The sequence below is a fragment of the Pseudomonas fluorescens genome (genome assembly GCF_002022275.1).
GTDB lineage: Bacteria > Pseudomonadota > Gammaproteobacteria > Pseudomonadales > Pseudomonadaceae > Aquipseudomonas > Aquipseudomonas fluorescens_AJ.
In genome coordinates, this window is sequence record NZ_MSDF01000007.1 from 257,493 (window position 1) to 308,393 (window position 50,901).

The following is a 50,901-nucleotide window of genomic DNA, read 5'->3' on the forward strand; positions in this document are numbered from 1 at the left end:
TTGTCGGGGTATATGGGCCAGAAAACCGGCGTGCCGTTTCCGGTCATCAGCCGTATCAGTTTCGGCATTCATGGCGCGCAGATTCCGGCGTTGATTCGCGCGGTGATTGCGATTGCCTGGTTCGGTATACAAACCTACCTGGCCTCGGTGGTTTTCCGTGTGTTGTTGTCGGCGATTCATCCGGGGTTTGCCGACTATGACCACAACTCGATCCTTGGCCTGTCCACCCTGGGCTGGGCGTGTTTTGTCGCGATCTGGTTCGTGCAACTGGCGATCCTGGCGTATGGCATGGAAATGGTGCGTCGCTATGAGGCGTTTGCCGGGCCGGTGATTCTGGTCACCGTCGCCTCGCTGGCCGGCTGGATGTACTTCCAGGTGGGCGGCAACATCGCCTGGTCGGTTCGCGAGCCCCTGAGCGGCGGTGAGATGTGGCGCAATATCTTTGCCGGCGGCGCGTTGTGGCTGAGCATTTATGGCACGCTGATTCTGAATTTCTGTGACTTCGCCCGTTCTTCGCCGTGCCGCAAGACCATCCAGGTCGGCAACTTCTGGGGCCTGCCGGTGAATATCCTGGTGTTTGCCGCGATCACCGTGCTGCTGTGCGGCGGGCAGTTCCAGCTCAATGGCCGGGTGATCGAAAGCCCGACTGAAATCATCGCGGCCATCCCCAACACCTTCTTCCTCGTATTGGGCTGCCTGGCGTTCCTGATTGTCACCGTGGCCGTGAACATCATGGCCAACTTTGTCGCACCGGCCTTTGTGCTGAGCAACCTGGCGCCCAAGTACCTGAACTTCCGCCGCGCCGGGTTGATCAGCGCAACGTTGGCGGTGCTGATCCTGCCGTGGAACCTCTACAACAGCCCGCTGGTGATCGTGTATTTCCTCTCCGGTCTGGGCGCGCTGCTGGGGCCGCTGTATGGCGTGATCATGGTCGACTACTGGCTGATCCGTAAAAGCCGGGTGGACGTGTTGCAGCTGTATAGCGAAGACCCAAGCGGGGTTTATTACTACAGCCGTGGCGTCAATTTGCGTGCGGTCGCGGCGTTTATTCCTGCGGCGCTGATCGCCATTCTGCTGGCGCTGTTGCCCGGCTTTGCCAGCGTCGCCCCGTTTTCCTGGATGTTTGGCGCCGGTATTGCAGGGCTGCTTTACCTGCTGATCGCCAAGCGCCAGCCGTTCTACGCCGATGTCAGCGGCGAAAGCATTGCAGTCGATAACGTCAGTCATTAATCAAGGACATTCCATGCGTATCCTCGTGGTCAACGTCAACACCACCGAATCCATCACTGAAACCATCGCCCAGCAGGCGCGGGCTGTGGCCGCACCGGGCACCGAGATCGTCGGGCTCACGCCGTACTTTGGCGCCGAATCCGTGGAAGGCAACTTTGAAAGCTACCTGGCGGCCATCGCCGTGATGGACCGGGTCATGGCTTACGACCAGCCCTTTGACGCGGTGATACAGGCCGGTTATGGCGAGCATGGCCGTGAAGGTTTGCAGGAATTGTTGAATGTGCCGGTGGTGGATATCACCGAAGCCGCGGCCAGCACGGCGATGTTTTTGGGGCATGCGTATTCGGTGGTCACCACACTTGACCGTACCGTGCCGCTGATCGAAGACCGCCTGAAACTCGCGGGCCTGTATCAGCGCTGCGCATCGGTGCGTGCCAGTGGCATGGCGGTGCTGGAGCTGGAAGAAGACCCGCTGGCGGCCATGGAGGCCATCGTGCGCCAGGCCGAACTGGCCATCCGCGAAGACAAAGCCGAAGTGATCTGCCTGGGCTGCGGCGGCATGGCCGGGCTGGATGAGCAGATTCGCCAGCGCACCGGTGTGCCGGTGGTGGATGGGGTGACGGCGGCGGTGACCATTGCTGAATCGCTGGTGCGGCTGGGGTTGTCGACGTCGAAAATCAGGACCTATGCGACGCCTCGGCCGAAGAAAGTGATTGGCTGGCCGGGGCAGTTCGGCCGGTAGACCGCGTCGCGGCCATCGCGGGCAAGCCCGGCTCCCACAGTTGATCGCGTTTCCAGCTTGAAATGCATCCCCCTGTGGGAGCTGGCTTGCCTGCGATAGCCACACCTCGGTCCACCGCCCTCATCAAACCGCACTGAACCTGCGGACCAACCCCTGCTCCGCAAACTGCTCAATGATGAAGTCCACAAACGCCCGGGTCTTGCCGGGCAGCAGTTTGTGTTCGGCGTAGTAGATGGAAATATTGCCGTCATCGACGTACCAGTCAGGCAGCACACGCACCACCGCGCCGCTGTCGAGAAACGGCACGGCCATCGGCATGCTCACCAACGCAATACCCAAACCTTGAGCGCTGGCGCAGCACGCGGCTTCGGAATCGCTCATGGTCATGCCGGGCTTGAGCACCAGCGGGCGATGTTCACGCTCCAGGCTGGTGAGGTGCCAGGAGCGCACGCGGCCGGTTTGCGGGGAGCGGATCAAAATGCCCAGGCAGCGCGACAGGTCTTCGGGGGTTTCGACTGTCGGGCGTTGCGCGAGATAGTCCGGCGACGCCACCAACACCCGGTGCGCGGGCGCAAGTTTGCGTGCGACCACACCCTGGGGCAGCTCAAAACCACCTCCGATCGCTGCATCGAAGCCTTGGCCGATCAGATCAACCTGACGGTTATCGAAATGCCAATCGGGGCTGATGTCCGGAAAGCGCCGCATAAACGCTCCCAGCAACGGCACCACATAGCGATTGCCGAATACCGTGCCCATGCTGACTTTAAGCGTGCCCACCGGGCGGCCTTCGGCGCTGGCCAGGTTAGCCACCGCATTCTGGATCGTGGTGAGGCTGGCGCTGACTTCTTCGAGAAACAGTTTGCCGGCTTCCGTCAGGGTCAGGCGACGTGTACTACGCTGGAACAGCCGAACGCCCAAGCGCGCTTCCAGCTTGGCGACGCTTTTACCGACGGCCGCCGGGGTCAGGCTCAAGTGCCGCGCCGCCTCGGCAAAGCTGCCACCTTCGGCGCTGCGCACAAAGCATTCGATACTGCCAAAGCTTTCCATACCACTGCACTCTAAACTTTTGGTTTACACAGACTATAGCAATCACGGTCTACCGGGCAGCGGCGCTCAAGTCGATACTCGGTTCCAACAACAAGGCACTCCCGCCTTGAACGACCAGGAGATCGACATGACCACACAAAACCTCAGCGGCAAAGTCGCCTTGATTCAAGGCGGTTCCCGCGGCATCGGCGCCGCCATCGTCAAGCGCCTCGCCGCGCAAGGTGCAGCGGTTGCCTTTACCTACGTCAGCTCGGCCGCCAAGGCTGAAGAACTGCAGAACAGCGTCATCAGCGAAGGCGGCAAAGCCCTGGCGATCCACGCCGACAGCGCCGACGCCGACGCGATCCGCAATGCCGTCAACGCCACCGTCGAAGCCTTTGGCCGCATCGATATCCTGGTGAACAACGCCGGTGTGCTGGCCATCGCGCCACTGGAAGACTTCAAACTGGAAGACTTCGACCAGACCCTGGCGATCAACGTGCGCAGCGTGTTTATTGCGACCCAGGAAGCAGCCAAGCACATGGGCGACGGCGGCCGGGTGATCAATATCGGCAGCACCAACGCCGAACGCATGCCGTTTGGCGGCGGCGGCCCTTATGCGATGAGCAAGGCGGCGCTGGTCGGTTTGACCAAAGGGTTGGCACGGGACCTGGGGCCGCGCGGCATCACGATCAACAACGTGCAGCCTGGGCCGGTAGACACTGATATGAACCCGGCGAACAGCGAGTTTGCGGAGAGTTTGATGGGGTTGATGGCCATTGGGCGGTACGGACATGTGGAAGAGATTGCCAGCTTTGTGGCGTATCTCGCAGGGCCGGAAGCCGGGTATATCACTGGTGCAAGCTTGACCATTGATGGTGGTTTCAGCGCCTGAGCCAACATGGGAACTGGCTTGTGTGGGAGCTGGCTTGCCTGCGATGGCGGTGTATCAGGGCCAGATGTGTGGCTGGCACACCGCAATCGCAGGCAAGCCAGCTCCCACATTTTTTTTGACTGCATTTCAGTCAACGCAATGGCGGCAAGCCATAAGCCGCAAGATCAAAGTCCGCAAGCTTGCGGATGATCTGGTCAGCATGGTGGTACTTGCTGTCAGCCATGGCCTCATCCGGCACGGCGATGGCGGTCATGTTGGCGGCTTTGGCGGCGGTCACGCCAAACGGCGAATCCTCGAACACCAGGCAATCCTCGGGCGCAACGCCCAGGCGGCGCGCGGCGGTGAGGAAGATGTCCGGCGCAGGTTTGGCCGCGCCGACTTCCGGGTCATCCGCCGTGACGATGGTGCCGAACAGGCTGAACCACTCGCGGTGCAAGGTCGTTTTATGACCAAACGAATTGCGCGACGAACTGGTGCCCACGGCAATCGGTATGTTGTGCGCGTGCAAATGCCGCACCAGCGCTTCGGCGCCGGGCATGCCCAGCGCTTTGGGGAAACGCTCGCTCATCAACGGTTCGCGAATCTTGAGAAACTCGGCCGAAGTGATCGGCAAGTCGAGCGCCTTGACCACGTAGTCAGCCAGGTCCTGCGCACCGCGCCCGATGATGTGCTGCTTGATGCCCCAGTCATAGGTGCGGCCGTAACGTTCGGCGATGATCTGCGTGACTTCGGTGTAGATGCCTTCAGTGTCCAGCAACAACCCGTCCATATCGAAAATCACGGCCTTGATCGGACCGACTGCGCTACGCGGTGCATTCATCACAACAAAACCCTGGGGAAGGACTAAAAGGATTCAGCACAATAGCGGCCCTGGTCTCCTGCAAGCAACCATTGCGACCACCTGTGTGCCGTCACCATCAGAACCTACTCAGGGAAGTCCGCGCCCTCAGTCACTTCAGCCCACGCGTTAAAATCAGTACTCAATGCGTCGACTTTGACGCGTGCAAACCCCAGTGCGGCCTTGCCCAACAGCAAGCGCAAAGGCGGTTGTTCGGCCTCCACCGCCTGAACAATGGCAAGCGCTGCGCGCACCGGGTCACCCGGCTGTTTGCCGCTGTAGCTGCGCACACGGCTGGTACGTGCCGCCGCTGTCTCGCGGTAGTCGTCGATAGCCTGTGGGGCTTCGTTGGCAGAACGGCCAGCCCAGTCAGTACGGAATGGGCCCGGTTCGACCAGCAACACGTTAATGCCCAGCGGAGTAACTTCCTGGGAGAGCGCTTCGGATAAACCTTCCACGGCGAACTTGGTGGCGTTGTAGAAGCTCAAGGATGGAAACGCAGCAATCCCGCCCACCGAAGAAATATTCACCACGGTGCCCGAGCGACGCGCACGCATACCCGGCAACACGGCGCGGGTCATGGCGCCAAGGCCCCAGAAGTTGATCTCGAACATGCGGCGCACTTCGTCCAGGTCGCTTTCTTCGAACGCGCCGAAGTAGCCGATACCGGCGTTGTTAACCAGCACATCGATGTGCCCGAAATGCGCTTGAGCCGCTTGCACCGCCGCCTCGACCTGGGTTGGGTCGGTCACGTCCAGCGCGAGTACCAGCGCGTTGTTTTCATGGCCGGCGACAATGTCCTCAACCTGCTGCGGATTGCGTGCAGTGACCACCGTCGGGTAACCGAGGCTCAGCGTGTGCAACGCCAATTGGCGCCCGAAGCCGGTGGAACAACCGGTGATAAACCAGACTGGCTTTGCAGTTGAATCAGTCATGAAAAGGCCTTCTTCGTGGGTGTGAAAAAAGTATGCGCGCAGGCGTTCTTGTGAAAAAGATGCATAATCCACAAGCCCCTTTCGGAAAAACCACACAATGGACACGCCTGATTTCCAGCAATTACGCCTGTTCCTGCAAGTCGCACGCGCCAAGAGCTTCACCCAGGCCGCCGATGCGGTGAGCCTGTCGGTTTCCACGGTGAGCCAGAGAGTGGGCGCCCTCGAGAAACAGTTGGGCGTGCGCCTGCTTAACCGCACCACCCGCAGCGTCAGCCTGACCGAGGCCGGTGCGCAACTGCTGGAAAAAATCACCCCGCTGCTGGAAGAGCTGGAGACCAGTTTGCACAGCGTCGCCGCCGCCACCGTCGAGGCCAGCGGCACGTTGCGCCTCAACGTGCCCTCCACCGCCAGCCGCATGGTGCTGCAACCCTTGCTCCAGGGGTTCTTGCGCAAGCACCCCGGGATCAATCTGGAAGTTGCGGTGGATAATGCGTTGGTGGACATCGTCGCGCAGGGCTTTGACGCGGGCATCCGCTACGACCACGTGCTGGCCGAGGACATGGTGGTGATTCCGGTGGCCAGGCAGCTGCGCTTCGTCATCGTTGCCACGCCGGGCTACCTGCTCGGGCGCACGCCGCCCACCCATCCCCACGATTTGCTCCAGCACGAGTGCGTCAACTACCGCAGCGCGCAAACCGGCCTGATGCACCGCTGGGATTTTGAAAAAGACGGCAAGCCGCTGCGGGTCACGGTCAAAGGGCGGCTGGCGACCAATGACATCGAATTGATGATCCGCGGTGCGCTGGACGGTTTTGGCTTCGCCTATGTGGCGCGCTCGAGCGTCGAGCCGCAGTTGCAATCCGGCCAATTGGTGGAAGTATTGGGTGACTGGATCACCCACAGCGCGTTGTATCTGTATTACTTCAACCGCAGCAACACGCCGAAAAAACTGCGTGTGTTTATCGACTACCTACAGGAACAGCTCGGTGCCTGACGCCGGCCAACTTTAAAAGCGAACCCCCACATGCTCTATCGCGTAGCCGCCGACGGCCTGGTGCTGTTCCACCTGTGCTTCATCCTGTTCGTGTTGTTCGGCGGGCTGCTGGCCCTTAAATGGCGGCGCGTGGTGTGGCTGCACTTGCCCGCCGTAGCCTGGGGTGTGGCCGTGGAAGTGTTCCACCTGCCCTGCCCGCTGACCCGTTGGGAAAACCTGATGCGCCACCTCGCCGGGCAGGACGGTTATGGCGGCGGTTTTATCGAGCATTACATCCTTACGCTGATCTACCCGGCCGGGCTGACCCCGAACATTCAACTGGTGCTCGGGGCCGTGGTGGTGCTGATCAACGTGGCGGTGTATGTGCACCTGATCAGGCGGGCTTAGGCAGGCAACCCAGACCGCTCAGCGTGGCCTCGACCGCTTGTTCCAGCGGCGTGTGGGGTTCTCTGCCGAGCACCTCGACCAAGCGCGTGTTATCCATGCGCAACGGCGTGTTCCACAGGTAACGCATCTCCTGCAGTTCGCGGAAGGTCACCACAAAAGGCGCTGCCAGTTTCAACAGCCACCAGGGGAAACGGCCTACGCCGGGTTGCTGGCCGGTCCTGCGCAACACTACCCGCTGGATCGCCCGGCTCATCTGAGTGCCATCGGTGTCTTCATGCCCCGCCATATGAAAGCACGCGAAGGCGTCGAGGCTGGCGCGGCGCGCCAATAGTTCGACCATCGTGCGTGCCACATCCGGCAGGTACGCCCATTGATGCGTCAGGCCCGGCGCGCCCGGATAACTGATGGTGTGCACCGGTTTGCCGGGTTTGACCAAACCCTGGGAGAACCAGCTGTTTGCAGCCTTGCCACCAAAAAAGTCGCCGGCGCGCACGATCAAAACCCGTGCGCCCTGGCGGGACGCCGCCTCCAGGCGCTGCTCCAGTTGCACCCGAATCGCGCCCTTACGCGTTTGCGGGTGCTGCGGCGAGTCTTCGTGCAACACAGGAAACGCATCCGGCCCAAAGTTGTAGACCGTGCCGGGCAGCACGATGGTCGCGCCCTCGGCGATGGCCGCCGCGATGGTGTTGTCGATCATCGGCAGCACCAACTCGGCCCAGTTGCGATAACCCGGCGGGTTGACGGCGTGGACGATCACCGTGCAGCCACGGGCGGCGGCGAGCACCGCTTCGCGGTCAAGCGCATCACCCTTGAGCCAGGTAAAAGCCGCATTCGCGCTGCGTGCCTTATCCACGTCCCGGGTCAACGCACACACCTCCCAGCCTGCCGCACTCAACTGCCGCGCCACTTCGCCACCAATCCCGCCCGTTGCCCCCAATACCAGTACTTTGCTCATCGCCGTCTCCCACACCTGTTTGTTGTTGAGGCCAGTGTGCGCGCGGCCCTGCTATAGATAAATTGCCGAAGAGCGCCCAGCCGCTATACATTTATGCATGGCATTGAATATTGGATGGGAGCTTTACCGGTCATTCCTCGGTGTACTCAAGGAAGGATCGCTGTCGGGGGCCGCACGGTTGCTCGGCATCACACAGCCCACGGTCGGTCGGCATATTGCTGCGCTGGAAGCCGCGCTGGGCGTGGTGCTGTTCACGCGTTCGCCGCAAGGGTTACTGCCCACTGCCGTCGCGCACACGTTGCGCGACCACGCCGAAACCATGGAACGTACCGCCGCCGCGCTGGAACGCGCCGCTTCATCCCAGGGCGACGACGTGCGCGGCGTGGTGCGCATCTCTGCCAGTGAGGTGGTCGGCGTTGAAGTGCTGCCGCCGATCCTCACCCAACTGCGCCGCCAGCACCCCCAACTGAAAGTCGAACTGACCCTCACCAACCGCCTCAGCGACCTGCTGCAACTGGAAGCCGACATCGCCGTGCGCATGGTCCGCCCCAGCCAGGAACAACTGCTGGCGCGGCGCATCGGCCTGATCGAGGTCGGCCTGCACGCCCGCGACGACTACCTGCAACAACACGGCATGCCCCTTCACATGCAGGACCTGGCGGGCCATTCGGTCATTGGTTTCGATCAGGAAAACGCCTTCATCCGCAGCCTGGCGATCAAGGGCTTTGAACGCAGCGCTTTCGCCCTCAGCAGCGACAGCGATCTCGCACAGTTGGCCTTGATCCGCGCCGGCGCGGGTATCGGCGGCTGCCAGGTGCAACTCGCCAAGCGCGACCCGCGTTTGCGGCGGGTGCTGCCGGAGGGTTTTGCATTGAAACTGGACACGTGGGTGACCATGCACGAAGACCTGCGCAACAGCCCGCGCTGCCGGGTGACCTTTGATGCGCTGGTCGACGGTTTGCTGCGTTACGTACAGGAACCGTCTTAGGGGAAACGAGCAAAGGCCAAATTAAACCGCTGAAAAGCGCTACCGGCCGCCGTCCACGCTCAGGATTTGCCCGGTCACCCAATTGCCCCAATCGGAGGCGAAGTACAGCACCGCGTGGGCAATGTCTTCGGCAGAACCCAACCGGCGCAACGCGATGTTTTGCAGCAAGCGCTGCTGCCCGTCCTCCTGCATCGCCTCCCACTGGCGCTCGGTCGCCGCGTTGCTGCGCACAAACCCCGGCGCGACGTTATTGACCGTGATATTCCACGGGCCCAGCTCATGGGCCAGTTGGCGCGTCAGGCCGATTTGCCCGGACTTGGCACTGGCGTAGGCCTGAATGCCCGTCAGGCTGACCTGCAAACCCGCGCGGCTGGAGATGTTGACGATGCGCCCGAAGCCTTGCTGCTTCATCGAGCTGACCGCCGCGCGCGACATCAGAAACGCGCCGGTCAGGTTGACGTCGACAATCGCCTGCCATTGTTTGAGCGTCACCGTTTCCAGGGGCTGGCCGGTTTGCCCGACCACACCACCGGCGTTGTTGACCAGCGTATCGACCTGCCACTGCTCGGCCTCAAGCCGGCTGAACAGCCGCGCGATCGCGTCCTCATCCGACACATCCAGCACTTCGGCACGGCAGTGCTCGCCGCACAATTGGGCAGTCTGTTCCACGCCTTCTTGCTGGATATCGCAGGCAATGACCCGCGCGCCGCGCTGGCTGAATGCCTGGCAAATCGCCCGGCCGAAACCATGGGCGGCACCGGTCACAAGGACCTGGCGCCGGGAGAAATCAAACGGTTCGGCGTTCATCGGCGGGCTCCTGCAACAGCGGCGGTGTCGGCCAACAAGGCCAGGGTGTCGAGTGATTGCGGGCGCAGGCCTTGCTCCACATCGTGGATCAGCTCGACCAGGCGGCGCGTCACCGGCAGGTCGAGGCCATGGGTGGCGCCGATGGTGATGGCCGGGGCGATTTGCGCGTCGATTTCCGTCTTGCGTTTGTGCACCGCGAGGTCGCGCCAGATACCCGAGTGGGATTTCAACGAACGCCGGTTGTGCGCAACCATGTCGTCGAAGGATTGGGCGGTGCGCTGGGCGCTGGCGTCGAGAGCAAAGGCCGACGGGTCAAAGCCGTCGAAGGTCTGCAAGGTAACCCCTTCAGCAGCGGCTACCGAGGCGATTTCGCGCGCCAGCGCAGTCAGCACCGGGCGAAAGGCGGGCATGGCCAACACATCGGCGATGCTGTCGTCGGTCAATGCCGTGGCAAACAGTTGCGCGCCGTAGATCAACTTCGCCCACAGGTAGCCCCAGATATTCGGGGTCAGCACCGCCGCGCTGTCGAAGCTCAGCAGCAAGCGATGCAACGCCTCGGTGCGCGCACGCGGCGCGCCGTCGAGTTCGCCGACCACCACCGCGCCACGCCCGCCGTAATGAATCACGCCGGGCTCAAGCAGGTCGGCGCCGAAATTCAGAAACGCACCGAGGGTGCGTTCAGCACCGATCTTCGCGGCAATCACATGTTCGTTGAGCCCGTTCTGCATCGACACCACGTAGCCGTCGTCGGCCAGGTGCGGCAGGATCTGCTCGATAGCGCCCGCAGTGTGGTGCGATTTGACCGCGAGGAAAATGCGTTCGAAGCGCCCTTGCAACTGTTCGGGCAACAGCGCCTGCACCTTGAAGGTACCCTCGATGAGCGGGCCGGTGATCGTCAGCCCATTGGCGTTGATCGCCGCCACATGGGCCACGGCGTTATCCACCAGAATCACCGGCTCATCGAGTTGCACCAGAGCGGCAGCAATCGCCGCGCCTATGGCGCCAGCGCCCCAGATAACGATGGGCGCGCGGTCTTGCGGTTGAGTGTGTGGCATGACGGAGCGGCCTCGCTTACAGGGCGTTGATGATCTGCTGCACTTCGTCCACCGCCACGTCCCACAGGGCGGACATGTCTTCCTCGCTGCGCTGGTAGTAGCCGCCGTAGTTGCCATCCCCCAGAAACGCGCGAGCCTTGTTCGGGTTCATCTTGCGCAGTTGCGCCAGGTCGATCATCGGCTTTGGCTCGGTGGGCTGGGTGACGCCCGCGAGCCGGGTCCAGGGAAAGTTTTCCATCCACGAGGCATGGGACGCGACCGGGTCGATGGCCATGACCTTGGCCCAGGTTTTGGGCGCCGCCCACCAGTTGTGCAGCTGCACGCTCATCTCGGGGTTGCCGAGCATCCATTCGCTGATGAAGTTCTGCGCCGGTGAGTTGCCGCCATGCCCATTCACCAGCAGCACGCGGCGAAAGCCCTGATGCTTGAGGTTGTTGAGGATGTCATTGAGCAGGCCAATGTAGGTCGACAGGCTCAGGCTGATGGTGCCGGGGAAGTCATAGAAGGTCGGCGTCATGCCGAACGGCACCACCGGAAACACCGGGATGCCGAGGCTTTGCGCCGCGTCCACCGAGACTTTTTCGGCGAGGATCGAATCCACCGACAGGCTCAGGAGCGCATGTTGTTCCGTACTGCCCAACGGCACGATCACCCGATCGTCGGTTTCCAGGTAGCGCTCCAGTTGCTGCCAGTTCATCTCACTTATCTTCATTTGGATCCTCAACACGGGACGATGGCGAAGCGGTTTATTCCAGAAGCGGAAGCACAACCCGTTGGATATCCCCGGCATCGGGAACATGCCGGTATTCAAACGCCTGCTGGCTGGCACCGAGCTGCTGGAGCAGGTCATCGGCGCCGGTGGCGTAGATCAGCACATCGGCCGCATGCAGTTGCGCACTCAGGTCTGCCTCGTCACGGTGGATAACCGTGACCGAGTCAACGTGGGAGGCGAAACGCTGCACGCCGCTTTTCATCAACGCGGTGAACTCCGGGAAGATCGACACCACCAGCACCTTAGCCAGGGGGTCGATGGAGGCCAGCGCGCGCCGGGTGTGTTCGGACGGGATAAAACTGATGTTGGTGATCGGCGTGCCGGGCAGCAATTGGCTGACTTCACGACGGCGGTGGGCGAAGGTCAGGATCAGGTCGGCGTCGGCGGCGCGTTGGCGCAACGCGGCGTCGTCCTGCAGCAATTGCACGGTGGTGGCTTCGATACCGGCGGCATCGCCCAGGGTGTCGGCGATGGCCAAGGCGTAGTCGCGCGAGGACTCGATAAAATTACCGACCAGCACCACGCGTTTATTGCGCTTGCTGCGCAGGCGCTCACTGAACCGCATGCTCACCAGCGCACCGAGTTCGCTGGCGGAAATACCCATTTTCACGCCGCAATCGATCAAGGCGTCGACGCGTTCGTGCAGCTCGGTCATGCGCGCGGCGCTCAGGGCCGGCGTCACGGTGTTCTCGGCGATAAACGTACCGGAACCCGGCTTGCTGTAGATCAGGTTGGCGTCTTTCAGCTCCCGGTACACCTGGGCCACGGTCATCGGCGCCACGCCGACCTGCTCGGCCATTTCCCGCGTCGACGGCAAACGATCGCCCGGCTTGAGGGCGCCAAACGTAATGGCGTACTCGACCAGCCCGCGAAGCTGTGTGCCTAAAGGGATCGACAGGGTGCGATCCAGCTGGAAATCCATAATGCATCTCGATGTGTACTTGTTGACTATTACACTAGAACGCATTTTTTTCGGCTTTGCAACTGACGTTTTTCAGCAGGCCCGAGGCGGAGGTTTTTTTGAGATTCACCGCACGGCCGTCATGGACGACGCGCTTTATCAGCGAACGGGCGATTGGCCAAGTGCTGTTCCATTAGCGTGCACAGCTGTCTGATTTGCTCGCTAACAGCGCATAAATCATGGCTAATGCCTTTAAAATCCAGGCTCATGGCCGAAGCAGAGGGGCTGCGCCTTTTCACCGTTCACGCGAAACCTGCGTCGCGTGCACACAAATGGCACCTCATCGACGCGCGATTGCCTGGCGCCACGTTTTTATTTGTTTCAGCGATTGACAGCCGCTGAAAACCCCTTCAATTATTGTACTAACTTACTGTTACGGATGGACGGTGAAACAGACCTGAACGGTCTTCCAGTCAATCGTCGAGGGGCTCGCTCATGAAGGTAACAAGCAAGGCAACGTTGGTCGCATCCCTGGCGCTGAGCCTGTTGACGGCGGCAGTGGCGCAGGCGGCGGACACGGTGCAGCGCGGTGGCACGATGGTGTACGGGCGTTATGCCGACAGCCCCTTCCTGGAGCCGGTGCTCAACGACAGCAACATTGATATCTGGATCCTCTCCAACCTCTACGACACCCTGCTGCTGCCGACGGCTGACGGCAAAGGTATCCAGCCCGGCCTGGCCAGCGCCTGGACCATCGCGCCGGACGGCAAAAGCGTGACCCTGACCCTGCGCCCCGACACGCATTTCTCCGACGGTTCGCCGATCACCGCCGAAGACGTGCAGTGGTCGCTGGAGCGTGCGAGCAAACCCGGCAACGGCGTGTGGCAGTTCATGGTCAGCGCGATCGCCGACGTCAAGGTGATCGACCCGCACACCGTAGTCATCCACCTGTCCCACGAAGACCCGACCGTGCTCAGCGCCCTGACCGTGTTCAACACCTCGATCATGCCCAAGCACTTGTTTGAAGCCGCCCCCGGCAAGACCGATCAGGAAAAGGCCGCCGCCTTTGCCGAACACCCGATCGGCTCCGGCCCGTTCATGCTGCAAAGCTGGCAGCACAACTCGACCATGACCCTGGTGCGCAACCCTTATTACTGGCGCCAGGGTTCGGACGGCAAGCCCCTGCCCTACCTCGACGGGGTGAAATTCGAGATCATCCCGGACGACGCCACGCGCATTCTCAAGCTGCAATCGGGCGAGCTGGACGGTGCAGAGTTCATCCCCTATTCGCGAGTGGACGAACTGAAGAAAAACCCGGCGCTGAACATGGTGCTGTTCCCGTCCACCCGGGTGGAATACGCCAACGCCAACGTCAACCCGCAACTGGACGGCAAGCCCAACCCGCTGGCCAACCCGAAAGTGCGTGAGGCGCTCAATTACGCCACGGACAAAGAGGCGCTCATCCAGCTGGTGACCTACGGCATCGGCAAGCCGATGACCTCGTTCATGTCCACCTCTACGCCGATGAATGCCGGTACCGGCCCGCTGTACCCCGTAGACGTAGCCAAGGCCAAAGCCCTGATGGCAGCCGCCGGCTACCCGCAGGGTTTCAGCACGCACATGATGATTTTGGCGGGCAACGAAGACGACATCAGCATCGCCACGTCGCTGCAACAGATGTGGTCGGAAATCGGCGTGCAACTGACCATCGATCAGGTTGACCAGGCCACCCGCACCGACCGCTACCGCAAAAGCGAATACGCCATGCGCCTGTCGCCGTGGACCGACGACATCGCCGACCCGAGCGAAATCACCTCGTACTTCGCCTACTCGAAAAACATCCAGGCCCTGCACTCCGGCTGGAAAAGCGAGGCTGTCGACCAAGCGTTCGAAAGCGCGCAGAAGGAAATGGACCCGGCCAAACGCGCGGTTTATTTCAAGACCATCCAGGACATCTACAACAGCAGCGGCCCGACGATTGGGTTGTACGAGAGTTCCTATCCAGTCGCGCTGAAAACCAGCGTCAAAGGCTTCGTGCAGATACCGCTGGGCAACAACCTGTTCAGCGAAGCGTACTTGCAGAAATAAACCGGCCGGGCTCGCGCGCAGTGCCGCCTCCACCGGGTGCTGCGCGATGACCCCGTACGCCAAGAGGTCGACCTGTGCCTGAATTTGCCTACATCCTGAAACGGCTACTGCTGATTATTCCGACGCTGCTGGTGATTCTGCTGGTGACGTTCATCATCGTCCGCCTGCTGCCCGGCGACCCGGCCAGCGCCATGATCGGCGACCGCAGCCAGGACGTTGACGTGCTGCGCATCAACCATGAACTGGGCCTAGATAAACCCTTGCCGGTGCAGTTTTTGTATTTCGTGCGGCAGGTGCTCACCGGCAACCTCGGTAACTCGTTCGCCTTGCACTCGCCGGTCAACAGCATCATTGCGCAACGCTTGCCAGTGACCCTGCTGCTGACCGCGATGGCGGGGTTCTTCGCCTTGCTGCTGGCGATCCCGCTGGCATTTGTTTCAGCATTGCGCCGCCACAGCACCACCGACATGACCATTCGCGGCACATTCCAGGTGGCGCTGTCGATGCCGCCTTTCTATATAGGCCTGGTGCTGCTCACGGTGTTTTCTGCGCACCTGCACTGGTTTCCGGTCGGGGGGTATGGCGACACGTTCGTCGACCATCTGTACCACCTGTTTTTGCCGGCGATGACCCTGGCCCTGAGCCTGGCTGCCGTGCTGATGAACAGCCTGCGCACCTCGATCATCGCCGTGCTCGACGCCGAATACGTGGCTTTCGCCCGCGCCAAAGGCTTGAGCCGCCGAGTGATTCTGCTGCGCCACGTGTTGCCCAACGCGTTGATCCCCACCCTGACCCTGTTCGCCCTCAACATCGGCACCATCATCGGCGGCGCGGTGATCACCGAAACCGTGTTTGCCATCCCCGGCATCTGCCGCTTGATGGTCGACAGCATTTTCACCCGCGATTACCCGATGGTGCAGGGGCTGGTGATCGTGCTGGCGGTGCTGGTGTCGGTGATGTTCCTGCTCACCGACCTGGTGCAAATGCTGCTCGACCCTCGGAGGGCTCGCTGATGATGACGCTACCGGCGCCGCGTTCGATGCTGAAGTTTCGGCGTAAATACCTGCCTTGGCCCTCGTTGCTCGGCTGCCTGATTCTGCTGCTGTCGGTGCTGGCGGCGGCCTTCCCGCAGCTGCTTGCGCCTTACAGCCCGGTGGCATTCGACTACCACGCGATCCTCAAGGCGCCGAGCGCCGCGCATTGGTTTGGCACCGATAACTTCGGGCGCGACATCTTCTCGCGGGTCATCCATGCCTACCGTGTCGACCTGCAGATTGCCCTGTTCAGCACACTGTTTCCGATGCTGTTCGGCACCTTCGTCGGCCTGCTGGTGGGGTTTTACGGCGGCACGGCCGAGGCGCTGTTTCATCGACTGGTCGATGCCTTGCTGACCTTTCCCCTGCTGGTGCTGGTGATCGCGATTGTGGCGATTCTCGGTCCGGGCCTGAGCAGCATGTACATCGCCGTCGGCACCATTTACTGGGTGTTCTATGCGCGCTTGATCGCCGGTGAAGTCGCGGTGCAAAAACGCCTCGACTACGTCGCCTCCGGCCAGGTCATGGGCTACAGCCACGCACGCATTCTGTTTCGCCATGTGCTGCCGAACGTCATCACCCTGGCGCTGGTGTACTGGATGACCGACATGGCGCTGTCGATCCTGCTGGGTTCCAGCCTTGGCTACCTGGGCCTTGGCGCCCAACCGCCGACCGCCGAATGGGGCGTGCTGATCGCCGCCGGCAAGAACTTCATGGAGACCGCTTGGTGGATCACGATTTTCCCTGGCTTGGCGATCGTGCTGACCGGGCTGGGTTTCAGCCTGCTGGGCGATGCGCTGGCCGACTGGCTGCGCCCGGCGAGCCACTAGATGATGAGGGCCCTGCACATGACTGATTCACCGACGGCGCCTGCACTGCAAGTCAGCCAATTGAACACACGGATCCGCACGCCACGCGGCGAGATCCGCGCGATTCAGGACGTCAGCTTTGACCTGCACGCCGGCGAAATCCTCGGCCTGGTTGGCGAGTCCGGCTCCGGCAAAAGCGTGACCCTGCGCTCGCTGCTCAAACTCATGCCAGGCTCGGCGCAGACCAGCGGCTCGGTGCGCTGGCAAGGCGAGGAACTCACGACCCTGGGCACGCGCGCCATGAGCAGGGTGCGCGGCGGGCAGATCGCAATGATCTTTCAGGAGCCGATGATCGCCCTGAACCCGGTGTTGAGCGTGCACCGGCAAATCGATGAAAGCCTGTGCGCCCACACCCGCCTGAACCGCAAACAGCGCAAGGCACGTACCCTCGAACTGCTGAACCTGGTGGGCATCCCGGATGCGCAAAACCGCCTGGAAGACTACCCGCACCAGTTCTCCGGCGGCATGCGCCAGCGAGTGATGATCGCCGTGGCCCTGGCCGGTGAACCCAGCTTGCTGCTCGCCGACGAGCCGACCACCGCACTCGATGTGACCATTCAGGAGCAGATCATCAAGCTGCTGCTCAACCTGCGCGACCACTTGGGCATGGCGATGATTTTCGTCACCCATGACCTCAGCGTCGTCGCGCAGTTGTGCGACCAAGTGGCGGTGATGTACGCCGGGCGTATCGTCGAAAGCGGCCCGGTGGTTGACCTCTTCAAACAACCGCGCCACCCCTACACGCAAGGCTTGATGGCCTCCGTGCCGCAAACCGGCGGCGAACGCCAGCCGTTGCGCTCCATCGACGGCACACCGCCGAGCCTGCTCGCACTGCCCAACGGGTGCAGCTTCAGCCCGCGCTGTGACTATCGCAGCGAGCGCTGCGAACGCGAGGTGCCGACCCTGCAATCCCTCACGCCGCAACACCGCGTGGCCTGCCACCATTGGGAAGCCCTGATTCCCCTGCGGGCGCTAGGAAGTGCGTCATGAATGACACCCGACAGCCGATCATCAGCGTCGAAGACGCGGTGGTGCATTTCCCGATCAAGCGCACGCTGCTCGACCGCCTGCGCGGGCACCCGCAACGGTTTGTGCAGGCACTCAATTGCGTGCGGCTGGACCTGGCCAAGGGCGAAACCCTGGGGATTGTCGGCGAATCGGGCTGCGGCAAATCCACCCTCGCGCGCACCCTGGTCGGCCTGCTGTCCGCCAGCGACGGGCGCGTGCGCTTCAACGGTAAAGACATCGCCAGCCTCAAAGGCCCGCAACGGCGCGAGTTCAACCGCCAGGTGCAGATGATTTTCCAGGACCCGTACGGCTCGCTGAACCCGCGCATGACCGTCGGCCAAATGCTGCATGAAGCCTTGGCGGTGCATAAGGTCTGCCCGCCTCAGGAGATTCCTGCGCGTATTCAGGCCTTGCTCGCCTTGGTGCGTTTGCCTGCCGATGCCGCCGAAAAACTGCCCCATGAGTTTTCCGGCGGGCAGCGACAACGCATCGGCATTGCCCGCGCGCTGGCGGTTGAGCCGCACGTGTTGGTGGCCGATGAACTGGTGTCGGCGCTGGATGTGTCGGTGCAGGCGCAAGTGGTCAACCTGCTGTTGGAACTGCAGGAAAAACTCTCGCTGACCGTGCTGTTCGTGGCCCATGACTTGCGTCTGGTGCGGCATATTTCCCACCGAGTGGCCGTGATGTACCTGGGCGAAGTGGTTGAAGTCAGCGACACAGAACAGCTCTACCAGACGCCGCTGCACCCCTATACCCAGGCCCTGCTGCGCGCCGCGCCGAGCATGGACCCCTCCGACCGGCAGCGCAGTGTCAGCCTCACCGGCGAATTGCCGAGCCCGCTTTCGCCACCGTCCGGTTGTCGCTTTCATACACGCTGCCCGATCGCCGTGGCACGCTGCAAGGAAGAGCGCCCGGTGCTGATCACCAAAGACTCAGGACAACGGGTCGCCTGCCATCTGGCATGACCTGTCGAACCTTCACCTTCGCCTAACGGAGCTTTCCCACATGCACAGCACCCCACAGCCCCTCACCTCCGGCCCCGTCGCCATCGGCCTGCATGGCGGTTGCGGGGTCATGGCCGAACACGAGATGAGCGCAGCGCAATGGCAGGAAGCGCGCGAGCACTTGAGGCTGGCCCTGGTTGCCGGCTGGAACGTCCTGCAACAACAGGGCTCGGCGCTGGATGCGGTGCAGGCAGCGGTGTTGGGGATGGAAGACTCGGTCTACTTCAACGCCGGTTACGGCGCCGCCTTGAATGCCGACGGCAAGCATGAACTGGACGCGGCGATCATGGACGGCGCCACACTCGCCGCCGGCGCCGTGTGCGGCGCGGCGCATATCCGCAACCCGATCCTCGCCGCGCGCCATTTGCTCGACGCCGGTGAAGCCGTGCTGATGACCGCCGCCGGTGCCGATGCTTACGCCCAAACGCACGGCCTGGACTGCGTCGCCAACAGCTACTTCACCACCGCGCAACGCGTCGAAGCGTTGCAGGCAATGCGCGAGCACCAACGCGCAGGCACCTTCAAGGCCGCGCGGGAATCAGAAAAACACGGCACCGTCGGCGCCGTCGCCCTCGACAGCAGCGGCCACTTGGCGGCCGCCACCTCCACCGGTGGCTACACCAACAAACCCGTCGGCCGCGTCGGCGACAGCCCGCTGATTGGCGCCGGCACCTACGCTTGCGACGGCGTGTGCGCGGTGTCGGGCACCGGCCAGGGCGAATATTTCATCCGGCATGTGTTCGCCCACGACATCGCCACGCGCATCAGCCTCGGCGGACTGGGCCTCGAACAAGCCTCGGGCCACCTGATCATGGGTGAATTCCGTGAACAGGGCGTGGGCGCCGGCGCCATCACCCTCGACGCCAGGGGCAACGTCAGCGCGCCCTACAACACCCTCGGCATGTTCCGCGCGTGGGTCAGCGTGGACGGGCACGCCGTGGTGGCCAGCCACGATCAGGAATTTGTGGTGGCGTTGACGTGAAAAGACGCGACTTTGCGGCGTTACGTACAGGATCGAGACAGCTGCGCTGGTGAAGAATCAGACTCCCTCATTCCGTTCGTAGACGCCCCCATGTCCGAAGCCTTCGAAGTCCCCAGCCCCCACGAAAAACACGTCGAACACACCACCGAACACGCCCACGGCCGTGGCGACAATTTCGCCAGCCGCATCGCCGTGATGACCGCGCTGATGGCCACCCTCGGCGCGATGCTCAGCTATCAGGCAGGCTCCACCGAAAGCGAAGCGGCGATGGACAAGAACAACGCCGCCATCATCAAGACCGAAGCAGCCAACCAGTGGAATTACTACCAGGCCAAATCCAGCCGCCAGAACCTCGCGGAACTGGCCACGCACATTCCCGGCGTGGACGCGGCGCATTACAAGGATGAGATCGAGCGCTACAAGGGCCAGAAGGAAGAGGTTCGCAAGCAGGCCGAGAAGCTTGAGGCCACGTCGAAGGCATGGGATGAGAAGTCTGAAGAGGCACTGCACCAGCATCACCGGTGGGCGCAGGCGATGACGGCGATTCAGATTGCGATTTCGTTGGCGGCGATTACGTTGTTGACGCGCAAGGAGTGGTTGAAGCGTATGTCGTATACGGCCGGCGGCGTGGCCATGGTATTGGGTGGTTTGGCTTGGCTGCACCTCTAACTGGCTGAACGCGGTCAAAAAATGTGGGAGCTGGCTTGCCTGCGATGGCGGTGGGTCAACTTGCACATTTGCTCCTGAACCACCGCTATCGCAGGCAAGCCAGCTCCCACATTGGCTTTGCGGTGTTCTGGGAGTTGGGCTCGGCCATCGCATCGCTATATAGTGAAACGCATAACGACCAGCACAACTTGAATACGAGGAAAGCCCGGTGAGTTCACAACCCAAAGAAGCCGTGGGCGCCGCCTACACCATCGATTCCATGCGCCACGCCCAGGCCATGACCTGGCGAGCCATCAACAGCCTCGCCCAGCGCATCCGCCCCGGCATGCTCGAATCCGAAGCCCGCGAGCTGGGCAAACAGCTACTCACCGAGCTCGACACGCAACGCATCTGGCATCCGCTGCTGGTGCGTTTCGGCGCCAACACCCTCAAGACCTTCAAGCAACGCTCCGACGGCGACCCGGTGCTGGGCGACAACGACATCTTCTTCATCGACATGGGCGCCGTGTGGCAAGGCCACGAAGGTGATGCCGGTGCGACCTTCAGCACCGGCACCGACCCGGACATGATCGCCTGCGCCAGCGCGGCCAAGGAACTGTTCGACCGCGTACAATCACGCTGGAAAAACGACAAGGTCGTCGGCCTCGACCTCTACCGCTACGCCGAAGAACAGGCGCACGCCATGGGCTGGCAACTGAACCTCGACATCAAGGGCCACCGCGTCAGCGACTTTCCCCACGCCATCCATCGCGGCGGCGACCTCGGCGACTTTGAGCACTACCCGAATGCCGGGCTGTGGATTCTGGAAATCCAGATCGCCCACCCGAGCAAGCCTTACGGCGCCTTTTACGAAGACTTACTCGCTTAAGGAACACCATGGAACTCTCCACCCAATTCCCCGTGCTGCTGTTTTCCTACGGAACCCTGCAGGACAAAGCCGTGCAACTCGCCAACTTCGGCCGCGAACTGGTCGGCCAGCACGACGCGATGCTCGGCTATGCGCAAAGCTGGGTTGAAATCACCGACCCCGAAGTGCTGGCCACCAGCGGCAAGACCCATCACCCAATCGTCGCGCCAACCGAAGAACAGGCCGCCAGCGTTGAAGGCATGGTTTTTCAGATTAATGAACAGGAACTGGCCGCGGCGGATGCCTACGAAGTGTCGGACTACAAGCGCGTATCCGTGGCGCTGGCTTCGGGCCTGACAGCCTGGGTGTACGTGCAGGCCTGAAGATGAAACTTTCACGGGGTTGATTTCAATCTGCCATCACCGGGATTAAAGTGGCGCGCCTTCGAGAAGTGGATCTCGATTTTTGCCCATGGAGTTACCCCGTGAAGTACATCAGTAAAGTTGCAGCAGCCGCCGTTCTTGGTTTTGCCCTCGCCGGCTGCACCGGCACCGCCATCAAATCCCCGCAGTACGACAGCAACCAGTACACCGTGCTGGGCCACAGTGAAGCCAGCGCCACCGGTATCATGCTGTTCGGCATCATCCCGATCGGCCAGAACAGCCGTTTCGTGCGCGCCCAGGATGCAGCTATCAAAGCCAAAGGCGGCGATGCGCTGATCAACACCCAAGTCCAGGAAAACTGGTTCTGGGCCTGGGTACTCAGCGGCTACACCACCAAGATTTCCGGTGACGTGATCAAGCTGAAATCTGCGCAATAAATGACTGTGAAGTTGTCAAAAACGCCAGGGCTTTAACTGACGCCTGCGACGTATCATGGGCCTGACCTACGAGGACGGCCCATGAACCTCAGTATTCTTTACGCACTCGCCGCCGCCGCCCTGTTCGGCGCCAGCACCCCGCTCGCCAAAAGCCTCGGCCTGGGCCTCTCGCCCGTGCTGCTCGCAGGCCTGCTCTACCTCGGCAGCGGCATCGGTCTCGCAGGCGTACGCCTGATCCGTGATCGCGGCTGGAAACCCACCGGGCTCCCCCCTTCCGAATGGCCCTGGCTGATCGGCGCCATCGCCTTCGGCGGCATCCTCGGGCCGGTTGCACTGATGTTCGGCCTGACCCGCACCGCCGGCGCGACCGCCTCATTGATGCTCAACCTTGAATCCGTACTGACCGCCGTCATCGCCTGGCTGGTCTTCAGGGAAAACGCCGACCGCCGCATCGTGTTCGGGATGATCGCGATTGTGCTGGGCGGCGTGGTGTTGTCCTGGTCCGACGGAGGCGGCGCGAGTCACGACTGGACCGGGCCGTTGGCGGTGGCGTTTGCCTGCTTGTGCTGGGGGATTGATAACAATTTGACGCGCAAGGTGTCGGCGTCGGACGCGCTGTTTATTGCCGGGGCGAAGGGGTTGATTGCGGGACTGGTGAACTGCGGATTGGCGCTTTACCTTGGCGCGCAGGTTCCGGGGATGGCGCAATTGGGGCCTATCCTGCTGGTTGGTTTTTTGGGGTATGGCGTGAGTCTGGTGATGTTTGTGCTGGCGTTGCGCGGCTTGGGCAGTGCGCGTACCGGCGCCTACTTCTCGACCGCGCCCTTCCTCGGTGCCGCGGTAGCGCTGCTGATGTTTGGGGAGTCGGTGTCAGTCGCGTTCTGGATTGCGTTGGCGCTGATGGCTGTGGGTGTGTGGTTGCACCTGACGGAGCGGCACGCGCATGAGCACCTGCATGAGGCGACGGAGCACGGGCATCGACATGTGCATGATGAGCATCATCAGCATGAGCATGGGTTTGAGTGGGAACCGGGGAAGCCGCACAGTCACGTGCATGTACATGGGGTGATGCGGCATAGCCATGCGCATTTTCCGGATGTGCATCATCGGCATAGGCATTGAGGGGGCCTTTTTGCGCAATGTCCTACAGCTCATTCGGAAGCAGTACGCTCCTGGTTTTCACCAACCAACCTTATAGTCGCTGGGTCGCTTTGTAAGCGGCCGGGTTTGGCGACTCGACTACAAGACGGAATGCAAACGACGTTATTTCAGGCTATTGGCGTTTTTAGCTGTGGCTCGTGAAAAAGCTTCGTTGTTATTTATCTTTGTCTTAATGGAGTCACTCATGAACCAATACATGGCCCTCACCAGCAACGACAGCGCCACCCCGGCCCTTTTTGTCGATACCACCGTGCCACTAGAGATACTGCTTGAAGCTGCTAGCTATCGGCTTCGTGCCGTTACTCAAGTACTTGAGAACCTTGCACTGCGTAGCGAAATAAGTAGTGACACGGTTGTACTAAACGATTTTGCCCTGCTGTGCTCAATTCCACTGCGAGACGGGTGCGATTTACTGGATGTCATAGGCCGTCGGATGAACATGCCGTGCGCATGATCTAAGAAAGGCACTTTTTCAAAACCCACACATCACAAAACCCCTGACATCTCCCGAAATCAGGGGTTTTGTTTGGCTCGTATTTGCTGATTGCGAGGATCGAATAAATCATGTCCCGTTTACCGAACTGCTCACCACTGGCGCTACCTCGGTTGACTGGATTGCAAAGCAGATGGGCCACACCAGTGCGAACATGATCAGACAGCACTATGGAACGTGGATGAACGGGGATGGGCCGGACATCCTTAGTTTGCTTCAACACGCGCATCGTTTATAAATGTATGTCAGCGTCTTTGAGAAGAGCTTATGCCCTTACTGAATAGATACGAATCGCTTCTGCTTAAAAAGGAATTAACCCTAGCGCAACCCTACTGGAATCGTGTCAGCCAGTGCCTTGCTATGCGACTACACAACGGATCGTTACTCCGGCGGATCAATAAATTTTCAGTATTGGACGAGATTGCTCTTCTCGAGAAAACCCCCACCAGTCGTCCTACAGGAACAAAAGCCGCTGAGAAATTCAGAGGGCCTATTCTTGGACGTTTCTGGCACAAGCATTACTTTGACGCATATCATTTACCCGAGAACATAAACAACAGATGGTTTGGAGGATTTGCAAAAAAGCAAGGATTACTGCAAGCCATGTTCCGAGAAATTCTAATGGGAGAAGACGATACAGATATGAATGACTATCGAGAGGCTGTTGCCAATCGAATTTCACATTCTTTTGTATACGGGGCACTTGAGGAGAGAAAAAAGAGAGGTGCCTTAACTGGTGAATGGCTCATTTACTACGTGCATGATGGGCTGAATTACTATTTGGACTTGGCAGACCATAGCTCGTTGGACGACCAGCAAGGGCTGTTTGATCGTTTGAAAGACGGTTGCGCCTGGGAATTCCCCTTTGCCTTCGATTAGATCCACTCTGCCCTCCACATGTTGCTGAATGGTTCATTCATCTCTCAAATGTGACCCTCAATGCGAGCCATTCATCACTCGGTGAGCAGCCAGTATTCCCAAGGACGCTCCCTAATAGGCCTTTGACCCTCTAAAAACAAAAATCCCCTGAAAGCCTAAACGTTTTCAGGGGGTTGATCGTTTTTAAATTTGGCGGTAAAGGAGAGATGCGCAGCTTATTTTCAAGGAAACCAATTTGCCCACGGCCAAGGATTCAGAAGATAGTTTTTATAACTTTATCGACTCCTGTAATAAGCTCGCTTACCTCCTCAACTGTTGGGTCGGTCGAATTCTTATGACCACATTTATTACGAATATCGCCAAGATACTGAATTTGCCTAAACTGCGGCATTTCAATGACACCAGCCGCTTTAAGCGCATCGTTTAGCACCGCAATAGTTCCTGACTTTTTGGGCAAATTGTGGTTATCACAGACCTGCTTCATGTGGCCTTCCAGCACAACTCCAGCCACAGCGCCGGCTGCACGAGAAAACTTGTTTTTTAGCAGCTCTGTAGCAACCTCAAGTTCAGAATCAAAGAGATCAGCCTGTACCAATTGCTTAATATCAAAAAGTGAACTCTCGAAACGTTTTTCTACTGATTCAAGGATAGCAATTTGTTGCTGTAGCAATGAAACGGCGGATGACATATCAACGATCACATTCCCATCATACCGAGTCGACGAAAGCGATTGGCATGCGTCCTCAATTCGATAAGTCTCGACGTCAAATGATTTTCGCGTTTTTGGTCGCTCGTAAAATTTTACGAAGTCCGCATACCTGTCTGGAAGGAGCTGCTTTACAACAACGAGCGCTTCGGAATACCAGTGGTGGTAGCAAATCCGGAAGGGTTTGAGCTTATCTTCATAAATTTCAATTTTTTCCGCAGTCCATCCAATTCCTGCCTTACGGTCCCGCCATTTTTCCGGGCCTTCCGACTCATAGACAAGCGCTTGGAGAACCACTCGCCCCTCCTGAAGCAAAGCCTTCAGATCTTCCCGGTACTTTTCTAAATTGGATACTGTCATCGCTCCCTCGCCAGTAGATGACCAGATTGATCGCCGGCCAAGCAAGGCAGAGTAATAGCATTTTAGTGCCGCGAATAGTTGAGCCTACGTTGTTCAGGCATCCCTAACATTCGTAGGTGTGAGTCTGTCCGATCCTGCAGTGCTGAAAGAGAAAATCATAGATAGGACGCTTCAGCAGAATCCTACCGTTCCCATGGATGTTCCCATATGAGCCTTTTTTGCCACCCTGAAAACACAAAACCCCTGAAAACTTTAACGTTTTCAGGGGTTTAGTCGTTTCTAATTTGGCGGTGAAGGAGAGATTCGAACTCTCGATACAATTTCTTGTATACACACTTTCCAGGCGTGCTCCTTAAGCCACTCGGACACTTCACCGTATCTCGTCAAACCAGTTCAGTCTGTCGAGGCGCGCTAATGTAGTCGAAAGCCTTTCTGATGGCAAAGGGTTTTTTCAGAATTTTCATGCGCTTAGACGGTTATGCCGTGACACACCTCGCGAGGGGCGTTGATTCTGCCATTCTCTGGCATCCGCGGCAGGCGTCTGGGGCGGTTGCTGCGCCCTGCTCCGGGGCGTCTACCCTTGGGGATGCGGGAAAAGTCTGACTGGGCAGTCAGTCACGGCGCTTTACCGGGGCGGGCGTGGTGGGTAACGTCTGCGCATGCATGCCTATAAATAGCCTCTCTATAACAAGTCTTATAAGGAACCGCGTCATGAGTGAGTTGATCTCCTACCACCTCGAAGACGGTATCGCGACACTGACCTTGAGCAACGGCAAGGTGAATGCCATTTCTCCGTCGGTGGTCGCCGAGTTTAATGCAGCGCTGGATCAGGCCGAGAAGGATCGGGCGGTGGTGATCATCACTGGCACGCCGGGGATTTTGTCGGGTGGTTATGATTTGAAGGTGATGACGGCCGGGCCTAAAGAGGCGATTGGCTTGGTGACGTCCGGCTCGACGCTGGCGCGTCGCTTGTTGTCGCATCCGTTCCCGGTGATTGTGGCGTGCCCTGGGCATGCGGTGGCCAAGGGCGCATTCCTGTTGTTGTCGGCAGATTACCGGATTGGCGTGGACGGCCCGTTCAGCATTGGTCTGAATGAGGTGGCGATCGGCATGACCATGCACCACGCGGGTATCGAGCTGGCGCGTGATCGTCTGCGCAAGTCGGCGTTTCATCGCTCGGTGATCAATGCGGAGATGTTTGACCCGCAGGGCGCGCTGCAAGCGGGCTTCCTGGATAAGGTGGTGGCGCCTGAGGAATTGCCTGCGGCGGCGCTGGAAGCGGCGCGTCAGTTGAAGAAGATCAACATGAATGCCCACAAGCACACCAAGCTGAAAGTGCGTAAGGCGCTGCTTGAAGCCCTGGATGATGCAATTATTCAGGATCAGACTCACTTCTGAATCTAATTCCTACGTCTGCTGTGCCGAAGCCCGACCTTGAGTCGGGCTTTTTCTTACAAATAAATCCGAAACACCCTCAACCGCTCTAGCCGGGCTTTGCTGGCACTTGTTGAAACATGTGCTTAAACATCGCCTATCTCCTACGTCTTTAGGGGCAATTGCCGAATACAGTGCACATCCGTACACTGCGCCAAATTTTGTCCCGATGGGCTGTGTCGATGCTTTTTTTGTTACGTATGTTGTTGATGGGACTGCACTTTATGCTCGCCGGCGTGCTGGGCGTACTGCTGGGGATCTGTCGGCCGTTCAACCCTGACAACAGTCGCCTCTGCGCGCGCCTCTACGGGCTGCCCGCGATGTGGTTGTTGCGGCTGAATGTGCAGGCGGATGTCGACTCGCTGCGAAACAAGCCTGGCACGTGCGTGATCATCGCCAACCATCAGTCCAACTATGACCTGTTTGTGCTCGGCACCGTGGTGCCTTACCGCACGGTGTGTATCGCCAAGAAGAGCCTGAAATGGGTGCCGTTGTTTGGCCAACTGTTCTGGCTGGCGGGCAATGTGTTGATTGACCGCGGCAATGCGCACAAGGCGCGTCGCGCGATGTTGACTACTACGCATACCTTGCAGCATGAAGACACTTCTATCTGGGTGTTCCCGGAGGGCACGCGCAATTTGGGCAAAGGGTTGTTGCCGTTCAAGAAGGGCGCGTTTCATATGGCGATTGCGGCGGGTGTGCCGATCGTGCAGGTGTGCGTGAGCAATTACGTCAACCATATGCAGCTGAATCGCTGGGCCAGTGGTGATGTACTCATACGCTCGTTGCCGCCGATTCCTACGTCTGGCATGACTGCGGATGACGTACCTGGCCTGATGCAGCTTTGCCAGCAGCAGATGGAAGAATGCATCACAGCGATGGACCGTAATCTGCAAACTGCTGTAACAACCGAACTCGCTTCCAGCTAAGCTGCCCAACATCTGTCCTCCTAACAAGAAGCGATCAGCACCATGGGTAGAGTTGTTGCGGCAGCTGTTTACAGCGCCGGTAAGAAAGTCAGGGATATCACCCTCGACGAGGGCGCGGCCTGGGCTGCAAAACCTGATCACTTTGTGTGGATCGGCCTGGAAGAACCCGACGCGCAGGAACTGGCCAACTTGCAACGCCAGTTCAACCTGCATGAACTCGCCATCGAAGACGCCCTGGAAAAACACAGCCGCCCGAAGCTTGAAACCTTCGGCGATGCGCTGTTTATCGTCACCTATTCACCGGTGCGCGAGAACGGCAAGCTGGAGTTTATCGAAACCCATATCTTCGCCGGCAACGGCTACATCATCACCGCGCGTAACGGGCATTCGGCGTCCTACGGCTTTGTGCGTCAGCGCTGTGAGGCGCGGCCGCTGTTGCTGGAGCATGGGGAAGATTTCGTACTCTATGCGCTGCTGGATTTCGTCACCGAAAACTATCAGCCGGTGAGCGAGGCCATACACGCCGAGATTGATGAGCTGGAGCGCAATGTGCTGTGCAGCTCACTGAGTGAACGCGACATCCAGAAGATCCACGGCCTGCGCCGTGACGTGCTGCGGCTCAAGCGTTATGTGGCGCCGATGGTGGAGATCAGCCAGGAGCTGCAGAAGCTGAGCTTCCCGTTTATCGACAAGAACATGCGTCCGTACTTCCGTGACGTGCAGATCCACGTGACGCGCCAGATGGAAGACCTCACCACGCTGCGCGATATCGCCAGCCAGACCATCGAGATCGGTGTGTTGCTGGAGGCGTCGCGCCAAAGTGTGGTGCAGCGAAAGTTTGCCGCATGGGCAGCGATTCTGGCGTTCCCCACGGCGGTCGCGGGGATTTACGGGATGAACTTCCAGAACATGCCCGAGCTGCAATGGCACTACGGCTATTTTGCGGTGCTCGGGTTTATTGCGGTGGGCTGCACCAGTTTGTGGGCCAGCTTTAAACGGTCGGGCTGGCTTTAAACCGTCGCTTCCGGCTTGTGCGCGACGAAGCGCATCATCCATTCCGCCACGGTTGCGCCGTGGTGGTCGCGCTCCAGGCTGGCGACGCCGTGGGTGTAGACCTTTTCTCCGAGGGTTGTCTGAAGGATCTCGAGCAACTCGCGGGAATAGTCGTGGATGAATTCAGGGTGACCCTGGAAGCACAGCACCTGGTCTTCGATGTGGTAAGCCGCAAACGGGCAGAAATCGCTTGAGGCGATCACGGTGGCGTTTTCCGGCAACGTCGTGACTTGGTCCTGATGGCTGATGAGCAGGGTCAGTTCTTCCACCACCGGGCTCATCCACGGTGCCTTGGCGTTGAGTTTGTAATCATGGATGCCCATGCCCCAGCCTTTGGTCGCGCGCTCGGTTTTGCCGCCCAATAACAGCGCCAGTAACTGGTGACCGAAGCAGATACCGAGCAGCTTGTCGCCGCGTGCGTAGCGCTCGAGCAGGTAGGTTTTGAGGGTTTGAATCCAGGGATCGGTGCCGAAGGAATCAGCCTTGCTGCCGGTGACGAGGTAGGCGTCGAACACCTCATCATCCGAGGGGTATTCACCCTGCACCACGTTGTAAACCACGAAATCGGCAGCAATCGGCTGTTTGGAAAACAGGCGCTTGAACATCTGCCCGTACCCTTGGTACTGATCGATCAAACCTGGACGCAGGATATCGGTTTCCAGGATACAGACGCGTAGCGACATAAAAAATACCTGACACTGTGATGGGAATAATGCACACCCCAGAGCCTGCCTTGAAATACCCCTGCAAAGCAAGTCCGCCAAGTGACCACCTGTGGGAGCGGGCTTGCCCGCGATGGCGACATATCAGCCGACCTGTGCATTGACTGATACACCGCTATCGCGGGCAAGCCCGCTCCCACAGGGGTTCTCTGTTGCTCAGGATAGGGCGTTTCGGTCAGGCAAATATCGTGTTCTGGGCGGCTTTCTCGAGCAACAGCGCTGGCGGTGTGAACCGTTCCCCATACTGCTCAGCCAGATACCTCGCGCGCGCGATGAAGTCGTTCAAGCCGTATTGATTAATAAACTGCAACGCGCCACCACTCCACGCGGCAAAGCCGATGCCGAAGATCGAACCAACGTTGGCATCAGCCGTGGACATCAACAAGCCCTCCTCCACACAACGCACGGTTTCGATGGCCTGGATAAACAGCAACCGGTCACGCACATCCTGCGGCGAGATCTGTTTGCCGGGTTGTTCGAACCGGGCTTTCAGCTCTGGCCACAGGTGTTTCTGCCCGCCTGCGGGGTAGTCATAAAACCCGCCGCCTGCCGCCTTGCCCATGCGCTTGTACTCATTCACCAACAGATCGATCACCTGCGTCGCCGGGTGCGTCGGCACCGCCTTACCTTCCGCCTGTAGATCCTTCGCCGCTTGCTGTCGGATATGGCTCATCAAGCTGAGCGACACTTCATCCGACACGGCCAACGGCCCCACCGGCATACCGGCCTTGCGTGCTTCGGTCTCGATCATCGGCGCGGCCACGCCTTCGCCAAGCATGGCAATGCCTTCGTTGGTGAAGGTGCCGAACACCCGCGAGGTGAAGAAGCCTCGGCTGTCGTTGACCACGATCGGGGTTTTCTTGATTTGCAGTACGAAATCGAAACCTCGGGCCAGGGTTTCGTCGCTGGTCTTCACGCCTTTGATGATTTCAACCAACGGCATTTTGTCGACCGGGCTGAAGAAATGCAGGCCGATGAACTTGGCTTGATCGGGCACCGCTGTCGCCAAGCCACTGATGGGCAAGGTCGAGGTGTTGGAAGCTATCACCGCTTCTGCGCCGACCACGTTTTGCGCAGCAGCCGTCACTTTGGCTTTGAGTTCACGGTCTTCAAACACGGCTTCGATAATCAGGTCGCAACCGGCCAAATCAGCGTCGCCGGCCACGGGATAAATCCGCGCGAGGATGGTTTCGCGCTGTTCGGCGGTCATTTGCCCACGGCTGACCTTCTTGTCCAGCAACGCCGCCGAGTGTGCCTTGCCCTTTTCAGCGGCGGCCAGGTTGATGTCCTTGAGCACCACCTCGACACCTGCGCTGGCGCTGACATACGCGATGCCCGCCCCCATCATCCCGGCACCGAGCACGCCGACTTTGCGCGTGACATAAGGCGCAAAACCTTTGGGCCGCGAGCTGCCAGCATTGATTTCATTGAGCTGGAACCAGAAGGTGCCAATCATGTTTTTGGCGACTTGCCCGGTCACCAGCTCGGTGAAATAGCGGGTTTCGATCAGGTGCGCGGTGTCGAAATCGACCTGGGCACCCTCGACCGCGGCGCAGAGAATTTTCTCCGGCGCGGGGAAGCAGCCATTGGTTTTACTGCGCAAAATCGACGGCGCGATAGCCAGCATCTGCGCAACTTTTGGGTGCGACGGTGTGCCGCCGGGAATCTGATAGCCCTTGTTGTCCCACGGCTGTTTGGCCTCGGGATTGGCCAGAATCCAGGCGCGGGATTTGGCCAAAAGCTCATCACGACTCAACGCCAACTCATTGACCAACCCCGCCTGCAACGCCTGCTGCGGACGGACTTTCTTGCCCTCCAGCAAATAGGGCAGAGCCTTTTCCAACCCGAGCATGCGCACCATGCGCACCACCCCGCCGCCGCCCGGCAAGAGGCCCAGAGTGACTTCCGGCAAGCCAAGCTGCACGGATTTATCGTCCAGCGCGACGCGGTAATGGCACGCCAGGCAAATTTCCCAACCACCGCCCAGCGCGGCGCCATTGATCGCTGCCACTACCGGTTTACCAAGGGTTTCCAGGCGGCGCAGTTGCGACTTCAGTACCACCACGCCGTCGTGGAAATCCTTGGCGTGAGCCTTGTCGACCTTGATCAGTTCATTGAGGTCGCCGCCAGCAAAAAAGGTCTTCTTCGCCGAGGTGATGACCACGCCGGCAATGCTGTCCTTCTCCGCTTCCAGACGCGTGACGGTGGCCGCCATGGCCTCGCGGTACACGCCGTTCATGGTGTTGGCGCTCTGGCCGGGCATGTCGAGGGTCAGCACCACGATCTGGTCCTGGCCTTTTTCGTAACGAATGGCTTCGGTCATGACAATTCCTTGGGCTCAGAGGCGTTCGATAATGGTGGCGATGCCCATGCCACCGCCGACACACAGGGTGGCCAGGCCGTAGCGCTGCTGACGCACTTCCAGCTCGTCGAGCAACGTGCCAAGGATGGCGCAGCCAGTGGCGCCCAACGGGTGGCCCATGGCGATGGAGCCGCCGTTAACGTTGACGCGCGTGGCGTCGATGCCCATGTCTTTGATGAATTTGAGGACGACAGAAGCAAACGCTTCGTTGACTTCGAACAGGTCGATGTCTTCCACACGCAGGCCGGCTTTGGCGAGGGCTTTACGGGTGGCCGGCGCGGGGCCGGTGAGCATGATGGTCGGGTCAGTGCTGGTGACCGCAGTGGCGACGATGCGCGCCCGCGGCTGAAGGCCCAGTTCGCGGCCCTTGGCTTCGGAGCCGATCAGCATCAGCGCGGCACCGTCGACAATGCCGGAACTGTTACCCGGCGTGTGCACGTGGTTGATGCGTTCCACATGACTGTAAACGCGCAGCGCGGTGGCGTCGAAGCCCATCTGCCCCATCATTTCGAAACTTGGCTTGAGCTTTCCCAGGCCTTCGAGGGTGGAGTCGCCCCGGATGAATTCATCGTGGTCCAGCAGCACAATGCCGTTCTGGTCCTGCACCGCGATCAGTGACTTGTTGAAGGATCCGTCTGCCCGCGCCCGCGCCGCTTTCTGCTGGGACTGTAGGGCGAAGGTGTCGACGTCCTGACGCGTGAAGCCTTCCAGCGTCGCGATCAGGTCCGCGCCGATGCCCTGCGGTGTGAAATGGCTGTGCAGATTGGTCTGCGGGTCGAGCACCCAGGCACCACCGTCGCTGCCCATGGGCACCCGTGACATGGACTCGACGCCGCCGACCACCACCAGGTCTTCAAAACCGGAACGCACTTTCATCGCACCCAGGTTCACCGCTTCAAGGCCTGAGGCGCAGAAGCGGTTGATTTGCACGCCGGCGACGCTGATGTCCCAGTCCGCCACCAGCGCGGCGGTCTTGGCAATGTCGGCGCCCTGGTCGCCCACGGGGGTGACGCAGCCTAGAACGATGTCATCCACCTGCTGCGTGTCGAGGTCGCTGCGTTGCGCGAGCGCCGTGAGCAGACCGGCCACCAGGTTTACCGGTTTGACGCTGTGCAAGGCGCCATCGGCCTTGCCTTTGCCCCGGGGCGTGCGAATCGCATCAAAGATCAAAGCGTGGGTCATGACATCCTCGAACCGCTGTCGTATGTGCCCTTACCTTAGGCCCGATTGACACGGTTTCAATGACGGATGCGCTCATCTCTTTTGACCCCCACGCTCGGACGAACGGTAGGTAGCTACGGGAAACATCGGGTTAATCGTTTTAGCTGTCTAGCAGAGGCGTTGGCGCGAAGATGGCGATAGGCCTCATGCCGTTTTAATCAGATTTACTGATTAGCTGATATTAAATGGATCTAAGCGGCGAAGAACGGGGGCTCTAAGGTTGAATCAGTAAGAAGTTGCTGCCGGGTTTTGCTGGAGCAGCTGTAAGAAAAGTGCAACGTCACATCGCGATACTGAAATTAACGGCACGCATTTGACGCTCAGGAATAACAACAAAAGGCAGTCAGCCATGTTTAAACATTCGAAAGTACGTCAGGCGGGACTTATTCTTTTCGCCACCACACTGATTCTGATCTTGCCCAATTTAACCAAGGTTATCGGGTGACGGTTCGATCCTCACATTCCGTGCACACATTGCACCAGGACTGCAGCTTTTGGCAGCACCTGCCGGGACATTGCGAATAGCGGTCCTGTTGCAGGGGCTGTCTTTTTGCGTGCAGATTTCCGGTATCGTGGGCGCCACCGCCACTTCGAACCGGGCACTCTCTTGAATTCCACCTTCGCCTTTCTCGCCTTGCTGATCGCACTTCCGACGTCCGCCGCGCAGCTGACCATTGAGCTGGACCATGCCAGCAAGACCTGGCAGACCGCCGAGTTGCTCGCACGTAAGGATGTGCAAACGGTGCAGGTCGTGGATGACGTTTCCTACAAGCGCACCATGACCTATCGGGCGGTGCCATTGGCGGCTCTCCTGCCCGGCTTAAAATCACAGAACCACCTGCAGGCGGTTGCCCTTGATGGTTTTGCCGCCGAACTCAGCGCCGCGCCGTTGCTGCAAACCCAGGGCGCTCGCGCATGGTTGGCGGTGGAAGATCCGGCTCATCCGTGGCCCGCACTGGCGGACGGCAAGCCGAGTGCAGGGCCGTTTTATCTGGTGTGGACTGACCCGCAAAGCGGCAATATCAGCCCGGAGCAGTGGCCGTTTCAGGTGTCCGCAATCAAGCAGTTGAAGACGGTGGCGGAGCGGTTTCCAGCCCTGCTACCCGATCCAAAGCTGGCGGCCAATGACCCGATCAATCAGGGTTTTGCGCTGTTCCAGAAAAACTGCCTGGCTTGCCACCGCCTCAATGGTGCTGGTGATGCACAGGTGGGGCCGGACCTGAATGTGCCCTACAACCCGACCGAATATTTCAGCGGCGATTTCCTCAAGCGTTATATTCGCGACCCGCAGAGCCTGCGGCATTGGCCGCAGGCGAAGATGCCGGCATTTGCGGCCAGTGTGTTGCCGGATGGCGAGCTGGATTTGTTGGTGGGGTATTTGAAGCACATGGCGGGGCGTAAGCAGCAGCCCTGAGAGCACACCACACATCAACCGTGGGAGCTGGCTTGTCGGGTCGCCGCATCGCTGCGATAGCGGTGGGTCAGTCACACAGGTATCAACTGACAGGCAGCAATCGCAGGCAAGCCAGCTCCCACAGTAGACCGGCCTCGCCTACTGCTGCTGGACTGAAATCACCGGCGTCGGCGCCACAAACACTTTCGCATGCATCTGCTCATGCCCACCCCCACGGCGCATGCCGCGCACCGGGCAGGCGTCGAGGTAATCCAGGCCCACGGCCAGTTTCAAATGCCGTTCCGGACGCGCCAGAGTGTTGGTCACATCAAAGCTGTACCAGGCGTCATCCAGCCAAGCTTCAGCCCAGGCGTGACTGGCCAGATGCGCGGTGTCTTCGGAGTACAAATACCCCGACACATAACGCGCCGGAATCCCCAGGCTGCGCGCGCAGGCCAGGAATGCATGGGTGTGGTCCTGGCACACGCCCGCACGCCCGGCGAAGGCCTTGGCGGCGCAGGTGTCGACCTCGGTGGCGCCGGGTGTGTAAACCATCGTCTGGTTGAGTGCATGCATCAGGTCAATCAACGCGGTGCGATCACGCCGCTGATGGCAATGCTGCCCGGCAAAGCCACGCAAGGCCTCGTCGGGTTCGGTCAAACGCGTGCTGCGCAGGAACGGAAAGGCGGACTGGCTCTCGTGTTCCGCCTCGCGCAACTCGTCAATATCCACTTGGCCACGAGCGCCGATGATGATGGCGTCGTGAGGCTCATCCAGCGTCAACACATGCAGGATGTTGCCGAACGGGTCGACTTGCGCGCGCACCGGGCGTGGCAGGTCGAGCTGCCAGCTGATGACATGCTGGCGCTCGCTGTCATGGGGCGTGAGGCGCAGGTACTGAATGCTCGCACGCACCTGGTCTTCGTAGTGGTAGGTGGTTTCGTGGCTGATGGAGAGTCTCATGCGGCCTCCAGGTAGGAACGGTAGATGGCGTCGCCCAACTGGCGCACCAAGGGGATAAAGTCGGTCAGCCAGGCATGCAGGCCTTCCTCGAGAATTTCGTCGATGGCGGTGAAGCGCAGACGCGCGTCCATCTCGGCGGCCAGGCGCTGGGCCGGGCGACCGTTGATGCCGGGCAGGCTGGCGAGGATCTGGTCGATCTCTTCGCTGCAGGCGCGCAACGAGCGCGGTACGTCGGCGCGTAACAGCAGCAGCTCCGCCACCTGCCGGGCGCCGGGGGCATCGCGGTAGATCTCCGTGTAGGCCTCAAACGACGACAGCGCCCGCAGCAAGGCGCTCCACTGGTAGTAGGCGTGGGCTGTGCCGTCGCTGACGGCAGCGGCCTGGTCGCCGGCCATTTCGTAGCGTGCGTCGAGCAGGCGCAAGGTGTTGTCGGCGCGCTCGATAAACGTGCCCAGGCGAATGAATCGAAACGCATCGTTACGCATGATGGTGCCGTACGTCGCGCCCCGGAACAGGTGCGAGCGTTCCTTGACCCATTCACAGAACCGACTCATGCCGTAGCGGCTGAGGCCTTGCTGGGCGATGTCGCGAATATCCAGCCAGGTGGCGTTGATGTTTTCCCACATGTCCGCGGTAATTCGCCCACGCACCGCATGGGCACTTGCCCGCGCAGCGCCAAGGCAGCTGTAGATGCTCGCCGGGTTGGCGGCATCCAGCGCAAAAAAGTGCAGCAACCGTTCGGCATCCAGCTCGCCATGACGCTCGTGGTAATCCTCAAGGGTCCCGGTGATCAACAGCGGCATGGCTAATTCGTGCAGGCCATCGCCGCGCCCGTCCTGAGGCATCAGGGACAGCGAATAGCTGACATCGAGCATGCGCGCGAGGTTTTCCGCGCGCTCCAGGTAGCGCGACATCCAGTACAAATCCGAGGCAGTTCTACTCAACATGGCATCAGTCCTCAACCACCCAGGTGTCTTTGGTGCCGCCACCCTGAGACGAGTTGACCACCAGCGAACCTTCACGCAACGCCACGCGGGTCAAACCGCCGGGCACCACGCGGGTTTCCTTGCCGGACAAGACGAACGGGCGCAGGTCGATATGGCGCGGCGCGATGCCGTTTTCGACAAAGGTCGGGCAGGTGGACAAACACAGGGTCGGCTGGGCGATATACGCGTGGGGCTTGGCCTTGATGCGCTCACGGAAGGCTTCGATCTCCGCCTTCGTCGACGCCGGCCCTACCAGCATGCCGTAGCCACCGGAGCCTTGGGTTTCCTTGACGACCAGGTCCGGAAGGTTGGCCAGTACGTGGGACAGTTCGTCGGGCTTACGGCATTGAAACGTAGGAACGTTCTTCAGAATCGGCTCTTCATCCAGGTAAAAACGGATCATATCGGTGACGAAGGGGTACACCGACTTGTCGTCCGCCACCCCGGTGCCGATGGCGTTTGCCAGCACCACATTGCCCGAGCGATAGGCCGCCAGCAGGCCGGGAACGCCGAGCATGGAGTCCGGGTTGAAGGCCAGTGGGTCGAGGAAGGCATCGTCAAGGCGACGGTAGATCACGTCCACCGCCTTGGGGCCATCGGTGGTGCGCATGAATACACGGTCGTCGCGCACGAACAGGTCGGCACCTTCCACGAGCTCCACGCCCATTTCCCGGGCGAGGAAGGCATGTTCGAAGAATGCGCTGTTGAAGCGCCCCGGGGTCAGCACTACCACGCTGGGATTATCCAGGGGGCTGGAGCTTTTCAGGGTGTCGAGCAACAGGTTGGGGTAATGGTCGATGGGCGCGATGCGCTGGGCAGCGAACAGTTCGGGAAACAGGCGCATCATCATTTTGCGGTCTTCGAGCATGTAGCTGACGCCGCTCGGCGTACGCAGGTTGTCTTCAAGCACGTAGTACGTGCCGTCGCCATCGCGTACGAGGTCGACGCCGGAGATGTGGGAATACAGATCCCGATGCAGGTTAAGGCCCTGCATCGCCAACTGGTACTGCTCGTTGGCCAGCACCTGCTCGGCTGGGATGATCCCGGCCTTGATGATGCGCTGCTCGTGGTAGAGGTCGGCGAGGAACATATTCAGCGCCTTGACACGCTGAATGCAGCCTTGCTCGACAATCCGCCATTCACTGGCCGGAATACTGCGCGGGATGGTGTCAAACGGGATCAGGCGCTCGGTGCCCTGCTCGTCGCCGTACAGGGTGAAGGTGATCCCGGCGCGGTGAAACAGTAAATCGGCCTCGCGGCGGCGCTGCGCCAGCAGTTCGGCCGGCGTTTCGGCCAACCAGCGGGCGAACTCGCGGTAATGGGGGCGAACCTGCCCTGCCCCGTCGTACATTTCGTCGTAATAAGTGCGGGTCATGCCGTACTCCTTGTCACCCGGGCGTATGAGCTGTCGCAAGGCCCGCGCCATCGGCATAAACACTTAAAAATCAATTGGTTAAATAATCGCGCGCATTTACTCGCACCGTCCTGGTGCGCGGAATGCCCGCTGTCATGCCCAGCGCTTCATCGCAATGCGGGTTTTGACTATCAACAGCATAGTCAGAGTTGATTTCACTGCCCGCTCGCGGATGCGGATAATCGCCAACATCTGCTGAACAGGATGCGTCCTACAGCTTCAGCGCTCCGCTCTTCCCTTTAGGCCACCCTCTTTGGGTGGCTTTTTTTTGGTGCGAGAAAAGGCGGCGTACGTTCCGAATGGTTTTCCCCACCACACAAACAAAAACGGCCGACCCAAAGGTCAGCCGATACGCTGCGTTGCTCATAAAATCCAGCTACATGGGTAACCCACGCACCTCCTGTTTGACGCCCCATCCTTCGATGATCCCGCCCAGCGGCTCGACCACCGCCCCAAAGTCTTGCTCGAAATCTCCTATGCCGTCGTAGGTCGCAGACATGATTTTGCTCAGCTCCAGGTACCAGGCGCCGTCATCGCGCGCGCTGACCTGAGCATTCAGGGATTCTCCACGAAACCGGCCCGCAGCCCTGCGCGCACATTCCTCGTCCGGGAAAATGGCGTAGAACTCAATGGGGTGGAAGCGCGAGAAATCGAAGCCGCCTTCTTTCATGCGGCGCAGAACGTTGGTGCTGATGTCTTCTTGATAGGCTGTGCTCATGAAAAGTGCTCCTCAAATTGATGGATAGACTTTCCGTGCTTCCCGAAGCCCGCGCCCTACTGGCGCGGGTGCTACGGCAAAAAACAACACCGAGGGAAAACAAGCATGTAGCTGACAAGACCAGACCTTAGCGATTCATTCGCTGATCTCGATTGCAGAGTAGCGCGAAGCTATCACCTCCACCAGAGGGGTTTGGATAGCAGTCAGGGAATGTTCAGGCGGCAGGAGAAATGTCGAGGATTTGAATGCTGTTCTGGTCTTTGAGAATTTTGACCGTAGGCTCGGGCTTGCGGCCCTCCAGGTCATTAAGGTCAAGTTCGGCCGCAACCGGCAGCAACTTGTTGCGAATCATGTGCGCAGCATCTTCGAGGCTGGGCTTTTGTTCGCAGGTGAACTGCTCCACGACCTGTACGCCGTGATCATCAACGAAGGTAATTTGCCAGGTTTGCATCGGTGCCTCCTCGATAAAGCCCGTATGTGGGCTCACATCTATCTGGACCTTGAGGGTTCGCCAAACGTTCCACCCAAGGCCGGAAGCACCGGATCAGCTGCGCTTATTTTTCAGCGTGTTCTTTCAAGGCTTTCAAGGTGTTGAACGGCGCGTCCACCACGAACTTGTTGGCCAGCCACGACGGCACGCTGCCACCTGGCTCGGTGTGTACCTGGTAGGTCACTTCGGTTTCGGTAGGGCTTTTGGGTACCAGTTTCCAGTAGCCATCTACTTGGGCCACGCGCACGTAACCTTTGACTTCAGGCTGGTAGGTCGGCACTTCCAGCAATTTACGGGTGACGGTGCCATCCGCTGCCTTGGACGTGGTGATTTCGAGGATCGAATCGCGGTCGGTCACCGGGAACGGTGCCTTGAACTGGGTGTAGGTCCAGCTCTTGTCGCCTTCGGTCTTGAGCAGTTTTTGCGATTTGCATTCGTGGATCCAGGAGCAGGCACCGGCGACGTCTTCCTGCAGGGCCTGGATCTTGGCGACAGGCGCCTTGATCACGGTCACACCGCGGTAGGCCTTGTACTTGGAGCCGGCAATTTCGCTCAAGGACACTTTGATACCGTCTTCGTCCTTGGCGACTTGCCAATCCTCAGCCTGGGCAGTGGCAGCAAACAACACCGTAAAACCGCACAACACAGCCATTCGTTTCAGCGAACCCATTGTTGTATTCCTTATTGTTGAAGTTCCGATAGTAAAGCCCATCAAGCCGCCGTCATCTGCTCCCACCAGCCGATCAACCGGATGGCATCGGCCTGGTCGGTGCCGCACACATCCAGATCTGCCTTGAAGTCACTGCACACCGCTGGGCGCTCGGGCCTGCCAAACAGCTGGCATAGCTGTTCGACCGACAAGTGCAGGCAGCGTTCGCCCGCCGGTTTGCCCTGGGGCATTCCCGGCAGCGGTGAACTGATGGAGGGGGCGATGCAGCATGCGCCACAGCCTTCACGGCATTTCATGAACAGCAGGTCCTCGACGACTCAATAGGGATGGCCGGGCTAGAGTACGCCCTTAAACAGCCGTTTTAAAATGGTCTAACAGGGGTTTTTCGCACAAAACAAAAGTGACTGACCAGTCTGCGACAGATGGTCGATAGCTTGCGTCACCTTTGAGGAAACGTTTATTGCTTGAATTCGAAATCCAGCGCCGCACCTTCCACTTCTCGACGCTCGTCGTTACGCAACTGCAGCTTCATTTCGTTGCTGAGCAAGCGGCCGTTGATTTGGAACGCACTGTTATCGGTGGGCTTCTCGGCGAACATCGGCGGCAGTAACGGCACGCTTTTGGGCTTGGGCATGGTACCGATGGGCTGCAAATGCCTGACCATGTCAGACGGCAAGGTGAGGTCCAACTGTGCCGGTGGCAGTTTGGTCTGAGCCACTTCGTGGGCCGACTTCGACTTGCTTGCGATCGGTGCGCGCTTCTTCACCGTGGCGGCTTTTTTCTTGGCTGCCGGGGCTTTTTTGACAGGCGCCGGCTTCTTCGCGGGGGTTTTGTGCTGGCTGCTGGCCGCAGGCGGGCTGTCAGCCACGGGAGGCGCCGCCAGCACAGTGCCGACGTTACACAGGCTTAACAGGCCAATCATCACAGCAGCGCGAACAATAGAGGTCATATTGCCTACAGCATTAAAGGCAGAGGGCCATATGCTCGCTTGTTGTGCACGGCATGACAAGCATGGAAATCAGCCAGCTATCGGTACTGTCCCCATTCCGTGCCTCAAAAGCCGGCTGCCGTTTCCAGGCACAACTGGCTGGCCAGCATCCCTAGCGTCATCAGCGCGCGCTCTGCCTCGCGGTTCCACGGCGTACCGCAGTTGAGGCGAATACAGTGGTTGAACTGTTCCGTATTGCTGAAAATCACCCCCGGCGCAATGCTGATGCCCTGTTGCAGTGCGCGCACGTGCAGTTCCTGGGTATTGACCCGCCCGGGCAAACTGACCCACAGGATGAAGCCGCCCGTCGGCCGGGTCATCTGCGTACCTTCGGGAAAGTATTGCTGCACCGCCAACTGAAACGCGCTGAGGTTCTTGCGGTATTCCTGGCGGATGTAGCGCAGGTGGCGGTCGTAACCGCCGTTCTCCAGGTACGCCGCAACGCCCATCTGGGTGACGCTGCACGCCGAGTGGGTGCTGAACATCTGCAGGCGCTGGATTTCCTGCTGGTATTTGCCGGCGATCATCCAGCCGATGCGCACGCCGGGAGACAAGGTCTTGGAAAAGCTTGAGCAGTAGATCACCCGGTCCAGGCGGTCGTAGGCTTTCAGGGCCTTGGTGCGGCCCAGTTCGAACATCAGTTCGCCGTAGATATCGTCCTCGACGATCTGAATATCGAAATCCGAGGCCAGGCGCAGCAACTGTTTCTGCCGCTCTTCGGGCATGGTCGCGCCCAGCGGGTTGCTCAGGCGCGTGGTCAGCACCAGGGCTTTGATCGACCACTGGTTTGCCGCCAGCTGTAGCGCTTCAAGGCTCATGCCGGTGGACGGGTCACTGGGGATCTCGATGACTTTGAGGCCCAGCAAGTCGGCCAACTGCAACAAACCGTAATAGGTCGGTGATTCAGCCGCGATCAGGTCGCCAGGGCGCGTCAGCACACGCAATGACATCTGCAACGCGTCGACACAACCGTGGGTGATCACCACTTCGGAAGGGTCGACTACGACGCCGGCGTCACGCATGCGAATCGCGACCTGACGGCGCAGTGGCTCAAAACCGGGGCTGAACATGTAACTGAATGCCCGTGGGCTCTGAAACCGCGTGACCTTGGCCAGTTGCTGGTGCAACGCGCGTACAGGCAAATAATCGACGCTCGGCACGGCGGCGCCCAGCGGGAACACGCCTTCACGGCGCGACTCCACCAACACCTGCTGGATGATGCTGCTGCGGGTGACCAAGCCCGGGCGCTCAACGCGTGCGATGTCGGGCGTCGGTGCGGTGAGCGCGGGTGTCTGGTGCACGTAGTAACCCGATTGCGGCCGCGCCCGGATCAACCCCTGGTCTTCCAGGTTGGCGTAAGCCTGCAACACCGTCGCGTGGCTGACGTTGAGCTGGGAGCTCATTTTGCGCACCGAAGGCACACGCTCGCCGGGTTGATAGACACCGCGCCGGATGTCTTCAGCCAGTTGCTGGGCGATACGTTGGTAGAGCAACAGATTGGTCATGACGCAGCACTCGATTTCACGGGTATTTTATTTTTGTGTGAAACATACCGGCACAGTTTAAAAGTGTACGGGGACAGTTGCCACAATAGTCGAGCGCGGGCGGCAGTGACAGAAAAAACTGTAAGGGTGTGGACATGAAAAACCCGATCAGCGATCGGGTTTGCTTTGGGTGGGAGCTGGCTTGCCTGCGATGGCATCGCCTCGGTACATCTGGCGGACCGCGGTGAGGCTATCGCAGGCAAGCCAGCTCCCACAGAGTTCTGTGTAGGGCGCCTAGCGGGCGGCGCCGAGCTGGCCCTTTTCGTCGGAGAACACGATCTCTACCCGACGGTTCTGCGCCCTGCCCCGCTCGGAGGCGTTGGCTTCCACCGGGTACTGGTCGCCATAGCCTTCAACCTGGATGCGTTTTTCATCGATCCCCAGGTCCATCAACACATCGGCCACCGATTGCGCACGATCGCGAGACAGTTTGAGGTTTTCCTGCTCGCCACCGGTATTGTCGGTGTAACCCTCAATGCGCACCACGCGCTTGGGATTGAGTTGCAGGAATTGCACGATTTTCAGCACGGTGCGGTTGGCTGAGTTTTCCAGTTCCGCTTCGCCCGTGTCGAACAGCACGTCGCCCAGGGTCATCACCAGGCCGCGGTCGGTCTGGGTGGTGGTCAGGCTGGCAATCTGCTCTTCAAGCCATTTGCCCTGCTGTTGCACGCTGGCCAGTTTGTTTTCACGCAGGGCCAGTTGCAGGCGCTGGCGTTCCAGCTCGAGCTTGCTGCCGCGCTCGGCGTTGAGGCCTTGCTCGGTGTGTTCGCGGGCGATCGCACTGTAGCGCTGGCTCAGGTAGGCGTAATGCACCACGTCGGCGCCGCTGCCCCAGTAGCTGGACAAACGGTCGGCGCGGGCCAGGGATTCCCCCGCGCGAATCACGTCTTTAGGGGCAAAGCGCAACACATTGGCGTCTTCCTTGACCTTCTGGAAGTCGTTGCCTGCCTGTTGCAATGCCTGTTCGCTGCTGGGTTGGCTGGCACAACCGCCGAGCGCCGCACTGCCCAGCAATACGGCGCAGCTCAATCCACGAATCATCGGGCTCATTGGGCTTCTCCCAACTGCAGTTGCTTGCGCAGGCGGGTGATGCGGCTGTTGAGCACGTTCAGTTGCTCCTGGCTTTTGCGGGTCAACACTTGGGCTTCGGCGAGGCGCGCATCCAGCTCGGCCTGTTCGGCGCGCATGCGTGCGTGCTTGTAGGACTCATCCGCCATATCCGCCTTGGCTCGGGCGAATTTGTCTTCGGCCAGTTTGAGTTCAGGCGATTCATCGGTAGTGGCACCCACTGCACCGGCTTGTTCCAGGGCTTGCTGGGTCAGGCGAATTTGTTCATTCGGCGCAGGATCGGCTGCACATCCCGCCAAAGCGACAACGGCGAGGGCCGCGAAAAGAGGTCGAAGAGTCACTGTAAATCCTTACTTTGCTGGGGTGCCGACGGGTTGCTGCAGTTGCGCTTTCCAACGCTCAAGATTGCGCTGCAAAGCGACCTGCGCCACATCGGACGCGGGCAATTCTGTCATCTTTTTCGCCAGCTGTCCGCGCAGCCACGGATCATTGCAGGCCGAGTTGTGGGAGATGGCCAGGTACAGGCCGGGCTGGTCGATGGGAATGTCACGGGCGATAAGGTCTTTGCTCATGCCCAGCGTCTGAGCCATGGCCATGCCGGAATAACGCCCGGCGAGCACGTAGTCCACCTCGCCCAGCAGCAGCTTCTGGAAGGCTGGCGTCAAGGTGGGCAGGCGTTGCAGAGTGAGTTGCTGGCCGGCGAAGGTTTCGAAGTCGGCACTCAGGCGGGCACGCTCCGAGACCGCGCCCTTGTGACCGTGCAGGTCAGCCGCCGTGGTGTAGACCAGTGGCGAATCCTTGCGCGTCCAGACCAGATAATCGATCTGCACCAATGCCGGGTGAATGTAGTCGAGGGTTTCCAGCTCGCCCAGGTTCAGCGGCGCGTCGGCGAGGATGTCCATGCGCCCGCTGCGCACTTCGTCCAGGGCCAGCGAGCGTTTGCCGCCGTAGAGCAGGTCGATTTTAAGGCCCAGCTCTTTGCCCACGTGTTGCAGCACGTCGGCGGTGGCGCCGATCAGGTGCGTCGGGTCTTGCGGGTCACGCCACAGCAACGGGGGTGCGTCCGGGCTGCCGGTGATCACCAGGCGATCGCATTTGCCGGCGGCCAGCGACAACGCAGGCAGCAATGTGAGGCCCAGCAGTACAGCCCAAGGGCGCAGTTCCATGGCGTGTGTCTCCAGCGAGTCAAAAAAAAGCCCGGTCACAAGGACCGGGCTCTTTATAAGTGAAGCGACTGGATTAGACCAGCTTCTCCAACTCGGGTACGGCTTCGAACAAGTCCGCCACCAAGCCGTAATCGGCCACCTGGAAGATCGGTGCTTCTTCGTCCTTGTTGATCGCAACGATCACTTTGGAGTCTTTCATACCGGCCAAGTGCTGGATCGCGCCGGAGATACCGACGGCGATGTACAGCTGTGGCGCAACGATTTTGCCGGTCTGGCCGACCTGCATATCGTTGGGTACGAAACCTGCGTCAACGGCCGCGCGGGAAGCGCCGACCGCAGCGCCCAGCTTGTCAGCCAGGGCGTACAGGTGTTTGAAGTTGTCACCGTTCTGCATGCCGCGACCGCCGGAAACGACGATCTTGGCAGCGGTCAGCTCAGGACGGTCCGACTTGGCCAGCTCTTCGCCAACAAAGCTGGAGGTGCCAGCGTCGTGGGCAGCGGAGACAGCTTCAACAGCAGCCGAACCGCCTTCAGCAGCCACCGGGTCGAAACCGGTGGCGCGCACGGTGATCACTTTGACGGCAGCGGTCGATTGCACGGTGGCAATGGCGTTACCGGCGTAGATCGGGCGCTTGAAGGTGTCAGCGCTTTCTACCGAGATGATCTCGGAGATCTGGTCAACGTCCAGCTGCGCGGCAACGCGTGGCAGGATGTTTTTGCCGTTGGACGTGGCGGCAGCCAGGATGTGGCTGTAGCCAGCGCCCAGCTCTGCAACCAGCGGAGCAACGTTTTCCGGCAGCTGATGCGCGTAAGCGGCGTTATCGGCCAGCAGCACTTTGCTCACACCAGCGATTTTCGCGGCGGCGTCAGCCACGGCGGAAGCGCCCTGGCCAGCAACCAGCACGTGAATGTCGCCACCGATTTTAGCGGCGGCAGCCACGGTGTTAAGGGTGGCCGGAGCCACAACCTTGTTGTCGTGTTCTGCGATTACCAAGATAGTCATGATTAGATTACCTTCGCTTCGTTTTTCAGTTTCTCGACCAGTTCAGCCACCGACTTGACCTTGATGCCTGCGCTGCGGGCAGCCGGCGCTTCAACTTTCACGGTCTTGTTGGTGGAGGCGGTGGAAACGCCCAAAGCTTCTGGAGTCACCGACTCAAGCGGCTTCTTCTTGGCTTTCATGATGTTTGGCAGGGACGCGTAGCGCGGCTCGTTCAAACGCAGGTCGGTGGTGACGATGGCCGGCAGTTTCAGGGAAACCGTCTGTGCGCCGCCGTCGATTTCACGGGTCACAGCCACACTGTCGCCGCTCACTTCAACCTTGGAGGCGAAGGTGCCCTGGCCGTAACCGGTCAGTGCAGCCAGCATCTGGCCGGTCTGGTTGTTGTCGCTGTCGATGGCTTGTTTGCCGAGGATCACCAGCTGAGGCTGTTCCTTGTCGACAACGGCTTTGAGCAGCTTGGCCACGGCCAGGGAGGTCAGCTCTTCAGCAGACTCAACCAGAATGGCGCGGTCGGCACCCAGTGCCAGGGCGGTACGCAGCTGCTCTTGAGCAGTGGTCGGGCCGATGGAAACCACAACGATTTCAGTCGCCACGCCTTTCTCTTTCAGGCGGACGGCTTCTTCCACAGCGATTTCGCAGAAAGGGTTCATCGACATTTTGACGTTAGCAAGGTCGACGCCGGAATTGTCCGCCTTGACGCGAACTTTCACGTTGTAATCGACAACGCGTTTGACAGCTACAAGAACCTTCATGGATTCCTCGTTACTCTCCGGTGAAAAGAAAGTCGCCTAGGCGAACCTGGCGGTTGATGCTCATCGGCACACAAGGGCACCTCCAAAAACCTCGGCGGGTAACCTTGCTCACGGGAAATGATGACCGTTCGTCAGTGGTGACTGAGAGGTCATTCTTTATCGCGGCGTGTAAACTGCGCGCCAGTGTTTCAGCGTGCGTCACCCGTCTTGCTTTTGGACGTGCTCTTGAAACCTGCGGTATGCCTACGGTATGCGCAAAACCGACCGTATATTGACCGGAACGCCTATTCTGGTCAATACGCCAAAATGGCCAGTCATAAGCCGCGTCTCTTTGATTTACCTAGCCTGCGGCCAATTCAAACAAACGTTTGTATTGGACGCTGGCAGTGGTGTAGATATAATGCGCCACCCAGAGAGAAAGGTGGGTCTTGCCGTTGTTGCGAGACGACACCGAAACTCCACCCATTAGAAAAAAAGCCTGTTGAGCCTTGAGTAGGAGATAGCCTGTGGAACGCGAATACATGGAATTCGACGTGGTCATCGTCGGCGCTGGCCCGGCGGGCCTGTCTGCCGCCTGCCGACTGAAGCAGAAGGCCGCCGAAGCCGGTAAGGAAATCAGCGTCTGCGTGGTCGAGAAAGGCTCCGAAGTCGGCGCACACATCCTCTCCGGTGCCGTGTTTGAACCACGCGCCCTGAACGAACTGTTCCCGGACTGGAAAGAACTCGGCGCTCCGCTCAACACCCCGGTGGTGCGCGATGACATCTATGTACTGCGCAGCCCCGAAGCCTCCACCAAGGTGCCTGACTTCTTTGTGCCCAAGACCATGCACAACGAAGGCAACTACATTATCTCCCTCGGCAACCTGTGCCGCTGGCTGGCCCAGCAGGCCGAGAACCTCGGTGTGGAAGTCTACCCGGGCTTCGCCGCTCAGGAAGCGCTGTTCGACGAAAACGGCGTGGTGCGCGGGATCATCACCGGCGACCTCGGCGTCGACCGTGAAGGCAACCCGAAAGAAGGCGTGTACACCCCGGGCATGGAACTGCGTGGCAAGTACACGCTGTTCGCTGAAGGCTGCCGTGGCCACATCGGCAAGCAACTGATCCAGCGCTTCAACCTCGACAGCGACGCCGACGCCCAGCACTACGGCATCGGTCTGAAAGAAATCTGGGAAATCGACCCGGCCAAGCACCAGCCTGGCCTGGTGGTGCACACCGCCGGTTGGCCGCTGGACATCATGAGCGCCGAAAATACCGGCGGCTCGTTCCTCTATCATCTGGAAAACAACCAGGTGGTCGTCGGCCTGATTGTCGACCTGTCCTACAGCAACACGTTCCTGTCGCCGTTCGATGAATTCCAGCGCCTCAAGCATCACCCGGTGCTGGCCCAGTACCTGGAAGGCGGCAAGCGCATCAGCTACGGCGCGCGTGCCATTTGCAAAGGCGGCCTGAACTCGCTGCCGAAGATGGTCTTCAAGGGCGGCGCGCTGATCGGTTGCGACCTCGGCACCCTGAACTTCGCCAAGATCAAAGGCAGCCACACCGCCATGAAGTCCGGCATGCTCGCCGCCGACGCCGTCGCCGATCGCCTGTTTGCCGAATCCGAAGGCGGTGATGAACTGACCGCTTACGTCGACAGCTTCAAATCCAGCTGGCTTTACGAAGAACTGTTCGCCAGTCGCAACTTCGGCCCGGCGATGCACAAATTCGGCCCGATCATTGGCGCTGGCTTCAACTGGTTTGACCAGAACATCCTCGGCGGCAAAATGCCGTTCACCTTGCACGACACCAAGCCGGATTACGCCTGCTTGAAGCTCGCCAAGGACAGCAAGAAGATCAACTACCCCAAACCCGACGGCAAGCTGAGCTTCGACAAGCTGAGCTCGGTGTTCATCTCCGGTACCAACCACGAAGAAGAGCAGCCGTGCCACCTGAAGTTGAAAGACCCGAGCATCCCGATCGGCACCAACCTGCCGCTCTACGATGAACCGGCGCAGCGCTACTGCCCGGCCGGCGTGTATGAAGTGATCACCAAGGAGGACGGCGAAAAGCGCTTCCAGATCAACGCCCAGAACTGCGTGCACTGCAAGACCTGTGACATCAAGGACCCTTCGCAGAACATCACCTGGGTCACGCCGGAAGGCGCGGGTGGGCCGACTTACCCGAATATGTAAGCTCGCGGCATGAACAAAAAAGGCTCCCATGCAGGGAGCCTTTTTTATGGGCGACACAACCCCAATGTGGGAATTGCTTTCTGTGGGAGCCGGGCTTGCCCGCGATGCAGGCGACTCGGTTTTCCAGTAACACCCAGGTGATGCCATCGCAGGCAAGCCAGCTCCCACATTTGACCGAGTGCTCTCAGGCGGCGCGCTCTTCACCCGGGCTGCGCAAAAAGTAGCGCTTGTACTCCCGGCTGAACTGCGACGTGCTCTGATACCCCACGCTATGCGCCGCCTGCGCCACACCCATACCGTCCACCAGCAATAACTGCTGGGCCTTGAGCAAGCGCAGCCGCTTCAAATACTGCACCGGCGACAACAAGGTGCAGCGCTTGAAATGCTCATGAAAGGTCGACGCGCTCATGTGCGCATACCCGGCCAGGGTCTCGATATTCAGCGGCTCGCCATAATGCGCATGCAGGTGGTTCAGCGAGGTGGCGATTCGCGAGAATTGCCCCTGTTGCTCCACCAATGCGCGCAGCACATCGGCCTGCGGCCCGCGTAATGCCGTGAACAGTAATTCGCGCACCCGCGCCGGGCCCATGATCCGGCTTTCCAGCGGATCGTGCAGGCACTGCAACAAGCGCTCGACGCAACCGCGCATCCCATCATCAAGCACCACCGAACACATCGACTCCAGCGTCTGCGCCGTCGGCGGCGGCCCGGCCTGAATGCCCATGGCCATCACCAACTCGCCCAACACCACGCGATCAATGCCCACCGTCACGCCATACAACGGCGCATCCGGCGCCATGGCAAAGGTCTCGCATTCGAACGGTACCGCCATCGCCTGAATCAGGTAGTGCCCGGCGCCATACTCCAGCGTACGCGGGCCGAGGTACGCGACTTTGCTGCCCTGGGCGACAAACATCAGGCTCGGTTCATAGATCTGCGGGCCGCGCGCCACGTCGCAACTGGCGCGCAATACCTTCACGCCCGGCAAGTGGGTCGGGGAAAAACCGTCACAGGGCGTCAGGCCTTCAATCAAGGAAACCAGCGTCGCATTGGCGTCGAGATGGCGGGTCAACAACATGGAAAAAAACTTCGCGAAAAAGGGGATGGGAACATCATCGCAGGTCTGGGTCCAACTGGATCCAAACACAGGGCACTCCCGGACGAATAGGCATGAGACTCGGAGCAATCGCCATGTTCGCCCCCGAGGTCGGCGCGGAAAATGCGCCGCCTCCCCTGTGATTGCTTTACGAGGTTTCCCCCATGTACACCGCCATCGGTTATGCCGCCCAGTTGGCCACCACTCCCCTTGCCCCCATGTCGTTTGAACGCCGCAGCCCGCGCGCCGATGACGTGGCCATCGAGATTCTCTACTGCGGCGTCTGCCACTCCGATATCCACCAGGCACGCAACGAATGGGGCATCGCCGTGTACCCACTGATGCCGGGCCACGAGATCGTCGGCAAAGTCACCGCCGTCGGCGCCAACGTCACCGCGCACACCATCGGCGACCTGGTCGGCGTGGGCTGTATGGTCGATTCGTGCCGTCATTGCGACGCCTGTCACGCAGACCTCGAGCAATACTGCCTCGAAGGCCCGACCATGACCTACGCCACCCCGGACCGGGTGGACGGCAGCAACACCATGGGTGGCTACTCCGACAGCATCGTGGTCAGCGAACACTTTGTAGTGAAGATCCCGGCCAAACTCGACCTGGCCAGTGCCGCGCCGATCCTGTGTGCCGGCGTCACCATGTACTCGCCGATCAAGCACTACGGGATCAAGGCTGGCGACAAAGTCGGCGTATTGGGCATGGGCGGCCTGGGCCATATGGGCATCAAGCTCGCCAAGGCGATTGGCGCTGAAGTGACCCTGTTCACCCGCTCGGCGAGCAAGGCCGAAGAAGGCCGTCGCCAGGGTGCCGATCACGTGATCGTGTCCACCGACGCTGAGCAGATGAAAGCCGCCGCCGGGCACTTCGACTTCTTGCTCGACACCATTCCGGTGCAGCACGACCTGAACCCCTACCTCGACGTGCTGCGCTTTGACGGTGTGCACATTCTGGTCGGCCTGATCGAGCCGGTTGACCCGCCGGTGAACGCCGCCAAGCTGATCATGGGCCGCAAGGTGCTGGCCGGTTCGTTGATCGGCGGTATTGCCGAAACCCAGGAAGTTCTGGATTTCTGCGCCGAGCACGGCATCAGCTGCGACATCGAAATGCTCGATATCCGCAACATCAACGAAGCCTACAGCCGCATGATCGCCGGTGATGTGAAATACCGCTTTGTCATCGACATGGCGACCCTGAAGGCCTGAAGAAGATCGTTCCCACGCTCCGCGTGGGAATGCATCCCGTGACGCTCCGCGTCACCCTTACGCAGGCCAACCGCTGGACGCAGAGCGTCCGGGGCG

General features: G+C 60.1%; 52 protein-coding genes, 1 tRNA gene and 1 pseudogene (1 of these 54 cut by a window edge). 26 read left to right on the plus strand and 28 right to left on the minus strand.

The features are described 5' to 3' along the window. Both BFW87_RS03480 and BFW87_RS03485 read left to right on the plus strand, forming a co-directional pair. Positions 1-1,230 carry the 3' portion of an NCS1 family nucleobase:cation symporter-1 gene (locus tag BFW87_RS03480; RefSeq protein ID WP_078738581.1) on the plus strand. 294 nt of this gene lie to the left of the window's left edge, so 1,230 of the gene's 1,524 nt are visible here — the last part of the coding sequence; its start codon lies beyond the left edge, outside the window; the stop codon is at positions 1,228-1,230. A 13-nt stretch (positions 1,231-1,243) separates the two neighbouring features. Further along, positions 1,244-1,972: an aspartate/glutamate racemase family protein gene (locus BFW87_RS03485; RefSeq protein ID WP_065873911.1), complete on the plus strand. Its 729-nt coding sequence runs from the start codon at positions 1,244-1,246 to the stop codon at positions 1,970-1,972. A 123-nt stretch (positions 1,973-2,095) separates the two neighbouring features. Here the strand turns inward: BFW87_RS03485 and BFW87_RS03490 are convergent, their stop codons facing one another. Then, complete coding sequence (locus BFW87_RS03490) at positions 2,096-3,019, minus strand: LysR family transcriptional regulator (protein WP_078738582.1); 924 nt, start codon at positions 3,017-3,019, stop codon at positions 2,096-2,098. A 127-nt stretch (positions 3,020-3,146) separates the two neighbouring features. Here BFW87_RS03490 and BFW87_RS03495 point away from each other — a divergent pair, with 127 nt between their 5' ends. Beyond that, positions 3,147-3,893: a 3-oxoacyl-ACP reductase family protein gene (locus tag BFW87_RS03495; RefSeq protein WP_078738583.1), complete on the plus strand. Its 747-nt coding sequence runs from the start codon at positions 3,147-3,149 to the stop codon at positions 3,891-3,893. A 130-nt stretch (positions 3,894-4,023) separates the two neighbouring features. Here BFW87_RS03495 and BFW87_RS03500 read toward each other — a convergent pair whose 3' ends face one another. Together BFW87_RS03500 and BFW87_RS03505 are read right to left on the minus strand one after the other, a co-directional pair. Beyond that, positions 4,024-4,713 carry an HAD-IA family hydrolase gene (locus BFW87_RS03500; protein WP_078738584.1) on the minus strand — a complete coding sequence of 230 codons (690 nt, stop codon included), beginning with the start codon at positions 4,711-4,713 and terminating at the stop codon, positions 4,024-4,026. 104 nt (positions 4,714-4,817) lie between these two features. After that, complete coding sequence (locus BFW87_RS03505) at positions 4,818-5,666, minus strand: oxidoreductase (RefSeq protein ID WP_078738637.1); 849 nt, start codon at positions 5,664-5,666, stop codon at positions 4,818-4,820. A 97-nt stretch (positions 5,667-5,763) separates the two neighbouring features. Here BFW87_RS03505 and BFW87_RS03510 point away from each other — a divergent pair, with 97 nt between their 5' ends. Beyond that, the gene (locus tag BFW87_RS03510; RefSeq protein ID WP_078738585.1) at positions 5,764-6,660 is read left to right on the plus strand and encodes a LysR family transcriptional regulator; all 897 of its coding nucleotides are present in this window, start codon (positions 5,764-5,766) and stop codon (positions 6,658-6,660) included. A gap of 30 nt (positions 6,661-6,690) precedes the next feature. Continuing rightward, positions 6,691-7,047, plus strand: coding sequence for a DUF2784 domain-containing protein (locus tag BFW87_RS03515; RefSeq protein WP_078738586.1), 357 nt, complete (start codon positions 6,691-6,693; stop codon positions 7,045-7,047). Here BFW87_RS03515 and BFW87_RS03520 read toward each other — a convergent pair. After that, positions 7,034-8,002, minus strand: a complete 969-nt coding sequence (locus BFW87_RS03520; protein ID WP_078738587.1) for an NAD-dependent epimerase/dehydratase family protein — start codon at positions 8,000-8,002, stop codon at positions 7,034-7,036. The two genes, BFW87_RS03515 and BFW87_RS03520, sit on opposite strands and share 14 nt — an antisense overlap. A gap of 97 nt (positions 8,003-8,099) precedes the next feature. Here BFW87_RS03520 and BFW87_RS03525 point away from each other — a divergent pair, with 97 nt between their 5' ends. Beyond that, complete coding sequence (locus BFW87_RS03525) at positions 8,100-8,990, plus strand: LysR family transcriptional regulator (RefSeq protein ID WP_078738588.1); 891 nt, start codon at positions 8,100-8,102, stop codon at positions 8,988-8,990. 39 nt (positions 8,991-9,029) lie between these two features. Here BFW87_RS03525 and BFW87_RS03530 read toward each other — a convergent pair whose 3' ends face one another. From BFW87_RS03530 to BFW87_RS03545, 4 genes are read right to left on the minus strand one after another with little or no spacing between them, the layout of a single operon-like run. Next, entirely contained in the window at positions 9,030-9,797 is a 768-nt protein-coding gene (locus tag BFW87_RS03530) for an SDR family NAD(P)-dependent oxidoreductase (protein WP_078738589.1), read from the minus strand. Beyond that, positions 9,794-10,852: a ketopantoate reductase family protein gene (locus BFW87_RS03535; RefSeq protein ID WP_078738590.1), complete on the minus strand. Its 1,059-nt coding sequence runs from the start codon at positions 10,850-10,852 to the stop codon at positions 9,794-9,796. Before BFW87_RS03535 ends, BFW87_RS03530 begins: the two co-directional genes overlap by 4 nt. A gap of 16 nt (positions 10,853-10,868) precedes the next feature. Beyond that, complete coding sequence (locus BFW87_RS03540; RefSeq protein WP_078738591.1) at positions 10,869-11,564, minus strand: creatininase family protein; 696 nt, start codon at positions 11,562-11,564, stop codon at positions 10,869-10,871. 34 nt (positions 11,565-11,598) lie between these two features. Then, positions 11,599-12,546 carry a GntR family transcriptional regulator gene (locus BFW87_RS03545; protein ID WP_078738592.1) on the minus strand — a complete coding sequence of 316 codons (948 nt, stop codon included), beginning with the start codon at positions 12,544-12,546 and terminating at the stop codon, positions 11,599-11,601. Positions 12,547-13,020: 474 nt separating this feature from the next. Here BFW87_RS03545 and BFW87_RS03555 point away from each other — a divergent pair, with 474 nt between their 5' ends. The 14 genes and pseudogenes from BFW87_RS03555 to BFW87_RS03615 all read left to right on the plus strand — a co-directional run bounded on the left by BFW87_RS03555 (position 13,021) and on the right by BFW87_RS03615 (position 24,379). Further along, on the plus strand, positions 13,021-14,613 hold the full coding sequence (locus BFW87_RS03555) for an ABC transporter substrate-binding protein (RefSeq protein WP_078738594.1): 1,593 nt from the start codon (positions 13,021-13,023) through the stop codon (positions 14,611-14,613). A gap of 74 nt (positions 14,614-14,687) precedes the next feature. Further along, positions 14,688-15,626 carry an ABC transporter permease gene (locus BFW87_RS03560; RefSeq protein ID WP_078738595.1) on the plus strand — a complete coding sequence of 313 codons (939 nt, stop codon included), beginning with the start codon at positions 14,688-14,690 and terminating at the stop codon, positions 15,624-15,626. Further along, on the plus strand, positions 15,626-16,477 hold the full coding sequence (locus BFW87_RS03565; RefSeq protein WP_078738596.1) for an ABC transporter permease: 852 nt from the start codon (positions 15,626-15,628) through the stop codon (positions 16,475-16,477). Before BFW87_RS03560 ends, BFW87_RS03565 begins: the two co-directional genes overlap by 1 nt. 18 nt (positions 16,478-16,495) lie before the next feature. Further along, positions 16,496-17,506 (plus strand): ABC transporter ATP-binding protein, encoded by a 1,011-nt coding sequence (locus BFW87_RS03570; RefSeq protein WP_078738597.1) that lies wholly within the window; start codon positions 16,496-16,498, stop codon positions 17,504-17,506. Continuing rightward, complete coding sequence (locus BFW87_RS03575) at positions 17,503-18,489, plus strand: ABC transporter ATP-binding protein (RefSeq protein ID WP_078738598.1); 987 nt, start codon at positions 17,503-17,505, stop codon at positions 18,487-18,489. The genes BFW87_RS03570 and BFW87_RS03575 overlap by 4 nt, the downstream gene beginning before the upstream one ends. A gap of 40 nt (positions 18,490-18,529) precedes the next feature. Continuing rightward, complete coding sequence (locus BFW87_RS03580; RefSeq protein ID WP_078738599.1) at positions 18,530-19,510, plus strand: isoaspartyl peptidase/L-asparaginase family protein; 981 nt, start codon at positions 18,530-18,532, stop codon at positions 19,508-19,510. Between the two features lie 90 nt (positions 19,511-19,600). Next, positions 19,601-20,179, plus strand: coding sequence for a DUF4337 domain-containing protein (locus tag BFW87_RS03585; protein WP_078738600.1), 579 nt, complete (start codon positions 19,601-19,603; stop codon positions 20,177-20,179). A gap of 208 nt (positions 20,180-20,387) precedes the next feature. Then, on the plus strand, positions 20,388-21,047 hold the full coding sequence (locus BFW87_RS03590) for a M24 family metallopeptidase (RefSeq protein ID WP_078738601.1): 660 nt from the start codon (positions 20,388-20,390) through the stop codon (positions 21,045-21,047). An 8-nt stretch (positions 21,048-21,055) separates the two neighbouring features. Next, complete coding sequence (locus BFW87_RS03595) at positions 21,056-21,409, plus strand: gamma-glutamylcyclotransferase family protein (protein WP_078738602.1); 354 nt, start codon at positions 21,056-21,058, stop codon at positions 21,407-21,409. A gap of 101 nt (positions 21,410-21,510) precedes the next feature. Then, positions 21,511-21,846 (plus strand): hypothetical protein, encoded by a 336-nt coding sequence (locus BFW87_RS03600; protein ID WP_078738603.1) that lies wholly within the window; start codon positions 21,511-21,513, stop codon positions 21,844-21,846. Between the two features lie 81 nt (positions 21,847-21,927). Next, positions 21,928-22,968 carry a DMT family transporter gene (locus tag BFW87_RS03605; protein WP_078738604.1) on the plus strand — a complete coding sequence of 347 codons (1,041 nt, stop codon included), beginning with the start codon at positions 21,928-21,930 and terminating at the stop codon, positions 22,966-22,968. Between the two features lie 223 nt (positions 22,969-23,191). Continuing rightward, complete coding sequence (locus tag BFW87_RS03610) at positions 23,192-23,461, plus strand: short-chain dehydrogenase (protein WP_078738605.1); 270 nt, start codon at positions 23,192-23,194, stop codon at positions 23,459-23,461. 124 nt (positions 23,462-23,585) lie between these two features. Then, positions 23,586-23,738, plus strand: a pseudogene (locus BFW87_RS32540) (site-specific integrase); the annotation flags it as partial. A gap of 29 nt (positions 23,739-23,767) precedes the next feature. Further along, entirely contained in the window at positions 23,768-24,379 is a 612-nt protein-coding gene (locus BFW87_RS03615; protein ID WP_078738606.1) for a hypothetical protein, read from the plus strand. A gap of 253 nt (positions 24,380-24,632) precedes the next feature. On the opposite strand, the gene BFW87_RS03620 is transcribed toward BFW87_RS03615, so the two are convergent. Next, a complete protein-coding gene (locus BFW87_RS03620; protein WP_078738607.1) occupies positions 24,633-25,445 on the minus strand; it encodes a hypothetical protein in 813 nt (270 codons plus the stop codon). A 285-nt stretch (positions 25,446-25,730) separates the two neighbouring features. Next, a tRNA-Ser gene (locus BFW87_RS03625) sits at positions 25,731-25,820 on the minus strand. A 336-nt stretch (positions 25,821-26,156) separates the two neighbouring features. Between BFW87_RS03625 and BFW87_RS03630 the strand changes: the two genes are divergently transcribed. The 3 genes from BFW87_RS03630 to BFW87_RS03640 all read left to right on the plus strand — a co-directional run bounded on the left by BFW87_RS03630 (position 26,157) and on the right by BFW87_RS03640 (position 28,822). Continuing rightward, positions 26,157-26,843, plus strand: coding sequence for a crotonase/enoyl-CoA hydratase family protein (locus BFW87_RS03630; protein WP_078738608.1), 687 nt, complete (start codon positions 26,157-26,159; stop codon positions 26,841-26,843). A 218-nt stretch (positions 26,844-27,061) separates the two neighbouring features. Further along, on the plus strand, positions 27,062-27,808 hold the full coding sequence (locus BFW87_RS03635; protein WP_078738609.1) for a 1-acylglycerol-3-phosphate O-acyltransferase: 747 nt from the start codon (positions 27,062-27,064) through the stop codon (positions 27,806-27,808). Between the two features lie 42 nt (positions 27,809-27,850). Continuing rightward, positions 27,851-28,822, plus strand: a complete 972-nt coding sequence (locus BFW87_RS03640) for a magnesium and cobalt transport protein CorA (RefSeq protein ID WP_078738610.1) — start codon at positions 27,851-27,853, stop codon at positions 28,820-28,822. Here BFW87_RS03640 and BFW87_RS03645 read toward each other — a convergent pair. The 3 genes from BFW87_RS03645 to BFW87_RS03655 form a co-directional block, all read right to left on the minus strand. Further along, positions 28,819-29,544, minus strand: a complete 726-nt coding sequence (locus BFW87_RS03645) for an amidotransferase (protein ID WP_078738611.1) — start codon at positions 29,542-29,544, stop codon at positions 28,819-28,821. The genes BFW87_RS03640 and BFW87_RS03645 overlap by 4 nt on opposite strands. 214 nt (positions 29,545-29,758) lie before the next feature. Next, positions 29,759-31,906 (minus strand): 3-hydroxyacyl-CoA dehydrogenase NAD-binding domain-containing protein, encoded by a 2,148-nt coding sequence (locus tag BFW87_RS03650; protein ID WP_078738612.1) that lies wholly within the window; start codon positions 31,904-31,906, stop codon positions 29,759-29,761. A 15-nt stretch (positions 31,907-31,921) separates the two neighbouring features. Beyond that, a complete protein-coding gene (locus tag BFW87_RS03655; protein ID WP_078738613.1) occupies positions 31,922-33,127 on the minus strand; it encodes an acetyl-CoA C-acetyltransferase in 1,206 nt (401 codons plus the stop codon). 646 nt (positions 33,128-33,773) lie between these two features. Here BFW87_RS03655 and BFW87_RS03660 point away from each other — a divergent pair. Continuing rightward, on the plus strand, positions 33,774-34,580 hold the full coding sequence (locus tag BFW87_RS03660) for a c-type cytochrome (RefSeq protein WP_078738614.1): 807 nt from the start codon (positions 33,774-33,776) through the stop codon (positions 34,578-34,580). Positions 34,581-34,718: 138 nt separating this feature from the next. Here BFW87_RS03660 and BFW87_RS03665 read toward each other — a convergent pair whose 3' ends face one another. From BFW87_RS03665 to BFW87_RS03730, 14 genes are all read right to left on the minus strand, one after another. Next, the gene (locus BFW87_RS03665) at positions 34,719-35,522 is read right to left on the minus strand and encodes a transglutaminase family protein (protein WP_078738615.1); all 804 of its coding nucleotides are present in this window, start codon (positions 35,520-35,522) and stop codon (positions 34,719-34,721) included. Continuing rightward, positions 35,519-36,469 carry an alpha-E domain-containing protein gene (locus BFW87_RS03670; protein WP_078738616.1) on the minus strand — a complete coding sequence of 317 codons (951 nt, stop codon included), beginning with the start codon at positions 36,467-36,469 and terminating at the stop codon, positions 35,519-35,521. The genes BFW87_RS03665 and BFW87_RS03670 overlap by 4 nt, the downstream gene beginning before the upstream one ends. Positions 36,470-36,473: 4 nt before the next feature. Then, on the minus strand, positions 36,474-37,883 hold the full coding sequence (locus BFW87_RS03675) for a circularly permuted type 2 ATP-grasp protein (RefSeq protein WP_078738617.1): 1,410 nt from the start codon (positions 37,881-37,883) through the stop codon (positions 36,474-36,476). Between the two features lie 415 nt (positions 37,884-38,298). Further along, positions 38,299-38,640: a ribonuclease E inhibitor RraB gene (locus tag BFW87_RS03680; protein ID WP_078738618.1), complete on the minus strand. Its 342-nt coding sequence runs from the start codon at positions 38,638-38,640 to the stop codon at positions 38,299-38,301. 214 nt (positions 38,641-38,854) lie between these two features. Continuing rightward, positions 38,855-39,091 carry a hypothetical protein gene (locus BFW87_RS03685; protein ID WP_078738619.1) on the minus strand — a complete coding sequence of 79 codons (237 nt, stop codon included), beginning with the start codon at positions 39,089-39,091 and terminating at the stop codon, positions 38,855-38,857. A 103-nt stretch (positions 39,092-39,194) separates the two neighbouring features. Beyond that, on the minus strand, positions 39,195-39,800 hold the full coding sequence (locus BFW87_RS03690; RefSeq protein ID WP_078738620.1) for an START domain-containing protein: 606 nt from the start codon (positions 39,798-39,800) through the stop codon (positions 39,195-39,197). A gap of 41 nt (positions 39,801-39,841) precedes the next feature. Further along, a complete protein-coding gene (locus BFW87_RS03695; RefSeq protein WP_078738621.1) occupies positions 39,842-40,096 on the minus strand; it encodes a YkgJ family cysteine cluster protein in 255 nt (84 codons plus the stop codon). A gap of 161 nt (positions 40,097-40,257) precedes the next feature. After that, entirely contained in the window at positions 40,258-40,749 is a 492-nt protein-coding gene (locus BFW87_RS03700; RefSeq protein WP_078738622.1) for a translation initiation factor 2, read from the minus strand. Between the two features lie 104 nt (positions 40,750-40,853). Beyond that, positions 40,854-42,293, minus strand: coding sequence for a PLP-dependent aminotransferase family protein (locus tag BFW87_RS03705; RefSeq protein WP_078738623.1), 1,440 nt, complete (start codon positions 42,291-42,293; stop codon positions 40,854-40,856). A gap of 273 nt (positions 42,294-42,566) precedes the next feature. Continuing rightward, the gene (locus BFW87_RS03710) at positions 42,567-43,382 is read right to left on the minus strand and encodes an OmpA family protein (RefSeq protein WP_078738624.1); all 816 of its coding nucleotides are present in this window, start codon (positions 43,380-43,382) and stop codon (positions 42,567-42,569) included. Further along, positions 43,379-43,741, minus strand: coding sequence for a DUF4398 domain-containing protein (locus BFW87_RS03715; RefSeq protein WP_078738625.1), 363 nt, complete (start codon positions 43,739-43,741; stop codon positions 43,379-43,381). Before BFW87_RS03715 ends, BFW87_RS03710 begins: the two co-directional genes overlap by 4 nt. A 9-nt stretch (positions 43,742-43,750) precedes the next feature. Beyond that, the gene (locus tag BFW87_RS03720) at positions 43,751-44,566 is read right to left on the minus strand and encodes a substrate-binding periplasmic protein (RefSeq protein WP_078738626.1); all 816 of its coding nucleotides are present in this window, start codon (positions 44,564-44,566) and stop codon (positions 43,751-43,753) included. A gap of 73 nt (positions 44,567-44,639) precedes the next feature. Then, positions 44,640-45,569 (minus strand): electron transfer flavoprotein subunit alpha/FixB family protein, encoded by a 930-nt coding sequence (locus tag BFW87_RS03725; protein ID WP_078738627.1) that lies wholly within the window; start codon positions 45,567-45,569, stop codon positions 44,640-44,642. Positions 45,570-45,571: 2 nt separating this feature from the next. After that, positions 45,572-46,321 carry an electron transfer flavoprotein subunit beta/FixA family protein gene (locus BFW87_RS03730; protein WP_028617555.1) on the minus strand — a complete coding sequence of 250 codons (750 nt, stop codon included), beginning with the start codon at positions 46,319-46,321 and terminating at the stop codon, positions 45,572-45,574. 506 nt (positions 46,322-46,827) lie between these two features. Between BFW87_RS03730 and BFW87_RS03735 the strand changes: the two genes are divergently transcribed. After that, positions 46,828-48,492, plus strand: a complete 1,665-nt coding sequence (locus BFW87_RS03735) for an electron transfer flavoprotein-ubiquinone oxidoreductase (RefSeq protein WP_078738628.1) — start codon at positions 46,828-46,830, stop codon at positions 48,490-48,492. Between the two features lie 184 nt (positions 48,493-48,676). On the opposite strand, the gene BFW87_RS03740 is transcribed toward BFW87_RS03735, so the two are convergent. After that, complete coding sequence (locus BFW87_RS03740) at positions 48,677-49,570, minus strand: AraC family transcriptional regulator (RefSeq protein ID WP_078738629.1); 894 nt, start codon at positions 49,568-49,570, stop codon at positions 48,677-48,679. A gap of 182 nt (positions 49,571-49,752) precedes the next feature. On the opposite strand from BFW87_RS03740, the gene BFW87_RS03745 reads away from it, so the two are divergent. Beyond that, the gene (locus BFW87_RS03745) at positions 49,753-50,805 is read left to right on the plus strand and encodes an NAD(P)-dependent alcohol dehydrogenase (RefSeq protein WP_078738630.1); all 1,053 of its coding nucleotides are present in this window, start codon (positions 49,753-49,755) and stop codon (positions 50,803-50,805) included. Positions 50,806-50,901 lie beyond the last annotated feature (96 nt).

Bases quoted from the DNA above. Each gene is read 5' to 3' on its own strand.
- BFW87_RS03485 (WP_065873911.1), top strand. From the start codon at position 1,244: ATGCGTATCCTCGTGGTCAACGTCAACACCACCGAATCCATCACTGAA.
- BFW87_RS03490 (WP_078738582.1), bottom strand. From the start codon at position 3,019: ATGGAAAGCTTTGGCAGTATCGAATGCTTTGTGCGCAGCGCCGAAGGT.
- BFW87_RS03495 (WP_078738583.1), top strand. From the start codon at position 3,147: ATGACCACACAAAACCTCAGCGGCAAAGTCGCCTTGATTCAAGGCGGT.
- BFW87_RS03500 (WP_078738584.1), bottom strand. From the start codon at position 4,713: ATGAATGCACCGCGTAGCGCAGTCGGTCCGATCAAGGCCGTGATTTTC.
- BFW87_RS03505 (WP_078738637.1), bottom strand. From the start codon at position 5,666: ATGACTGATTCAACTGCAAAGCCAGTCTGGTTTATCACCGGTTGTTCC.
- BFW87_RS03510 (WP_078738585.1), top strand. From the start codon at position 5,764: ATGGACACGCCTGATTTCCAGCAATTACGCCTGTTCCTGCAAGTCGCA.
- BFW87_RS03515 (WP_078738586.1), top strand. From the start codon at position 6,691: ATGCTCTATCGCGTAGCCGCCGACGGCCTGGTGCTGTTCCACCTGTGC.
- BFW87_RS03520 (WP_078738587.1), bottom strand. From the start codon at position 8,002: ATGAGCAAAGTACTGGTATTGGGGGCAACGGGCGGGATTGGTGGCGAA.
- BFW87_RS03525 (WP_078738588.1), top strand. From the start codon at position 8,100: ATGGCATTGAATATTGGATGGGAGCTTTACCGGTCATTCCTCGGTGTA.
- BFW87_RS03530 (WP_078738589.1), bottom strand. From the start codon at position 9,797: ATGAACGCCGAACCGTTTGATTTCTCCCGGCGCCAGGTCCTTGTGACC.
- BFW87_RS03535 (WP_078738590.1), bottom strand. From the start codon at position 10,852: ATGCCACACACTCAACCGCAAGACCGCGCGCCCATCGTTATCTGGGGC.
- BFW87_RS03540 (WP_078738591.1), bottom strand. From the start codon at position 11,564: ATGAAGATAAGTGAGATGAACTGGCAGCAACTGGAGCGCTACCTGGAA.
- BFW87_RS03545 (WP_078738592.1), bottom strand. From the start codon at position 12,546: ATGGATTTCCAGCTGGATCGCACCCTGTCGATCCCTTTAGGCACACAG.
- BFW87_RS03555 (WP_078738594.1), top strand. From the start codon at position 13,021: ATGAAGGTAACAAGCAAGGCAACGTTGGTCGCATCCCTGGCGCTGAGC.
- BFW87_RS03565 (WP_078738596.1), top strand. From the start codon at position 15,626: ATGATGACGCTACCGGCGCCGCGTTCGATGCTGAAGTTTCGGCGTAAA.
- BFW87_RS03570 (WP_078738597.1), top strand. From the start codon at position 16,496: ATGACTGATTCACCGACGGCGCCTGCACTGCAAGTCAGCCAATTGAAC.
- BFW87_RS03575 (WP_078738598.1), top strand. From the start codon at position 17,503: ATGAATGACACCCGACAGCCGATCATCAGCGTCGAAGACGCGGTGGTG.
- BFW87_RS03580 (WP_078738599.1), top strand. From the start codon at position 18,530: ATGCACAGCACCCCACAGCCCCTCACCTCCGGCCCCGTCGCCATCGGC.
- BFW87_RS03585 (WP_078738600.1), top strand. From the start codon at position 19,601: ATGTCCGAAGCCTTCGAAGTCCCCAGCCCCCACGAAAAACACGTCGAA.
- BFW87_RS03595 (WP_078738602.1), top strand. From the start codon at position 21,056: ATGGAACTCTCCACCCAATTCCCCGTGCTGCTGTTTTCCTACGGAACC.
- BFW87_RS03605 (WP_078738604.1), top strand. From the start codon at position 21,928: ATGAACCTCAGTATTCTTTACGCACTCGCCGCCGCCGCCCTGTTCGGC.
- BFW87_RS03610 (WP_078738605.1), top strand. From the start codon at position 23,192: ATGAACCAATACATGGCCCTCACCAGCAACGACAGCGCCACCCCGGCC.
- BFW87_RS03615 (WP_078738606.1), top strand. From the start codon at position 23,768: ATGCCCTTACTGAATAGATACGAATCGCTTCTGCTTAAAAAGGAATTA.
- BFW87_RS03620 (WP_078738607.1), bottom strand. From the start codon at position 25,445: ATGACAGTATCCAATTTAGAAAAGTACCGGGAAGATCTGAAGGCTTTG.
- BFW87_RS03630 (WP_078738608.1), top strand. From the start codon at position 26,157: ATGAGTGAGTTGATCTCCTACCACCTCGAAGACGGTATCGCGACACTG.
- BFW87_RS03635 (WP_078738609.1), top strand. From the start codon at position 27,062: ATGCTTTTTTTGTTACGTATGTTGTTGATGGGACTGCACTTTATGCTC.
- BFW87_RS03640 (WP_078738610.1), top strand. From the start codon at position 27,851: ATGGGTAGAGTTGTTGCGGCAGCTGTTTACAGCGCCGGTAAGAAAGTC.
- BFW87_RS03645 (WP_078738611.1), bottom strand. From the start codon at position 29,544: ATGTCGCTACGCGTCTGTATCCTGGAAACCGATATCCTGCGTCCAGGT.
- BFW87_RS03650 (WP_078738612.1), bottom strand. From the start codon at position 31,906: ATGACCGAAGCCATTCGTTACGAAAAAGGCCAGGACCAGATCGTGGTG.
- BFW87_RS03655 (WP_078738613.1), bottom strand. From the start codon at position 33,127: ATGACCCACGCTTTGATCTTTGATGCGATTCGCACGCCCCGGGGCAAA.
- BFW87_RS03665 (WP_078738615.1), bottom strand. From the start codon at position 35,522: ATGAGACTCTCCATCAGCCACGAAACCACCTACCACTACGAAGACCAG.
- BFW87_RS03670 (WP_078738616.1), bottom strand. From the start codon at position 36,469: ATGTTGAGTAGAACTGCCTCGGATTTGTACTGGATGTCGCGCTACCTG.
- BFW87_RS03675 (WP_078738617.1), bottom strand. From the start codon at position 37,883: ATGACCCGCACTTATTACGACGAAATGTACGACGGGGCAGGGCAGGTT.
- BFW87_RS03680 (WP_078738618.1), bottom strand. From the start codon at position 38,640: ATGAGCACAGCCTATCAAGAAGACATCAGCACCAACGTTCTGCGCCGC.
- BFW87_RS03685 (WP_078738619.1), bottom strand. From the start codon at position 39,091: ATGCAAACCTGGCAAATTACCTTCGTTGATGATCACGGCGTACAGGTC.
- BFW87_RS03690 (WP_078738620.1), bottom strand. From the start codon at position 39,800: ATGGGTTCGCTGAAACGAATGGCTGTGTTGTGCGGTTTTACGGTGTTG.
- BFW87_RS03695 (WP_078738621.1), bottom strand. From the start codon at position 40,096: ATGAAATGCCGTGAAGGCTGTGGCGCATGCTGCATCGCCCCCTCCATC.
- BFW87_RS03700 (WP_078738622.1), bottom strand. From the start codon at position 40,749: ATGACCTCTATTGTTCGCGCTGCTGTGATGATTGGCCTGTTAAGCCTG.
- BFW87_RS03705 (WP_078738623.1), bottom strand. From the start codon at position 42,293: ATGACCAATCTGTTGCTCTACCAACGTATCGCCCAGCAACTGGCTGAA.
- BFW87_RS03710 (WP_078738624.1), bottom strand. From the start codon at position 43,382: ATGAGCCCGATGATTCGTGGATTGAGCTGCGCCGTATTGCTGGGCAGT.
- BFW87_RS03720 (WP_078738626.1), bottom strand. From the start codon at position 44,566: ATGGAACTGCGCCCTTGGGCTGTACTGCTGGGCCTCACATTGCTGCCT.
- BFW87_RS03725 (WP_078738627.1), bottom strand. From the start codon at position 45,569: ATGACTATCTTGGTAATCGCAGAACACGACAACAAGGTTGTGGCTCCG.
- BFW87_RS03730 (WP_028617555.1), bottom strand. From the start codon at position 46,321: ATGAAGGTTCTTGTAGCTGTCAAACGCGTTGTCGATTACAACGTGAAA.
- BFW87_RS03740 (WP_078738629.1), bottom strand. From the start codon at position 49,570: ATGTTGTTGACCCGCCATCTCGACGCCAATGCGACGCTGGTTTCCTTG.
- BFW87_RS03745 (WP_078738630.1), top strand. From the start codon at position 49,753: ATGTACACCGCCATCGGTTATGCCGCCCAGTTGGCCACCACTCCCCTT.